General features: G+C 63.0%; 53 protein-coding genes and 2 tRNA genes (2 of these 55 cut by a window edge). 28 read left to right on the forward strand and 27 right to left on the reverse strand.

Going from position 1 to position 57671, the window contains the following annotated elements; genetic code table 11:
- A protein-coding gene (gene murF / locus KIT10_07845) for a UDP-N-acetylmuramoyl-tripeptide--D-alanyl-D-alanine ligase (GenBank protein MCW5899170.1) crosses the window boundary here: on the forward strand, positions 1-529 show its 3' portion. 758 nt of this gene lie to the left of the window's left edge; 529 of the gene's 1287 nt are visible here — the last part of the coding sequence; the start codon falls outside the window, past its left edge; its stop codon occupies positions 527-529.
- On the opposite strand, the gene KIT10_07850 is transcribed toward murF, so the two are convergent.
- Positions 526-1695 (reverse strand): acyl-CoA dehydrogenase family protein, encoded by a 1170-nt coding sequence (locus KIT10_07850; protein MCW5899171.1) that lies wholly within the window; start codon positions 1693-1695, stop codon positions 526-528. The genes murF and KIT10_07850 overlap by 4 nt on opposite strands.
- 116 nt (positions 1696-1811) lie before the next feature.
- Here KIT10_07850 and KIT10_07855 point away from each other — a divergent pair, with 116 nt between their 5' ends.
- The 6 genes from KIT10_07855 to KIT10_07880 all read left to right on the forward strand — a co-directional run bounded on the left by KIT10_07855 (position 1812) and on the right by KIT10_07880 (position 7340).
- Positions 1812-2864 (forward strand): anhydro-N-acetylmuramic acid kinase, encoded by a 1053-nt coding sequence (locus KIT10_07855; GenBank protein ID MCW5899172.1) that lies wholly within the window; start codon positions 1812-1814, stop codon positions 2862-2864.
- An 85-nt stretch (positions 2865-2949) separates the two neighbouring features.
- Complete coding sequence (locus tag KIT10_07860) at positions 2950-4173, forward strand: amino acid dehydrogenase (protein MCW5899173.1); 1224 nt, start codon at positions 2950-2952, stop codon at positions 4171-4173.
- Positions 4174-4221: 48 nt separating this feature from the next.
- Positions 4222-4944 carry a MotA/TolQ/ExbB proton channel family protein gene (locus KIT10_07865; GenBank protein MCW5899174.1) on the forward strand — a complete coding sequence of 241 codons (723 nt, stop codon included), beginning with the start codon at positions 4222-4224 and terminating at the stop codon, positions 4942-4944.
- Between the two features lie 57 nt (positions 4945-5001).
- Positions 5002-5346, forward strand: coding sequence for a biopolymer transporter ExbD (locus KIT10_07870; GenBank protein MCW5899175.1), 345 nt, complete (start codon positions 5002-5004; stop codon positions 5344-5346).
- Between the two features lie 28 nt (positions 5347-5374).
- On the forward strand, positions 5375-6121 hold the full coding sequence (locus KIT10_07875; protein MCW5899176.1) for a hypothetical protein: 747 nt from the start codon (positions 5375-5377) through the stop codon (positions 6119-6121).
- Between the two features lies 1 nt (position 6122).
- A complete protein-coding gene (locus KIT10_07880) occupies positions 6123-7340 on the forward strand; it encodes a bifunctional folylpolyglutamate synthase/dihydrofolate synthase (protein MCW5899177.1) in 1218 nt (405 codons plus the stop codon).
- Positions 7341-7376: 36 nt separating this feature from the next.
- On the opposite strand, the gene KIT10_07885 is transcribed toward KIT10_07880, so the two are convergent.
- Together KIT10_07885 and KIT10_07890 are read right to left on the reverse strand one after the other, a co-directional pair.
- Positions 7377-7454 (reverse strand) — tRNA-Val (locus KIT10_07885).
- 36 nt (positions 7455-7490) lie between these two features.
- A tRNA-Val gene (locus KIT10_07890) sits at positions 7491-7565 on the reverse strand.
- Positions 7566-7960: 395 nt separating this feature from the next.
- Here KIT10_07890 and KIT10_07895 point away from each other — a divergent pair.
- From KIT10_07895 to KIT10_07940, 10 genes are all read left to right on the forward strand, one after another.
- On the forward strand, positions 7961-8470 hold the full coding sequence (locus KIT10_07895; protein MCW5899178.1) for an RNA polymerase sigma factor: 510 nt from the start codon (positions 7961-7963) through the stop codon (positions 8468-8470).
- The gene (gene crtI / locus KIT10_07900) at positions 8470-9957 is read left to right on the forward strand and encodes a phytoene desaturase (protein MCW5899179.1); all 1488 of its coding nucleotides are present in this window, start codon (positions 8470-8472) and stop codon (positions 9955-9957) included. The genes KIT10_07895 and crtI overlap by 1 nt, the downstream gene beginning before the upstream one ends.
- The gene (locus KIT10_07905; GenBank protein ID MCW5899180.1) at positions 9954-10796 is read left to right on the forward strand and encodes a phytoene/squalene synthase family protein; all 843 of its coding nucleotides are present in this window, start codon (positions 9954-9956) and stop codon (positions 10794-10796) included. Before crtI ends, KIT10_07905 begins: the two co-directional genes overlap by 4 nt.
- Positions 10797-10818: 22 nt before the next feature.
- Complete coding sequence (gene idi, locus KIT10_07910; GenBank protein MCW5899181.1) at positions 10819-11352, forward strand: isopentenyl-diphosphate Delta-isomerase; 534 nt, start codon at positions 10819-10821, stop codon at positions 11350-11352.
- 11 nt (positions 11353-11363) lie between these two features.
- Positions 11364-12038, forward strand: a complete 675-nt coding sequence (gene folE / locus KIT10_07915; GenBank protein MCW5899182.1) for a GTP cyclohydrolase I FolE — start codon at positions 11364-11366, stop codon at positions 12036-12038.
- Positions 12039-12113: 75 nt separating this feature from the next.
- Entirely contained in the window at positions 12114-13460 is a 1347-nt protein-coding gene (locus KIT10_07920) for a deoxyribodipyrimidine photo-lyase (protein MCW5899183.1), read from the forward strand.
- Between the two features lie 2 nt (positions 13461-13462).
- Positions 13463-13624, forward strand: coding sequence for a hypothetical protein (locus KIT10_07925; protein ID MCW5899184.1), 162 nt, complete (start codon positions 13463-13465; stop codon positions 13622-13624).
- Positions 13625-13636: 12 nt separating this feature from the next.
- Positions 13637-13795 carry a hypothetical protein gene (locus KIT10_07930; protein ID MCW5899185.1) on the forward strand — a complete coding sequence of 53 codons (159 nt, stop codon included), beginning with the start codon at positions 13637-13639 and terminating at the stop codon, positions 13793-13795.
- A 4-nt stretch (positions 13796-13799) separates the two neighbouring features.
- The gene (locus KIT10_07935) at positions 13800-14294 is read left to right on the forward strand and encodes an SRPBCC family protein (protein MCW5899186.1); all 495 of its coding nucleotides are present in this window, start codon (positions 13800-13802) and stop codon (positions 14292-14294) included.
- A 53-nt stretch (positions 14295-14347) separates the two neighbouring features.
- Entirely contained in the window at positions 14348-14800 is a 453-nt protein-coding gene (locus tag KIT10_07940) for a sterol desaturase family protein (GenBank protein ID MCW5899187.1), read from the forward strand.
- A 28-nt stretch (positions 14801-14828) separates the two neighbouring features.
- On the opposite strand, the gene KIT10_07945 is transcribed toward KIT10_07940, so the two are convergent.
- The 10 genes from KIT10_07945 to KIT10_07990 form a co-directional block, all read right to left on the reverse strand.
- Complete coding sequence (locus KIT10_07945; protein MCW5899188.1) at positions 14829-15551, reverse strand: sulfite exporter TauE/SafE family protein; 723 nt, start codon at positions 15549-15551, stop codon at positions 14829-14831.
- 10 nt (positions 15552-15561) lie between these two features.
- Positions 15562-16005, reverse strand: coding sequence for a FixH family protein (locus tag KIT10_07950; protein ID MCW5899189.1), 444 nt, complete (start codon positions 16003-16005; stop codon positions 15562-15564).
- On the reverse strand, positions 16002-17420 hold the full coding sequence (ccoG, locus tag KIT10_07955) for a cytochrome c oxidase accessory protein CcoG (GenBank protein ID MCW5899190.1): 1419 nt from the start codon (positions 17418-17420) through the stop codon (positions 16002-16004). The genes KIT10_07950 and ccoG overlap by 4 nt, the downstream gene beginning before the upstream one ends.
- Positions 17421-17477: 57 nt before the next feature.
- Positions 17478-18659, reverse strand: a complete 1182-nt coding sequence (locus KIT10_07960; protein ID MCW5899191.1) for a c-type cytochrome — start codon at positions 18657-18659, stop codon at positions 17478-17480.
- A 7-nt stretch (positions 18660-18666) separates the two neighbouring features.
- Positions 18667-18873, reverse strand: coding sequence for a CcoQ/FixQ family Cbb3-type cytochrome c oxidase assembly chaperone (locus tag KIT10_07965; protein MCW5899192.1), 207 nt, complete (start codon positions 18871-18873; stop codon positions 18667-18669).
- A 45-nt stretch (positions 18874-18918) separates the two neighbouring features.
- Positions 18919-21045, reverse strand: coding sequence for a cytochrome-c oxidase, cbb3-type subunit I (ccoN, locus tag KIT10_07970; protein ID MCW5899193.1), 2127 nt, complete (start codon positions 21043-21045; stop codon positions 18919-18921).
- 7 nt (positions 21046-21052) lie between these two features.
- Entirely contained in the window at positions 21053-21232 is a 180-nt protein-coding gene (gene ccoS, locus KIT10_07975; protein ID MCW5899194.1) for a cbb3-type cytochrome oxidase assembly protein CcoS, read from the reverse strand.
- Positions 21233-21339: 107 nt separating this feature from the next.
- Entirely contained in the window at positions 21340-21684 is a 345-nt protein-coding gene (locus tag KIT10_07980; GenBank protein MCW5899195.1) for a ribose-5-phosphate isomerase, read from the reverse strand.
- Between the two features lie 23 nt (positions 21685-21707).
- A complete protein-coding gene (locus KIT10_07985) occupies positions 21708-24128 on the reverse strand; it encodes a heavy metal translocating P-type ATPase metal-binding domain-containing protein (GenBank protein MCW5899196.1) in 2421 nt (806 codons plus the stop codon).
- 75 nt (positions 24129-24203) lie between these two features.
- Positions 24204-24575: a hypothetical protein gene (locus KIT10_07990; protein MCW5899197.1), complete on the reverse strand. Its 372-nt coding sequence runs from the start codon at positions 24573-24575 to the stop codon at positions 24204-24206.
- Positions 24576-24788: 213 nt separating this feature from the next.
- On the opposite strand from KIT10_07990, the gene KIT10_07995 reads away from it, so the two are divergent.
- From KIT10_07995 to secA, 4 genes are all read left to right on the forward strand, one after another.
- Entirely contained in the window at positions 24789-25577 is a 789-nt protein-coding gene (locus KIT10_07995) for a class I SAM-dependent methyltransferase (protein MCW5899198.1), read from the forward strand.
- Positions 25578-25621: 44 nt separating this feature from the next.
- Positions 25622-26173, forward strand: a complete 552-nt coding sequence (locus tag KIT10_08000) for a cob(I)yrinic acid a,c-diamide adenosyltransferase (protein ID MCW5899199.1) — start codon at positions 25622-25624, stop codon at positions 26171-26173.
- Between the two features lie 107 nt (positions 26174-26280).
- Complete coding sequence (locus tag KIT10_08005; protein MCW5899200.1) at positions 26281-26502, forward strand: DUF2795 domain-containing protein; 222 nt, start codon at positions 26281-26283, stop codon at positions 26500-26502.
- Between the two features lie 186 nt (positions 26503-26688).
- The gene (gene secA, locus KIT10_08010; protein MCW5899201.1) at positions 26689-30063 is read left to right on the forward strand and encodes a preprotein translocase subunit SecA; all 3375 of its coding nucleotides are present in this window, start codon (positions 26689-26691) and stop codon (positions 30061-30063) included.
- 80 nt (positions 30064-30143) lie between these two features.
- On the opposite strand, the gene KIT10_08015 is transcribed toward secA, so the two are convergent.
- From KIT10_08015 to KIT10_08050, 8 genes are all read right to left on the reverse strand, one after another.
- The gene (locus tag KIT10_08015) at positions 30144-30854 is read right to left on the reverse strand and encodes an energy transducer TonB (GenBank protein MCW5899202.1); all 711 of its coding nucleotides are present in this window, start codon (positions 30852-30854) and stop codon (positions 30144-30146) included.
- Between the two features lie 50 nt (positions 30855-30904).
- Positions 30905-32443: a YifB family Mg chelatase-like AAA ATPase gene (locus KIT10_08020; GenBank protein MCW5899203.1), complete on the reverse strand. Its 1539-nt coding sequence runs from the start codon at positions 32441-32443 to the stop codon at positions 30905-30907.
- Between the two features lie 3 nt (positions 32444-32446).
- Positions 32447-33046: a D-sedoheptulose 7-phosphate isomerase gene (gene lpcA, locus KIT10_08025; GenBank protein ID MCW5899204.1), complete on the reverse strand. Its 600-nt coding sequence runs from the start codon at positions 33044-33046 to the stop codon at positions 32447-32449.
- Positions 33047-33096: 50 nt separating this feature from the next.
- Positions 33097-35136, reverse strand: coding sequence for a thioredoxin family protein (locus tag KIT10_08030; protein MCW5899205.1), 2040 nt, complete (start codon positions 35134-35136; stop codon positions 33097-33099).
- Positions 35133-35594 carry a hypothetical protein gene (locus KIT10_08035; protein MCW5899206.1) on the reverse strand — a complete coding sequence of 154 codons (462 nt, stop codon included), beginning with the start codon at positions 35592-35594 and terminating at the stop codon, positions 35133-35135. The genes KIT10_08030 and KIT10_08035 overlap by 4 nt, the downstream gene beginning before the upstream one ends.
- A 77-nt stretch (positions 35595-35671) precedes the next feature.
- A complete protein-coding gene (locus KIT10_08040; GenBank protein MCW5899207.1) occupies positions 35672-35962 on the reverse strand; it encodes a hypothetical protein in 291 nt (96 codons plus the stop codon).
- A gap of 64 nt (positions 35963-36026) precedes the next feature.
- On the reverse strand, positions 36027-37337 hold the full coding sequence (gene tilS / locus KIT10_08045) for a tRNA lysidine(34) synthetase TilS (protein MCW5899208.1): 1311 nt from the start codon (positions 37335-37337) through the stop codon (positions 36027-36029).
- A gap of 8 nt (positions 37338-37345) precedes the next feature.
- Positions 37346-38647, reverse strand: coding sequence for an anthranilate synthase component I family protein (locus KIT10_08050; protein ID MCW5899209.1), 1302 nt, complete (start codon positions 38645-38647; stop codon positions 37346-37348).
- A gap of 100 nt (positions 38648-38747) precedes the next feature.
- Between KIT10_08050 and KIT10_08055 the strand changes: the two genes are divergently transcribed.
- Positions 38748-40130, forward strand: coding sequence for a hypothetical protein (locus KIT10_08055; GenBank protein MCW5899210.1), 1383 nt, complete (start codon positions 38748-38750; stop codon positions 40128-40130).
- Here KIT10_08055 and lnt read toward each other — a convergent pair.
- Genes lnt through KIT10_08070 form a run of 3 tightly spaced genes read right to left on the reverse strand, consistent with a single transcriptional unit; the run spans position 40067 to position 48050 of the window.
- Positions 40067-41782 carry an apolipoprotein N-acyltransferase gene (gene lnt, locus KIT10_08060; GenBank protein MCW5899211.1) on the reverse strand — a complete coding sequence of 572 codons (1716 nt, stop codon included), beginning with the start codon at positions 41780-41782 and terminating at the stop codon, positions 40067-40069. The two genes, KIT10_08055 and lnt, sit on opposite strands and share 64 nt — an antisense overlap.
- Before the next feature lie 38 nt (positions 41783-41820).
- Positions 41821-46965 carry a hypothetical protein gene (locus KIT10_08065; GenBank protein ID MCW5899212.1) on the reverse strand — a complete coding sequence of 1715 codons (5145 nt, stop codon included), beginning with the start codon at positions 46963-46965 and terminating at the stop codon, positions 41821-41823.
- On the reverse strand, positions 46962-48050 hold the full coding sequence (locus tag KIT10_08070; GenBank protein ID MCW5899213.1) for a PorV/PorQ family protein: 1089 nt from the start codon (positions 48048-48050) through the stop codon (positions 46962-46964). Before KIT10_08070 ends, KIT10_08065 begins: the two co-directional genes overlap by 4 nt.
- A gap of 119 nt (positions 48051-48169) precedes the next feature.
- On the opposite strand from KIT10_08070, the gene KIT10_08075 reads away from it, so the two are divergent.
- Both KIT10_08075 and purS read left to right on the forward strand, forming a co-directional pair.
- Positions 48170-48946, forward strand: a complete 777-nt coding sequence (locus KIT10_08075; GenBank protein ID MCW5899214.1) for a CDP-alcohol phosphatidyltransferase family protein — start codon at positions 48170-48172, stop codon at positions 48944-48946.
- Positions 48943-49203, forward strand: a complete 261-nt coding sequence (purS, locus tag KIT10_08080; protein MCW5899215.1) for a phosphoribosylformylglycinamidine synthase subunit PurS — start codon at positions 48943-48945, stop codon at positions 49201-49203. The genes KIT10_08075 and purS overlap by 4 nt, the downstream gene beginning before the upstream one ends.
- Positions 49204-49241: 38 nt before the next feature.
- On the opposite strand, the gene lptB is transcribed toward purS, so the two are convergent.
- From lptB to tatC, 3 genes are all read right to left on the reverse strand, one after another.
- On the reverse strand, positions 49242-49982 hold the full coding sequence (lptB, locus tag KIT10_08085; protein MCW5899216.1) for an LPS export ABC transporter ATP-binding protein: 741 nt from the start codon (positions 49980-49982) through the stop codon (positions 49242-49244).
- Between the two features lies 1 nt (position 49983).
- A complete protein-coding gene (locus tag KIT10_08090; protein MCW5899217.1) occupies positions 49984-52410 on the reverse strand; it encodes a carboxypeptidase-like regulatory domain-containing protein in 2427 nt (808 codons plus the stop codon).
- A 65-nt stretch (positions 52411-52475) separates the two neighbouring features.
- Entirely contained in the window at positions 52476-53294 is an 819-nt protein-coding gene (gene tatC, locus KIT10_08095; protein ID MCW5899218.1) for a twin-arginine translocase subunit TatC, read from the reverse strand.
- Positions 53295-53476: 182 nt separating this feature from the next.
- Here tatC and lpxK point away from each other — a divergent pair, with 182 nt between their 5' ends.
- The 4 genes in view from lpxK to KIT10_08115 are tightly spaced (at most 23 nt apart) and all read left to right on the forward strand, a layout consistent with a single transcriptional unit that may run on beyond the window.
- Entirely contained in the window at positions 53477-54568 is a 1092-nt protein-coding gene (gene lpxK, locus KIT10_08100; GenBank protein ID MCW5899219.1) for a tetraacyldisaccharide 4'-kinase, read from the forward strand.
- A complete protein-coding gene (locus KIT10_08105; GenBank protein ID MCW5899220.1) occupies positions 54540-55355 on the forward strand; it encodes a purine-nucleoside phosphorylase in 816 nt (271 codons plus the stop codon). Before lpxK ends, KIT10_08105 begins: the two co-directional genes overlap by 29 nt.
- Complete coding sequence (gene gatB / locus KIT10_08110; GenBank protein MCW5899221.1) at positions 55355-56857, forward strand: Asp-tRNA(Asn)/Glu-tRNA(Gln) amidotransferase subunit GatB; 1503 nt, start codon at positions 55355-55357, stop codon at positions 56855-56857. The genes KIT10_08105 and gatB overlap by 1 nt, the downstream gene beginning before the upstream one ends.
- A gap of 23 nt (positions 56858-56880) precedes the next feature.
- A protein-coding gene (locus tag KIT10_08115) for an AhpC/TSA family protein (GenBank protein MCW5899222.1) crosses the window boundary here: on the forward strand, positions 56881-57671 show its 5' portion. It continues 364 nt past the right edge of the window; the window shows 791 of its 1155 coding nt (coding positions 1-791); the start codon lies at positions 56881-56883; its stop codon lies off the right edge, out of view.

Here is a 57671-nt window from a genome sequence, read left to right on the forward strand (position 1 = left end):
CCGCGATGGCCGTGCGTACCATGTGGCCACCCGCCTCATCGGCGACTACAACCTGCCGAACGCCTTGGCCGCGGTCGCCATCGGGCAGTACTTCGGTGTGGCCGACGACCGTATCGCCGAAGCCTTGGCGGCCTATGTGCCGGGCAACAACCGGTCGGAGTTCCGCGATACCGGCCGCAACCAATTGGTGATGGATGCCTACAACGCCAACCCCACCAGCATGGCGGCGGCGCTGAGGAACCTCGCGGCCATGCGCAGCGACCGGCCCAAGCTGGCCATCCTGGGCGACATGCTGGAACTGGGCGCGGACAGTGCCCGGGAACATGAAGCCATCGTTGCACTGGTCAAGGACCTCGGCCTTGCCGCACGCTTCGTGGGACCGGAATTCCAGCTCCGCACCAAGGAACTGTCCTACCCCGATGCCGCATCACTGCTGGGATCCCTGAATAAGGAACCCCTCACCGGGCACCTGGTGTTGGTGAAGGGATCGCGGGGGATCAGGCTGGAGGCGGTGGTGGAAGCCCTTTAGCCCTTCAGCACATTCCTGCTGATCACGATGCGCTGCACTTCGCTGGTGCCCTCGTAGATCTGGGTGATCTTGGCATCGCGCATCAGGCGCTCCACGTGGTACTCCTTCACATAGCCGTAGCCACCATGCACCTGCACGGCCTCCACGGTGGTCTTCATGGCCACTTCACTGGCGAAGACCTTGGCCATGGCGCTGGCCTGATCGTAGTTCAGGTGCTGGTCCTTCAGCCAGGCGGCCTTGAGGCATAAGAGCCGGGCGGCTTCGATCTCGGTGGCCATGTCGGCCAGCTTGAAGGCGATGGCCTGGTGCTCGCTGATCGGCTTGCCGAAGGCTTTGCGCTCCTTGCTGTAGGCCAGCGCCAGTTCGTAGGCGCCACTGGCGATGCCCAGGGCCTGCGAGGCGATGCCGATGCGACCACCACTCAAGGTCTTCATGGCGAAGGTGAAGCCGAAGCCATCCTCCCCGATGCGGTTCTCCTTGGGCACCTTCACATCCTGGAACATCAGGGTGTGTGTGTCGCTGCCGCGGATGCCGAGTTTGTCCTCCTTGGGACCCACCACGAAACCGGGCATGCCCTTCTCCACGATCAGGCAGTTGATCCCTTTGTGCTTCTTGGCCGCATCCGTCTGGGCCATCACCAGGTAGGTGCTGGCCGTGCCCCCGTTGGTGATCCAGTTCTTGGTGCCGTTCAGCAGGTAGTGGTCGCCCATGTCGATGGCCGTGGTGCGCTGGCTGGTGGCATCGCTGCCGGCCTCGGGCTCGCTCAGGCAGAACGCGCCGATCTTCTCCCCCTTGGCCAGGGGCACCAAGTACTTCTGCTTCTGCGCCTCGTTGCCATAGGTCTCCAGGCCCCAGCACACCAAGCTGTTGTTTACGCTCACCACCACGCTGGCACTGGCGTCCACCTTGCTCAACTCCTCCATCACCAGCACATAGCTGATGGTGTCCATGCCGCCACCGCCGTACTTGGGGTCCACCATCATGCCCAGGAAGCCGAGCTCGCCGAGCTGCTTGATCTCCTCCGCCGGGAAGCGCTGCTCACGATCGCGCTCGATCACACCCGGCTTCAGCACATTCTGGGCGAAGTCGCGGGCGGCGTCGCGGGCCGCGATCTGTTCCTCGGAGAGTTCGAAGTTGAGGCCTTGGAGGGTGGCGGTGTCTTGCATGGTATGGGTCGCTTGAGGCAGGGATCGCGAAGGTAACGGTCATGGGCCATCGCCGGTTTGTCGGGAAGTGACCGCAGGGCCGCCGTCCGGTGCGAAGCACGCACCACCTTTGCCGCATGGCGACGCACCGGGTGCTGGGGGTGATGAGCGGCAGTTCGCTGGACGGGCTGGACCTGGCGTTGTGTTGTTTCCAGGAAGATCAGGGCCGGTGGAAGCATACCATCGAGGATGCCGTGACCGTGCCCTTCGGCGGTGACACACGAGGCCGACTGATGAACGCCATGCGGGCCGATGGGCTGGAACTGGCCCGCCTGCACCGCGATCTGGGCATCCGCATCGGCGAAGCGAGCCGTGACTTTCTTGCCGGACGCCATGTGGACCTGATCGCCTCGCATGGCCACACCATCTTCCACCAGCCTGCAGAAGGACTCACCCTCCAAGCTGGCTGTGGTGCGCACATCGCAGCCCTTACGGGCAGGCCGACAGCATGCGACTTCCGCACGTTGGACGTGGCCCTGGGTGGCCAGGGCGCGCCGCTGGTGCCCATGGGCGAGCTGTTGCTCTTCCCGGACCACCGGGCTTTCCTCAACATCGGCGGCATCTGCAACATCTCGATGCACATCGATGGAAATATGACCGGTTACGACGTCTGCATCGGCAACCAGGCATTGAATGAACTGGCCGCCGAAGCCGGCATGCCCTACGATGCCCAGGGAGCCCTGGCCCGGACAGGACGGATCATGCAAGACCTCCTGTACCAACTGGATGCCCTCCCCTTCCACCAACAGGCGCCGCCCCGCTCTTTGGGGCGTGAATGGTTCGAAGCATCCCTAGCGCCCTTGATCCGTGACCGTGCGACTCCTGTGGCGGACCGGTTGCGCACGGTGGTGGAGCACATCGCCGGGCGAACAAGCCAAGCGCTCGCCCATGCGAAAGGCCCCGTATTGGTCACTGGTGGTGGCGCGTTCAACACCTTCCTGACGGAGCGTATACGCGCCCTGGCCGCGGTCACCATCGAAGTACCGGCACCCGAGCTAGTCTCCTTCAAGGAAGCACTGGTCTTCGCCCTCCTTGGCCTGTTGCGCTGGCTGGGCCGCCCCAACACGCTGGCCAGCGTGACCGGAGCCGCCCATCACAGCAGTGGCGGGGCCTTGTACATGCCCAATTAACACGGAGCTTGGATAATGTGCCCCCCCTTGGGCAGGCCCCCCATGGCACCCCGGTTACATTTGACCCCGAGCCTGCGGAACCCCCATGCGTGAAGCCCTGCGCCGCTTTGAGGAGCGTGCACCGGAGATCGTCTTTGAATGGAACGATGCGCCCTCCGGTGCGCGCGGCTGGGTGGTGATCAACAGTCTGCGCGGTGGAGCGGCCGGTGGCGGTACACGCATGCGCAAGGGCCTGGACCGCCGAGAAGTGGAAAGCCTGGCCAAGACCATGGAGGTGAAATTCAGTGTCTGTGGACCACCCATCGGAGGCGCCAAGAGTGGCATCGATTTCGACCCCGCCGACCCCCGCAAGCGCGAGGTGCTGGACCGCTGGTACAAGGCCGTGATGCCCCTGCTGAAGACCTATTACGGCACCGGCGGTGACATGAACGTGGACGAACTCCACGATGTGATCCCCATCACCGAGCGCTATGGTCTGCGCCACCCCCAGGAAGGCGTGGTCAATGGTCACATCGGCACGCAGGAGGAAGTGAAGATGCAGGCCATCGCACAATTGCGCGAAGGTGTGAGCAAAGTGGTGGACGACCTGGCGTACGTGCCGGTACCTGGCAAGTATGCCGTGGCGGACATGATCACCGGCTGGGGCGTGGCCGAAAGTGTACGCCATCATTACCGGATCAAGGGCATTCCCATCGCCGGAAAGCGCGTCATCGTGCAGGGCTGGGGAAACGTGGCCGCCGCCGCGGGCTATTACCTCAGCCGCCAGGGCGCGATCATCACGGGGATCATTGACCGGCATGGCGGGGCCATCAAGCCCGATGGCTTCCGCGCCGATGAGGTCCGGGAGCTCTTCATGGACAAGGATGGCAACAAGCTGCGGTCGCAGGACATGCTGCCCTTCGAGGATGTGGACGCGCGCATCTGGGATACCGGCGCGGAGATCTTCCTGCCTTGTGCCGCCAGCCGCTTGGTGACCCGGGACCAGGTGGACCGTATGGCGGCCAACGGTCTTGAGGCGGTCAGCGCCGGTGCCAATGTGCCCTTCGCCGATCAGGAGATCTTCTACGGCCCCATCGCCGAGCATGCCGATGGCCTCGCCGCGGTGATCCCCGACTTCATCGCCAACTGCGGCATGGCGCGTGTATTCGCCTATTGCATGCGGCCCGGCGCCGAACTCACCGACAAGGCCATTTTCCAGGACGTGAGCGATACCATCGCCAAGGCCCTGGAGGACGTCCATGGCCGTAACCCGTCAACCACCCATCTCACCCGAACGGCCTTCGAGATCCAACTGGAAAGGCTCGGCTGAAAAATTTCCCGGGACGGATCGCCGTTCCATCACAACCAGGACCCACCGATGAACATCCCGCTCCTCAACCAGATCCAGGACAACGCCGAAGCCGCTCGCCAGGCACTTGAACAGCTCAACGCACCGCCCGTGGAACCCGTGATCGAGACCATCTCGGTGTGGGAGCTGATCCAGAACGGCGGCTGGTACATCATGGGGCCGCTCGCCTTGATGTCCATGCTCGCCGTGTACCTCATCATCGAGCGTTCGATGGCCATCCGCCGTGCGTTGCGCGAGGACAAGGACTTCATGAACAAGATCCGCGATTACATCCACGAGGGCAAGATCGACAGCGCCCGCAACCTCTGCGCCCAGAGCACCACGCCGGTCTCGCGCATGCTGGACAAGGGCATCAGCCGCATCGGCAGGCCATTGAAGGACATCGAAGTGAGCATCGAGAACGCTGGCAAGCTGGAGATCTACCAGTTGGAAAAGGGTCTTGCCATCCTGGCCACCATATCCGGCGCCGCGCCCATGATCGGCTTCCTCGGCACGGTCATCGGCATGATCGTCACCTTCCACACCATGAAGATCAGCGGAGCCGGCGTGGAGATCGCCCAACTCAGTGGCGGCATCATGCAGGCCATGGTCACCACCGTGGCCGGTCTGGTCATCGGCATCATCGCCTACATCTCCTACAACACTCTCACCGCACGCGTGAACAAGGTGGTGCAGAAGATGGAGGCCAGCACCATGGCCTTCATGGAGGTGCTTGATTCACCCGTGAAATAGACCACCATGGGACTGCGCAGCACACACCGGGTCGATGCGGGCTTCAGCATGAGCTCCATGACCGACCTCGTCTTCCTCCTGCTGATCTTCTTCATCATCGTCAGCACGCTTGTGAGTCCTTATGCGCTGCCGGTGGATCTGCCCCGTAGTTCCAACCAGACCAAGGAAAAACCCAAGGTGGCCGTCCGCATCGATGCCGACCAGCGCATGAGCGTGAACAACCAGCTGATCGAACCCGAGCAACTCGAGGGTGTACTACAGCAGGAGATGAGCAAGTATCCCGAAGGGCAGGCCATTGTGATGCATGTGGACCAGGTGGTGCCCACCGGCATGACCGTGAGCGTCCTGGACGTGGCCAAGCGGAACAAGTGGCGGATCATCCTGGCAACCAAGCCGAATTGAGGGGACGCGGCCGGAACAAGCGATCGCCATGAGCAGCATCGTCATCGAACAACGCGAAAAGGACCGCCGCACGGGGGCCATCGTCACGGTGCTCTTCCATGTGCTGCTGGCCATTCTCTTCTTGTTCATCGGGCTCCGGCAACCCGATCCGCTTCCCCAGGAGCACCATATCGAACTGGTTATGGAGGACATGGGTGGCGGCGGTGGAAGCGTTTCCGCGCCGCAGCCCGGCACGCCCCAGCCACAACCGGCGCCCAGCCCTGTGGTGGAGCAGCCCGAGGAGGTGGCCACCGAGGATGAGAGTCCGGTGGAGATGCCCAAGCCCAAGCCACAGCCGAAGCCCAAACCGGTGCCCGCCGAACCCACGCCGCCCAAACCCAATCCGAGTGCGCTCTTCTCCCCCAGCACCACCCCTGCACCCGCGGAAACCGGCACACCTGGTGGCAGCCAACCTTCCACGCAACCAGGCCAGGGCGGCATCGGCGCCTTCCATGGCAAGGGCTTCGAGGGACGACTCGACGGCCGAGGCTTGGCCAAGACCCCGAGTTTCGGCAACGAGAACACCGAAGCCGGCAAGGTCGCGGTGGATATCCGTGTGGATCCCGCTGGCAAAGTGGTCTGGGCCAAGGGCCGCCTGGACAGGCCCACCACCACCACCAGTGCCCAGCTCCATGCCCTCGCTGTGAAATACGCCAAGGAGTTCACCTTCACGGCGAACCTTGGCGCCACCACCGACCAAGCGGGGTACATCGTCTTCGAGTTCATCCTTCAGTAAGGTGACCTACCCGGAAACGCTGGCGTACCTGCACGCCCGGCTTCCCATGTTCCAGCGCATCGGCAAGGCGGCGTACAAGGCCGATCTGGCGAACACCCATGCGCTCATGGAACTGCTGGACCACCCGGAAAGGGAGCTGCGCTGTGTACATGTGGCCGGCACCAACGGCAAGGGCAGCACCTCGCACCTCATCGCCAGTGTGCTGCAGGAAGCAGGCTACAAGACAGGCCTTCACACCTCACCACATTTGAAGGACTTCCGCGAACGCTTCCGCATCAACGGCGTCGTGATCCCAGAGGCGGAAGTGGTGCGCTTCGTGGAGGCGCATCGCAGCGGCTTCGAACCCATCGAGGCCTCCTTCTTCGAATGGGGCGTTGCGCTCGCCTTCTGGTGGTTCAGGGAGCAGGCGGTGGACATCGCGGTGATCGAGACCGGCATGGGTGGAAGGCTGGACAGCACCAACGTGCTCAGCCCCGAGGTGAGCGTGATCACCAATGTGGGCTGGGACCACATGGACTTCCTGGGGAACAGCCTGGAGGCCATCGCTGCGGAAAAAGCAGGCATCATCAAAGCCGGGGTACCCGTGGTGATCGGGGAAGCCGGTGGTGCGGTGGCCGATGTGTTCAAGCGTCACGCCGCCGCCAAGGATGCGCCCATCACCTTCGTGGACCAGCATGCCCCGCTCCCTTTTCCCCCGGGGCTCATCGGGGAGCATCAGCAAAGGAATGCCCGCACGGCGTGGACGGCGATGCGTGTGCTGTGTGAGCGCGGTCTTCCTGTACCGGATCCGGCGATCGAGAACGGTTTTTCCAAAGTGGTCGCCAACACAGGCCTGCGTGGCCGTTGGGAGACCATCGCCCATGAACCGATCACAATGGCCGATGTGGCGCACAACGTGGACGGCATGCGGGCTGTGAACGCACTGCTTGCGAGCACGCCATACCATCGGCTGCATATCGTTCTGGGTACCGTGAACGACAAGGACCTGGGACGTGTGCTGGCCGAACTTCCCAAGGAAGCCAACTACTACTTCTGCAAGGCTGATATACCGCGCGGCCTGGAGGCTGAAACGCTGCGCGTGCTGGCCATGGAAGGGGGCCTGCATGGCGCGGCCTATGGATCCGTAAGAAGCGCCTACGCCGCCGCCAGGTCATCCGCAGGAACGGAAGACCTCATCCTGGTCACGGGCAGTGTGTTCGTGGTGGCCGAGGTGCTCTGATCCCCATCCATGAAAAAGCCCCGCCGAAGCAGGGCCTGGTGGGACGTACTGGATTCGAACCAGTGACCTCACGCGTGTGAAGCGTGCGCTCTGAACCAGCTGAGCTAACGTCCCGGAGAAGGGCTGCGAAAGTAGAAAAGAACGACCCTGTGGAAGCAGCCGGATTCGAACCAGCGACCCTCTGCTTGTAAGGCAGATGCTCTGAACCAGCTGAGCTATGCTTCCGGTTGCCCTTTACCGGACCGTGCTCCAATGACCACGGTCCGGTAAAGGGCGGGCAAAGATAGACGGCCACAGCAATGGCCTGCTTCCGTCGCCTAAGGGGGCCAGTCCTATGCTCACTCACCCTTGGGTTGGCCCCATGACATCAGCCGCATGTTGTTCACTTATCTCTCTACATTTATGAACATTATTGAGCTTGACCTACTTGGCGACCTTCCTGTAATGATAACTCATCGGCCTCTCCGAGATCTTTGCCCTACAGTACATTATGCTGATCATCAAGGGCTTGTGGATGGATCCATGAAGAGTCAAGATTTTGTTCAGCAATTTCTTGCATAGATCAAACAATCATTGTTGCTTTGTGCAGCCATTGAAGTCAAACTCTAAACAGTAGCCGCATGTCCACCCTCGAGTTCAACCAGCAGCTGATCGGGCTCCGGCAGCAGTTGTACTACTTCGCCCTGAGCCTGACCAAGGACCGTGACAACGCCAGCGACCTGTTGCAGGAGAGCACCCTGCGCGCGATGACCTACCGTGAGAAGTTCCGGGACAACACCAACTTCAAAGCGTGGATGTACACCATCATGAAGAATACCTTCATCAACGATCACCGCCGGGCCAAGCGCACCAGGGCCCTGATGGACACCGTGGACCGCGAGCGCGACCAGGTCCGCTTGGTACAAACGCCCGGCAGCGCTGAGTCCACTGTGAAAATGAGCGAGATCGAACGTAGCTTGGAACTGTTGGACGAGGCCTTCAAATTGCCCTTCCTCATGCACCATGAAGGTCACAAATACCACGAGATAGCCGAGCACATGGGCATCCCCATCGGCACGGTCAAGAGCCGCATCCACCAGGCGCGCCAACGATTGATGGCGATGCTCACCGACAAGCACGTGCTCAACTGATGAAGCATGCCCTGGTCATAGGCACCGGTTTCGCCGGGCTGGCCGCCGCCGCTTCACTGGCGCGGAAGGGTTTCCGCGTGACGGTGTTGGAGAAGAATGCCGAACCAGGCGGCCGTGCCCGCGTGTGGCGCGACCGGGGCTTCTCCTTCGACATGGGGCCTTCCTTCTACTGGATGCCCGAGGTCTTCGAGCGCTTCTTCGCCGACTTCGGTGAGCGTGTGGAGAAGCACTATGATCTCCTCCGGCTGGACCCCTCCTACGCCGTGGTCTTCGGTCCAGGGAGGAAATGGGACCTGCCCGCTGACCCCATCGCGCTGCGCGCCTTCTTCGAGAGCAAGGAGAAGGGTGCCGGTGCACAGTTGGACCGCTTTCTGGCCGAAGCCAGGTTGAAATACGACCTGGGCATGGGAGAGCTGGTCTATCGCCCATCACTCAGTTGGGGCGAATACATGCATCCGGGCCTGATCGGTGGCCTGCTGAGGACCAAGGTCTTTCGCAGCCTGCGCAAACATGTGCGTTCCCACTTCAAGGATGAGAAGCTGCGGCTGCTCATGGAGTTCCCTGTGCTCTTCCTGGGGGCATCACCACAGAACACGCCCGCCCTGTACAGTCTGATGAACTACGCCGACATGGAACTCGGGACCTGGTACCCCATGGGCGGCATGGGCAAAGTGGTGGATGCCTTCGTGCGTGTGGCGACGAAACAGGGCGCCACCATCCGCTACAACGAGCCAGTGGAGCGCATCGTGGTGGAAGGCGGGCGGGCCGTGGGTGTTGAGACCCCCAACGGCATGATCCGTGCGGACCTGTTGGTGGCAGGCGCTGACTACCACCATGTGGAGCAACACCTGCTGCCTGAGGACATGCGCAGCTACAGCAAGAACTACTGGGAGGAACGCACCATGGCCCCGAGCGGCCTGCTCTTCTACCTGGGCTTCGATCGCAAGCTGCCACACCTGGACCATCACACCCTGTTCTTCGACGAGTCGCTGGACCGGCACTCGGCGGAGATCTACGACCAGCCCGCATGGCCCAGCAAGCCCTTGTTCTACACCAGCTGCGCCAGCAAGACGGATCCCTCAGTGGCGCCCGAGGGCAAGGAGAATATGGTCATCCTCATCCCCATCGCTCCAGGTTTGGACGACCGCGAAGAGACCCGCGAGCGCTACTACCACATGGTGATGGAGCGCTTGGGCAAGCACCTGGGTTTCGACCCGCGGCCGCATGTGGAACTCAAGCGCAGCTACAGCATCAATGACCTGCAGGCCGATTACAACGCCTTCCGCGGCAACGCTTACGGCATGGCCAACACCATGCTGCAGACCGGACCCCTGCGTCCCAGCATGAAGAGCCGCAAGGTGAAGGGACTCTATTACACAGGCCAACTCACTGTTCCCGGCCCCGGCGTTCCGCCAGCCATCATCAGCGGACAGGTGGTGGCCGATCTGATCGAGAAGGAATCCGTTCGCAACACCGTCAAGGCATGAATACCGTCGCATTGTACGATAAGGTCTGCCTGAAAGCGAGCAGGCACACCACCTACAGCTACAGCACCTCGTTCTCGCTCGGCATCCGTTCGCTGGACAAGCGTTTCCACGCACCGATACACGCCATCTATGGTTTCGTGCGTTTCGCCGACGAGATCGTGGACACCTTCCATGGCTACGACAAGGAGGACCTGCTGAAGCACTTCCGCGAGGACACCCACCGCGCCATCGACGATGGCATCAGCCTCAATCCCATCCTGCACAGCTTCCAGCGCGTGGTGAACGGATTCCACATCGAGCCGGAACTCTATGACACTTTCCTGGACAGCATGGCCATGGACCTCACCGACACGGCCCATGACCAACGCAGCTACGAGACGTACATCCTGGGCAGCGCCGAGGTGGTGGGCCTGATGTGCCTGCGCGTGTTCTGCGAGGGTGACGATGCCCTGTACCAGCGCCTGAAGCCCTCCGCCATGAAGTTGGGCGCGGCCTTCCAGAAGGTGAACTTCCTGCGCGACCTGAAGGACGACCACCAGAACCTGGGCCGCACCTACTTCCCGGGCATCGATGTGGCGAGGCTGGACGCGGATACCAAACACCGGATCGAACAGGACATCCAACACGACTTCGACGAGGCCCTGGCAGGCATCCGCCAACTGCCCAAGGGAGCGCGTTTCGGGGTCTACATGGCGTACATCTACTACGTGAACCTCTTCCGCAAGATCAAGGCCCTGCCATGCGACCGGATCATGCGGGAGCGCGTGCGTGTGCGCAACCGCCGGAAGATCGCCCTGCTCACCACCAGCTACCTGCGCCACAGCTTTGGCCTGCTTTGAGAACATGCTCGCGGAGACCATCATCGAGGAACAAGTGCTGCTCGTGAACGAGCGGGACGAGGCCGTGGGCACCATGGGCAAGCTGGAGGCCCACCAAGTGGGCGCACTGCACCGGGCCTTCTCTGTTTTCCTTTTCGATGACCACGGCCGCCTGCTGCTGCAGAAGCGTGCCGCCGGCAAATACCATAGTGCGGGCCTGTGGACCAACACCTGTTGCAGCCACCCCCGGCCGGAGGAAATGTTGCATAATGCCGCCCAACGCCGGCTGAAAGAGGAAATGGGCATCGATACGCCACTGGAGCACCGATTCAGCTTCCTGTACAAAGCGGAATTCGACAACGGTCTGGTGGAGCATGAGTTGGACCACGTCTTCTTCGGCAAATGGAGCGGATCGGTCTTGCCCGATCCGGAGGAGGCCGACGACTGGAAGTACATGACCATCGCCGACCTGGAGCAGGACCTGCGCCGGCATCCCGAACGCTACACCGTGTGGTTGCGCTCCTGCTGGGACCAGGTGCGCGCGCAGCTCAACAGCGGCCACCCACGTCCCTTCTGAACGGCACCACCATGTTGATGAAAAAGAACGGCGTGCACATCGCCACTGCCGATGACTTGGGAACGCTTGCCCACCTGCAGGCCGTGGACACCCCCATGCGGCCCGATGCCTTCGTGATGGGCCCGGAGAAGAAGGTGGAGCGCATAGCCCACCACTTCAAGGCCATCATGGAGACCCTCGGACTCGACCTCACGGACGACAGCCTGCAGGGCACCCCGCAGCGCGTGGCCAGGATGTTCGTGAACGAGGTGTTCAGCGGATTGGACCCGGAGAACAAACCCGAACCCACTCTCTTCAACAACAAATTCGGCTACAAGGGCATGCTGGTGGAGCGCGACATCACCGTGCACAGCTTCTGCGAGCACCACTTCGTGCCCATCATCGGCAAGGCCACGGTGGCCTACTACAGCAGCGGCCAGGTGGTGGGGCTCAGCAAACTGGACCGCATCGTGAAGTACTATGCGGCCAGACCCCAGGTGCAGGAGCGCCTCACCGAGCAGATCGCCGCGGAACTGAAATTGGTGCTCAATACCGACGATGTGGCCGTGCTGATCGATGCCGAGCACATGTGCGTGAAGCTGCGCGGTGTGAAGGACGAGTGCAGCAGCACCGTCACCAGCCATTTCAGCGGAAGGTTCGAGGACGTGGATGTACGGAACGAATTCCTGGCTTACTTGAAGAAGTGAAAACGTGATGGGATGCGAGCGTGCCCTTGCATTCGACCCTGGCGCTCCCACAGCCTCTCACTATTTTGATCCGCCATGAAACCCCGCCTTTCCGTCCATTGGTTCCGTCGCGATCTGCGACTGGCGGACAACCACGGCCTATTCCGCGCGCTGACAGAGCACGGCGATGTGCTGCCGCTTTTCATCTTCGACACGGAGATCCTCGACAAGCTGGAGGACAAGGCCGACCGACGGGTGGACTTCATCCACCGGGCACTCACCGGCATGCAGGAGGAATTGGGGAAGCGCGGGTCCACACTGCTGGTGGAGCATGGCAGGCCCATGGAGGTGTGGAAACAGCTGCTGGAGCGGTTCGAGATCACGGCCGTCACCGCCAACCACGACCACGAGCCTTACGCCATCGCCAGGGACAAGGCCGTGGGCGATCTACTGGCCCGTCATGGGGTGCCCTTCCGCACCTTCAAGGACATCAGCATCTTCGAGCGGGACGAGGTGGTGAAGGACGATGGTGGCGCATACATCGTGTACTCCCCGTACATACGCAAATGGCGGTCGCACTTCAAGCCGGATATGGCGAAAGCCTACCCGAGTGAGGCGCATGGGGACCGTCTGTTGCGTGGAGGATCCGCCCCAATTCCCACGTTGGAGGCGCTCGGCTTTCGCAGAACCGACCTGATCGTACCCCCTGGCTCGGTCGGGGACGAACTGTTGAGACACTATGCCGAGACCCGGGACCTGCCAGCCATGAACGGCACCAGCCGCATGAGCGCCCACCTGCGTTTCGGTACCGTGAGCGTGCGTGAACTGGTGCGGTGCAGCATGGACATCAGCCCGAAGTACCTCAACGAACTGATATGGAGGGAGTTCTTCATGCAGATCCTCTGGCACTTCCCCAAGCACGACAAAGCCTTCAAACCAGCCTACGACAACATCTCCTGGCGCCATGACGAGGCTGAATTCAGGGCCTGGTGCGAGGGCCGGACAGGCTACCCACTGGTGGACGCGGGCATGCGCGAACTGAACGCTACCGGCCTGATGCACAACCGGGTACGCATGGTGACGGCCAGTTTCCTCACCAAGCATCTGCTCATCGACTGGCGCTGGGGTGAAGCCTACTTCGCGGCCAAGCTCCTGGACTTCGAGTTGAGCAGCAACAACGGGGGGTGGCAGTGGGCCGCCGGCTCCGGATGTGATGCCGCACCCTACTTCCGCGTCTTCAACCCACAACTCCAGCAGGAGAAGTTCGACCCTCAGTTAAAGTATGTGAAGAAGTGGGTTCCTGAGCTTGGATCGGCAAACTATGTGCGCCCAATGGTCGTTCACGACTTGGCCCGCAAGCGTGCCATCGAGACCTACCGATCGGGTCTGGAGAGATGGAAAGCCGGGCCGGTGAAGCAACAACAGACCAACCTATTCGCTTGATCATGCCCCGCAAGAAGAAGTCCCTGATCCTGACCAGACCCATCAAGGAAGGTGTGAAGGAGATCAAGGTGCGCTTGGACGCCCGCACCATCATCACCCTGGCCAGTCAGAAGGCATTGGAATTCTGGCGTCAACGTTATCCCAAATTGGAGGTCATCGGCTGACCCCGCATCGACATGCCCCGCAAGAAACGCCCAATCATCCTCGAGCGCCCCGTGAAAGAGGGCCGCGAGTTCAAGGTCCGCTTGGACCAACGCACGGTCATCACACTTTCGACCAAAAAGGCCTTGGAGATGTGGCGGAAGCGCTATCCCAAGCTGGAAGTGCTCGGCTGACAATATGGCGGTCCATGTGCTCGACCGGGAATTATTGCTCCCCATCGGCTTGGATGAAGCGTGGGCGTTTTTCAGCTCCCCCCGCAACCTGGCGCGGATCACCCCGCCGGATATGGGGTTCAGCATACGCGAACCGTTCGACGACCGCGCCTGCCACACCGGGCAGCTGATCGGGTACACCGTGAAGCCCTTGTTGGGCATCCCACTCACCTGGGTCACGCGGATCGAGGCCGTGGAGGCCCCGTACCGCTTCGTGGACACCCAGCTCCGAGGGCCCTACAAGCGCTGGTGGCACCAACACACCTTCACCGCCGTGGAGGGTGGCGTGGTGATGCGTGACCGCGTGGAATACGAGCTTCCCTTTGGGCCACTGGGCGCATTGGCCCACGTTATCTTCGTCAAGCGCAGGCTGAAGAACATCTTCGACTTCCGAACCAGAACACTATTGGAGCTGTTCGGAGAAGGCCGGCCTGGCAAGACCGAAGCACAGGCGGCATAGCAGGCATGAGCATCTGGGCCATCATCGCGATCGTGTCGGGCACGGCGGTCTTCATGGAGTTCGTGGCGTGGGCCACCCACAAGTACGTCATGCACGGCTTTCTGTGGTCCCTCCACCGCGACCACCACCGCAAGGACCACTACGGATTCCTGGAACGCAACGACGCCTTCTTCCTGATCTTCGCCATACCCTCCATGGTGCTCTTCATCGTGGGGAGCCTCCAGGGCCTGCACACACCTTGGTTGTGGATCGGTCTGGGCATCCTGGTATACGGGATACTGTACTTCATCGTGCACGAGGTCTTCATCCACCAGCGCATCAAATGGCTGCGCAGGACCAAGAACCCATATTTCCTGGCCATCCGCAAGGCGCACAAGGTGCATCACAAGCATTTACAGAAGGAGCACGGCGAATGCTTCGGCATGCTGGTGGTGCCTTTCAAGTACTACCGCGAAGCGAAGAAGGCCTTGGAACAGCAGCGCACAGGGCGAACCGCCGCCGCTTGACCAATTCCCTGGTCGATGATGTCGGCGGTCAATGTGCCGGCGAGGCCGCACACTCCATCAGCGTGGTGTTCGCCTCAGGCAGATCGGGGCTGATGAAGGGTATGCCGAGATCCAGCCCACGCAGTATGAACAGCACACCCATCAGGGCATAGGCGTAAGGCGTCAACCGCCGCAGTGCCTTGCGCAACTCCGGACCGGCGCAACTGCCGCCCAGCTTCAAGCCCACCAGGGCGGGCCAGGTGCCCAGGCCGAAGAACAGCATGAAGAGCATACCGTGTAGTGCACTGTCCTGTGCGAGGGCCCCTGCGGCCGCCAGATAGACCAAGCCACATGGCAGCAAGCCATTGAGCATGCCGGTGAAGAAGAGCCCCTCGGGCGACGTACGCTTCAGCTGCCTGGCCATCACGCCCTGCATGCGAAGCACATAACCGCCCAACACCGCACCGATGGGCAGCCAACGGAGGAGACGCGGCGCCAGCAGCCCGACCAGGATGAGCACACCCAGCACGATGGATACGCCCTGTTGCAGGCCGGCCAGTTGGAGTCCCCTACCGAAAACGCCGAACGCGGCACCCAGCATGCCATAAGTGATGATGCGCCCCCCGTTCATCGCCAAGGCGCCACCCAGCCGGGCAGCGAGCGAATGACGGGCGGAGGGCACCGCCAAGGCCAACGGGCCGCACATGCCGATGCAATGCGCGCTGCCCAGCAGGCCCAGCACAAAGGCGGTGGCTATCGACCCGGGCACCATGTGTTCACATTCAATCCAGATGGATACGGTCCTCCGTGAGATACGCCACACCACCGGCCTGCCATTCCAAGTGCATGGTATAGGCGCCCTTGGCCATGTCCTCGGTGTCCATGGTGAAGCTGCCTTGTGGGTCGACATGCAAGGGGATGCGACGATCGGCGCGCGGGTCGTTCGGGCGCATGAGGAACAACTCCCCCGTGATCACCTCTCCCGACAACGACCCGGGGAACTCCAGTCGCAATCGCCCCGGCATCACCGTGGTCCGCACCTGTTCGCCCAAGGCCGCGGCGTTGCCCAGCTTGTCGATCTGTTCCTGGTAGCGCAGTTCGCGCGCGTAGTAGTCCTCGGCCACCAGGCTCTCCTGGTTGTGGTAGGCGCGCACCATGAAGTGCGCCATGATGAGGATGAAGGCGGCCATGACGGCCACGATCCAATGTCCGGTGTGCGGTCTCATGATGTTCCTGGCATGGGGCCCGTGAAAAGGGCCGTGATCTCTTCCAACAGTTTGTCGCCGCTGTACACGCCGATGCGCACACGGTTCTTCATGCCCTTCACCTCGGCGGCATCGAGGATGATGAACATCTGACCTTCCGCCTGACTTGACCGTTCCAACATGATGTCGCGTCCAGCGAGCCGGACCTCGCCACGTGCATCGAGCAATTCCATGCGGATCGGCATGTCGCGCGAGGTCTTGTTCACCAGGCGGTACTGGTACAGGTTGCTGATGCGGCCATCGTCCTGCTTCTGGTAAAGTGTGCCCGGTGTGCGAAGAACGGTGGCCTCCACGTCGCTGCGGGTGACGATGAGCGCGACCATGACACCCACCAGCAGCAACAGCACCGCCGTATAGGCCTTCATGCGCATGGTGAAGCTGAAGGACCGCTTCTCCACGATCCCGTTCTCGCTCGCATAGCGGATCAGCCCACGCGGTTTCTCGATGCGGTCCATGATGTGGTCGCAGGCATCGATGCAGGCGGTGCAATTCACGCATTCCAACTGGGTGCCGTTCCGGATGTCGATGCCCGTGGGGCAGACCACCACACAGGCGTTGCAGTCGATGCAATCGCCCTTGCCCACGGCGGCCCTGTCCTCGCCCTTGCGGTAGCTGGAGCGTTTCTCGCCCCGCACCCGGTCATAGGCGATCACCACGCTGTCGCGGTCCAGCAGCACGCCTTGCAGACGGCCGTATGGGCATATGGTGGTGCAGACCTGTTCGCGCAGGAAGGCGAACACCCCATAGAAGGCCAGCATGAAGACCATCAGCGCGATGAAGCCCGCGAGGTTGGCCGCAGGTGGCTGGCTCACCACCTGGAACAGTTCCTCCGTGCCGATGATGTAGGCCAGGAAGGTGTGGCTGATGAGGAAGGCGATACCCAGGAAGATGGCGTGTTTGCCGGACTTTTTCAGGACCTTTTCCGTGGTCCAAGGAGCCTTGTTCAGCGCGATCTGGTGGTTGCGATCGCCCTCGATCCAATACTCGATGCGCCTGAAGACCAGTTCCATGAAGATCGTCTGCGGGCACACCCAGCCGCAGAACAGCCTGCCGAAGACCACGGTGAACAGCGCGATGAATACGATCAGTGCGATGAAGGCCAGCACAAAGAGATGGATGTCCTGCGGCCAGAAGGTCTGCCCGAAGAGCACGAATCGTCGCTCGATGACCTGGATCATCAGCAACGGCTCGCCGCCTATGCGGATGAAAGGCCCCACGAAGAGGAAGGCCAGCAGGACCATCCCCACCACATTGCGCCAGTTGGTATAGCGGCCGCCAGGTTTCTTCGGGTAGAGCCAAACCCGTTTGCCCTGTTTGTCCACCGTGGCGATCGAGTCACGGAAGCTTTCGGCGCTATCGGTGTTTAGCTGCTCCATCCTCATCCGCTGGCGCGGTGCTCTTCATGGCGATGCGTACCGCCCCTCGGTGGTGCATCACCGGGCCACGGCCACGGTACCATCCGTGGCTTCCGTCCCATCCCCTTCCCCGGCCGCATCGTTCCCTGCCTCCTTGGGCACATAGGGCTCACCCTCTGGTGCCTTGGCATTGGGTGGATCGGTACCCTGGAGGCTCATGATGTAGCTGGCCACCGCCTGGATCTCCTGCGGACGAAGTTCGCTCTTCCAGCTCTGCATGCCCTTGGCCGGCACCCCGTACTTGATCGTGCGGAAAATGTCGTTGATGCTGCCACCGTGTATCCAGTACACATCGGTGAGGTTGGGCCCCACGGCATTGCCTTCGCCCAGGTCGCCGTGGCACGCCTTGCAGAACTCCGTGAAGATCTTGCGGCCCGTGGCGAGCGTGGCGGCATCCGTCGAACGCGTCACGGTATTCTCATCGACGACCGCGGCCTGTTGCGCGAGATAGGCCTTGATGTCGGCCTCGGCCTGTGTCATTTCCTGCTCGTAGGCCGTGTCCTGGTCCGGCCACACGTTGATCACATGCACGTTCACCAGATAGATGACGCCCCAGATGATCGTGGCATAGAACAACCACACCCACCAAGGCGGCAGCACGTTGTCCAACTCGCGGATGCCATCGTACTCATGGTGCATCACCAGGTCCTTCTCCTTCTCCACGGAAGGCCGCTTGGTCAGCTTCTGCAACAGTGTGTCCACGAAAGCGGGCTCCTCCTCCATCGCAGAGGTTGACTCCTCTTCCGCCTTTCCGGCGATGGTCCGCACCATGCCCTTGAGCACGGTGAGCTCCGCCACGATGATGATGAAGAAAATGATGTTGGCGATGAAGAGGTACCAGAACAACTCCTGGGCGGTGGTGCCACCCTGCGGTGTGGCCGCCGCGGAAAGGGCTTGTGCGTCCAACGCCAGCCCACTGGCGGCAAGCACCAGCAACACGCCGGCTTTGCGGCCCCTGAGGTAGTTGACCCAGACACTACCCTTCGAGCCCAAGGCCTTCATCACACCGGCGAGTGTGACGATGATGACCACCTGCAGGATGGCCATTCCCATGAGCAGGTAGAGGGTCTCCTTGGAGGGGTTCTCCAATTGGGAGAGCAGGCCGCTCACGGATGCGGCGCCATACTGGGCGGAGGCCGGAAGAATGGCCGCCAGGGCGGTGAACAGCGTGAGGGCGGTACGGAGGATCGTGTCGCGCATGGTGCGTTCAATTGTTCGTGGCGGCGATGGGTCCAGCATCGCCGGAATGGTCCTGGAGGGGCATGCGCTCCATGTGCGCCACGTGCCTGCGGCTGAAGGTGAGCACGTACCAGAGCATGCCGAGGAAGAAGGTGAAGAAGAGGATGAAACCGATGACCGGGAAGATCTCGATCCCGGCGATCGACGTCATGTGGTGTTTGATGAACTTGAGCATGTTCCGGGGAGTTGGAGGTTGAAGGACTCCGTTGTCGGCCGATCACTATTCTGCTGCGCGCCCGGCACTGATGTCGGTACCCAGTCGTTGCAGGTAGGCGATCAACGCGATGATCTCCTTGCCGGGGTCGGCGACGATCTCACCGTTGCTGGCCTCCTGCATACGGTCCACGATCTCCTGGGCCTGCGCACGTGCATCTTCCATCGCGGTGGCGTCGGCGCCCTCGGCATAGGGGACGCCCAGCTTCACCATCGCGCGCACCTTGGCCGGCGTTCCAGCGAAGTCCACATCGTTGCCATACATGTGCGTGTAAGGCGGCATCAGGCTGCCATCGCTGGTACTGGTGGGGTCGTACATGTGGTAGTAGTGCCAGGCGTCGGAACGCTTGCCGCCCTCGCGGGCCAGATCGGGCCCGGTGCGCTTGCTGCCCCATTGGAAGGGATGGTCGAAGACGAACTCGCCCGCCTTGCTGTACTCGCCGTAGCGCACGGTCTCGCTGCGGAAGGGTCGGATCATCTGGCTGTGGCACACATAGCAGCCCTCGCGGATGTAGATGTCACGGCCCTGGAGTTCCAGTGGTGTGTAGGGCTTCACGCTGCTGATCGTAGGCACGTTGCTCTCGATCAGGAAGGTGGGCATCATCTCAATGGCCCCGCCGATGGCCACCAGCACGAAGCTGGCCACCAGCATCTGGATGGGCCGGCGCTCGATCCAGCGATGCCAGTGACCGCCCTCGGAAGCCACGGCCGCCTCCTTCTCCAGCGCCGGCGCCTCCGCATCCTCATTGGCCACCAGACGCCCGGCCTTCACGGTCATCCATACGTTGTAGACCATGATCAGCGCACCGGTGAGGTAGAGCGTTCCGCCAAGCGCACGCAGCCAGTAGGCGTATTTGATCTGTAGCAGCGTGTCCAGGAAATTGGTGTACACCAGGTAGCCGTCCGGGGTGAACTGCTTCCACATGAGACTCTGCGTGAAGCCCGCGAAGTAGAGCGGGATGGCATAGAACACGATGCCCAACGTACCGATCCAGAAGTGCGCGTTGGCCAACCGTATGCTGTGGAGCCTGGTATTGAAGAGGCGCGGTATCATCCAGTAGATGATGCCGAACGTGAGGAAACCATTCCAGCCCAGGCCACCTACGTGCACGTGCGCGATGGTCCAGTCCGTGAAGTGGCTGATGGCGTTGAAGAACTTGGTGCTCAGCAGCGGACCCTCCAGCGTGGCCATGCCATAGGCCGTCACCGCCACCACCATGAATTTCAGCACGGGGTCCTCGCGCACGCGGTCCCAAGCGCCGCGCAAGGTGAGCAGGCCGTTGAGCATGCCGCCCCAACTGGGCGCGATGAGCATGATGCTGAACACCACGCCCAGGCTCTGCGCCCACTCGGGCAACGCGCTGTAGAGCAGATGGTGCGGGCCGGCCCAGATGTAGATGAAGATCAGCGCCCAGAAGTGGATGATGGAAAGCTTGTAGCTGTAAACCGGGCGGTTGGCCGCCTTGGGCATGAAGTAGTACATCAGGCCCAGGTAGGGTGTGGTGAGGAAGAAGGCCACCGCGTTGTGGCCGTACCACCACTGCACCAGCGCGTCCTGCACGCCGGCGTACATGCTGTAGCTCTTGAAGAGGCTCACGGGCATGGCCATGCTGTTCACGATGTGCAGCATGGCCACGGTGACCCACGTGGCGATGTAGAACCAGATGGCCACGTACAGGTGGCGCTCGCGGCGCTTCAGGATCGTGCCGAACATGTTCACACCGAAGACCACCCACACCAGCGTGATGGCGATGTCGATGGGCCATTCCAGTTCGGCGTACTCCTTCCCGCTGGTGATGCCGAGCGGCAACGTGATGGCCGCGGCCACGATGATCAACTGCCAGCCCCAGAAATGCAGCCAGCTGAGGCCGTCGCTGAACATGCGGGCCTTCAACAGGCGCTGCAGGCTGTAATAGACGCCGGCGAAGATGCCGTTGCCCACGAAGGCGAAGATCACCGCGTTGGTGTGCAAAGGGCGCAGGCGACCGAAGGTGAACCACTCGGCGGCGTTCATCCAGGGCAGGATCATCTGCAGGGCCGCGAGCAGGCCCACCAGCATGCCCACGATGCCGAAGACGATCGTCGCCATCAGGAAGGCGTTCACGATCTTATTGTCATACTGGAAGCGTTCCATCATGGCGTCAGGAAGTCTTGGAAGGGTTCGGGGTCTTGGAGGCGGTGGGATGTTGGTCGCCCAGGATCCTCACCGCGGGCGATCGGTCATCATCGTATTGCCCGGTGCGCATGGCCCAAACAAAGGCGGCCAGGAAGATCACGGCCACCACCGTGCTCGCTCCGATCAACAGAAAGATGATGCCCATCAGTCGCTCCTTGCGACGCCAAAAGTCCCCGGGCGCGTCTGACAATGGTGTGACAGTGGTCAAGGGGAAGCATGACCTTCGTCAGGAAACGTGGGGGCGAGGGTGCTTCACCCCCACCATACCGCGTAGCCCTTCCGCCGCAGCTCCAGCGCCAGGCCCTCCTCCACTTGGAGCGCCTCCTCCCGCGTGAGCGGACCGATGTGCTGGTAAAGGCTGGGCCGCAGGTAACGCCCGTACCTCCGCACGATGTCGCTGCTGAGTTTGTGTCCCTTGGCCGTGCGCGCACCGGTCTTGTGTTGCAGGAAACGCTCCTGGGGCGTCTTGCTCGTCATGCCCACGTAGAGGCACTCCAAGGAACCATTGTACTGCGGATTGGCGGCGCGGAACTTCCAGTGCTCGGTGAAAACCTTGCGGGAGAGCTCTATGACGTAGACGGTGTGGACGGTGGGCATGCCTGCGTTGTGCAGGACGAAAGCTAAACGCCCTTCCGCAAGCCCACCCTTCCAGCCGCCACCGTCACGGCGATCGTCACGAAACCCACCACCGTCACACTGCTCAGGGGCATGAGGATGGCGGCGATGAGCGGGGTGAGCTTGCCGGCCACCGCGAAGCTGACCCCCGTGATGTTGTAAGATAGCGAGATCAACAGGCTGGCGATGACGATGCGGTGGGCGCGGCGCGTGAGGTGCAGGGCGCCGGGTAGGCGCTGCAGGTGGCGCGCGTCCAGGATGGCATCGCTGGCGGGGGTGAGCGCCGCACTGGTCTCGCTCACGCTGATGCCCACATCGCTCTGTTGCAGAGCACCGGCATCGTTGAGGCCATCGCCCACCATCAGCACGCGGTGGCCCCGCTCCTGCAAGTGCCGCACGTGGGCGGCCTTGTCCGGAGGGGTGCAGGCGGTGCGCACCTCCTCTGGACGGAACGCACGCGCGACCTCGGGGTCCACGGTGGCATCGCCGGTGAGCAGACCCACGCCGGTGACGTGCCGCATACGCTCCACGCTCTCGGCCATGCCGCTGCGCGCGCGCTTGCGCATCACGAAGTGTCCGCGGTGCATACCCGAGATGGCGATATGCACATGCGCTTCGCCGGCCTCGCGTAGCTGCTCGTTGCCTCCTGCGAAGACCGCCGAGCCGATCCGGACACCCAAGCCCTCAACCGTGCCTTCGATGCCTTGGCCGGGGGTTTCGTGCACCTCGATGGCGGTGGGCACATATTCGCCATGAGCGGAACGCAAGCGATCGGTGAGGACAGTGCTGAGCGGATGGGTGCTGTTGCGGGCCAGGGCGTGCACGCGGCGCAGTTCATCGGGCCGCAACGGCACACCCTCGAAGCGGAGCTCATAGGCCTCACGCGCGGTGAGCGTGCCGGTCTTGTCGTACACCACGTGGTCGATGCGCGAGAGACGTTCCACCACCTCGCTGTCGCGCAGGAAAAGTCCGGCCTTGCCCAACAGGCGCATGGTGTGGCCATAGGTGAAGGGCATGCTCAGCGCCAATGCGCAGGGGCAGGCCACGATCAATACCGCGGTCACCACCGGCCACACCATGTCCATATCGCGTCCGGCCCAGTAGAACCCGGAGACCACCGAGATGAGGATGACGGCCACGGTGAAGCGCTGCGCCACACCATCGATGAGCTTGGGCATGGCCGGGCGTTGGGCCGCACCGCTGCCGCTGTGCTCCTCCCAAAGCCGCTTCAGATGGCTCTGTTGGAAAGGCCGCAGCACCTCCAGCTCGATCGTCGCTCCACGCTGACGTCCTCCGGCGCGGATCGTATCGCCCGGGTTGCGACGCACGGTGAGCGGTTCGCCGGTGATGAAGCTGTTGTCGATGTTGCCCGTTCCGGCCAGCAGCACACCGTCCACGGGGATCAATTCCTGGTCGCGCACCACGATGCGGTCGCCCTGCCGCAGGTCGCCTACGTCCACGGGCTCCTCCGCATCGCCACGTTGGCGCAGGACGACCAATGGCAGGAAATCGTTCAGCGAGCGGTCGAAGCTCATGGCCTGGTAGGTGTAGGCCTGGTACCAGCGGCCCAGGAGCAGGAAGAAGATGAGGCCGGCCAGCGAATCGAAGTAGCCAGGTCCGTAGCCGGTGCTCACGTCCCACACGCTGCGCGCGAACAGGGCGATGATGCCCAGGGCGATGGGCACGTCGATGTTCACCATGCGGTTGCGCAGCCCGGCCCACGCGCTGGTGAAGAAGCCCGTGCTGCTGAAGAGGAGCACCGGCAGGCTGAACATGAAGTTGAGGAATTGGAAACCCTTTATCAACTGCGGATCACTGGTGTCGGCGCCCAGGTATTCCGGGAAGCTGAAGAGCATGATGTTGCCGAAGGCGAATCCCGCCACGCCCAGCTTGATGTAGAGCATGCGTGGCACGCCCGGCCCGCGCTGTCCTGCCGCCTTGCCGCTGCCGCTCAGCGGCGGTGCGTAACCGATGCGCCGCAACAGCCCCACCAGTTGGCGCAGACTGGTACGATCCTCACGGAAGGTGATGCTGAGCTCCTTGCTGCTGAAGCGCACCCGCGAGCGGATGATGGCCGGTTCGATGCGCTGCAGGTTCTCCAACAACCAGATGCAGCTGCTGCAATGCATCTGAGGTACATGGAGCCGTACTCGGGTGATGCCATCCTCGCTATACTCCACCAGCTTCCCGCGCACCTCGGGCAGGTCGAAAAGCTCGGCGCGCAGGGAGGCGACATCGACCTCCTCCTTCACGCCGGGCCGCTCGGTCAGTTCGTAGTAGTCACATAGGCCGCTTTCCTGGAGCAGTCCATATACCGCCCTGCAGCCTTGGCAACAGAATTCCTTGTCATCGTGGCGCAACGCCTCATCGCGGCAGGGATCGCCACAATGGTAGCATAGTGTCTCCGCCGTGATGCGCTTTTCCATGGCGCGAAGTTGCCGGGACGCCTATCGGTCAAGGCTGACGAAAGTCAATCGCTGGCCGGTCAGCCCTGAGGCCTGTCACATCCACTGCGTGGCCCAGCCTTGGAACTCGGCGCGCAACTCGCCCAGCAGCTTGCTGAAGGTGGTCATCTGCTCGCGCAGCACGGCATGATCGCCGAAACGGCGGTGTGTGATGGTCTCGGGCCGCTCTGTGGCCTCCTTCTGCAGGAACTGCTCGTGCTCGTTCACGGCGTGGCGCAACTCGTCGATCACCTCACGTTGGCGGATGAACTGGTTCTGGAAATGCTCCACCTGGGCCATCACTTCGGGCTTGTTGTTCCGCTGCGCGATCTGCTCCAAGCGTTGCTCCAGTATGCCCATTTCGCTCTTCGCGAAGTCCAGCGTGCTGAACCATTCCACATGTTCGGTGTGCAGGTCCTCGAATCTCATCAGTTGTTTTTCGGCGGTATGGTCCATGGTCACAAGGGGTATGTCGTTGGTGCGAATGTCCGCTGATGGATCGTGGGCCCACCTGACGCCGGTCAGTTCCTCCGCCCGACAGGAGCATGCCGGATATCCTGGTCCATGAACATGGCCCTGTTCGGGAGGGCCGTTCCTTGGCCGTGGGACGACCGTTCAAAGGCACGATAGCTTTGCGCGGCGATGAGCGACTCCCTGCAACGCATTGGCAGCTGGCTGGGCCATGTGGTGAAAGCCCGCACCCGGCACGGGGTCCACAGCCCCTTTGTCTATACCCTTGCCGACCAGGTACTGCGCACTGTGGCGCCGGCGGATGAGAGCGGCCCCATCGAAGCTCTGCGCGAAGCGATCCTCCACAGCGACCGGACCATCCGGGTGAACGACCTTGGTGCGGGATCGCGCGTATTCGACCTGCCCATCCGGCGCGTGGCCGACATCGCCCGCACAAGCCTGAAGCCCCCACGCCATGCCCAGTTGCTCTTCCGGCTGGCGCGTTGGATGCGTCCGGCCCAAGTGCTTGAGCTTGGCACCTCCTTCGGCATCTCCACACTTTATCTGGCGCGCGGTGCCGATGAGGGGCACGTCACCACCGTCGAGGGCTGCCCCCAGACACACCGCATCGCGCAGGACCATTTCGACAGGTTGCAGCAACGCAACATCACACCGCTCCTCGGCAGTTTCCAGAAACGCCTGCCGGAAGCGCTCGAGCGTATCGGCCAACTGGACATGGTCTTTCTCGATGGGCACCACGCCAAAGCGCCCACATTGGATTATTTCCAGCAATGCCTGGCCAAGGCGCACAACGATACCTTGATCGTGGTGGACGACATCCACTGGAGCCGGGGCATGGAGGAAGCCTGGGAGGCGATCAAGGAGCACCCCATGGTGACGGTCACCATCGACCTGTACGACATGGGGCTGGTATTCCTGAGAAGGGAACAAGCGAAGGAGCACTTCACCCTGCGCTACTGATCACGCGAACGATCCGGCGGACCGTACGTTTGCCTGCACGGACCATGAAGATCTACACCCGCACGGGCGACAAGGGACAGACCGGCCTGCTCGGTGGCAAGCGTGTGCCCAAGGACCACCTGCGCATCGAGGCCTATGGCACGGTGGACGAGTTGAACAGCCATGTGGGCATGCTGCGCGACCTGGCCGGTGCCCACCACTGGGATCTCCTGCTGACGATCCAGGACACCCTCTTCGCGGTGGGTTCACGGCTGGCATCGGGCAGCGCTGAAGAGGCTGACAAATTCAAAGTGCCCGCAGTAGGCGATGCCGAGATCGCGGCGCTGGAGCAGGCCATGGATCGCATGGATACGGAGCTTGAGCCGCTTCGCAGCTTCATTCTTCCGGGTGGCCACCCCACCGTTTCGCAGGCGCACATCTGTCGCACCGTATGCCGCCGCGCCGAGCGCCAAGTGGTGCGCCTCGCCGCCGCCGAAGCCGTTCCCGAGGCCGTGGTGCGCTACCTCAATCGCCTCTCCGATCTCCTCTTCGTGCTGGCCCGCCACTTGTCCAGGCTTCACGGCGTGGCCGAGACCCCTTGGCGCCCAAGGACCTGACCCCATACCAGGGGGCTTGGACCGCCCGTTGAAAAGTCGCCGTCAGCGGCAACGATGGCCGTCTATATTTGCGGCCGATTTCAAGGACCCCCCAACGGCCCACAAGGATGTATTGGACATTGGAACTGGCCTCCTACCTGGAGGATGCGCCCTGGCCGGCGACCAAGGACGAGTTGATCGACTTCGCCATGCGCACCGGCGCGCCACTGGAAGTGGTGGAGAACCTGCAGGCCATCGAGGACGATGAGGAGGTCTTCGAGTCCATCGAAGACATCTGGCCGGACTACCCATCGAAAGAGGACTTCTTCTTCAACGAGGACGAATACTGAGGCGCCAGGACAACTCGCGCCAATGAGCCCTCCGGCGTGCCGGGGGGCTTTTTCGTGGCGGCCTGCCGTGCTGTCAGGCCCTGTGGGCCGGCAGGGTCTGTGCTGGCAGCGGGCAGCTACCTTTGCCACCCTTCTGAAACGATGGGCCCTCGCATCGGCGCAGGCCCCATTCCACCGACCCCGTCCATGATCGGATCCCTGACCAAGGCCCTGAAGGCCGTTTTCGGCGACAAGGCAGTACGCGACCTGAAGGAAGTGCGGCCCATGGTGGACGCCACCCTGGCCGCCGGCGAGAAGCTTCGCGACCTGAGCAACGACGATCTGCGCCGCCGCACGGCCGAATTGAAGGCCCGCATCGCGGAACGCACCCGGCCGAGTGATGATCGTGTCGCCGCGCTGCGTGCGGAGATCGAGGCCGATCCGCGCATGGACATCCACGAACGCGAGCGCCGATACGAGGAGATCGACCGCATCCAGGAGGAAAGCCTGAAGGAGATCGAGGAGGTGCTTCTGGAGATCCTGCCGGAAGCTTTCGCCGTGGTGAAGGAGACCGCCCGCCGCTTCAGCGAAGGCAGCGAGATCGAAGTGACCGCCAGTGAACTGGACCGCGAGATCGCCACCACGCGAGAAAGCGTGGAGATCCGCGGCGACCGCGCCATCTGGAAGACCACCTGGATCGCCGCCGGCAACCCGGTGAAATGGGACATGGTGCACTATGATGTGCAGCTCATCGGCGGCGTGGCGCTGCACAAGGGCAAGATCGCGGAGATGAGCACCGGCGAAGGCAAGACCCTTGTGAGCACCCTGCCCGTATACCTCAACGCCCTGGCCGGCCGAGGCGTGCATGTGGTGACGGTGAACGACTACCTGGCCAAGCGCGACGCCGAATGGATGGGGCCCATCCACGAATTCCACGGGCTGCGTGTGGACTGCATCGACAAGCACCAACCCAACAGCCCCGAGCGCCGCAGGGCCTACCTGGCCGACATCACCTACGGCACCAATAACGAATTCGGCTTCGACTACCTGCGCGACAACATGGCCCATGCGCCATCCGCCCTGGTGCAACGAAAACACCATTTCGCCATCGTGGATGAGGTGGACAGCGTGCTGGTGGACGATGCCCGCACACCGCTCATCATCAGCGGGCCCACGCCGCGAGGCGAAGTGCACCAGTTCGACGAGTACCGCCCGCGCGTGGAAAAGCTCTACACCGCGCAGAAACAGCTCGTCACCAAGCTCCTCGCCGAGGCCAAGGAGAACCTCAAGGGCCTGGACGACGGTACGGCCTCCAAAGAGCAATTGGAGAAGGGCGGCATGGCGCTGTTGCGCTGCCACAGGGGCCTGCCGAAGAACAGCGCGCTGATCAAGTTCCTGAGCGAAACAGGTGTGAAGGCCCACCTGCAGAAGACCGAGAATTTCTACCTGCAGGAACAGGGCAAGGAGATGCCCAAGGTGGACGCCGAACTGTTCTTCACCATCGATGAGAAGCAGCACGGCATCGAACTCACCGAGAAGGGCGTGGACCTGATCAGTGGTGACGTCAACGATCCGGAATTCTTCATCATGCCGGATGTGGGCGGCACCATCGCCGAGATCGAGCGCAGCAGCGCTTCGGTGGAGGAAAAGGCGCGTCGCAAGGACGACCTGCTGCGCGACTTCGGCATCAAGAGCGAGCGCATCCACACCGTGAACCAGTTGATCCGCGCCTACGCCCTCTATGAGAACGATGTGGAATACGTGGTGATGGACGGCAAGGTGAAGATCGTGGATGAACAGACCGGCCGGATCCTCGAAGGCCGCCGATACAGCGATGGGCTGCACCAGGCCATCGAGAGCAAGGAGAAGGTGAAGGTGGAGGCCGCCACGCAGACCTACGCCACCGTCACCTTGCAGAACTATTTCCGGATGTACCACAAGCTCGCCGGCATGACCGGCACGGCCGAGACCGAGGCCCAGGAGTTGTGGGACATCTACAAGCTGGATGTGATGGTGATCCCCACCAACCGCCCGGTGGTGCGGAAGGATGCGGAAGACATGGTCTTCAAGACCAAGCGTGAGAAGTACAATGCGGTGATCGAGGAGATCGAGGCCTTGCGCAACGCCGGGCGCCCTGTGCTGGTGGGCACCACCAGCGTGGAGGTGAGCGAGTTGATGAGCAAGATGCTCAAGATGCGCAATATCCCGCACCAGGTGCTCAACGCCAAGCAGCACCAGCGCGAAGCCGAGATCGTGGCCAATGCGGGCATGGCGGGCACGGTGACCATCGCCACGAACATGGCCGGCCGTGGTACCGACATCAAACTGGGGTCCGGGGTGAAGGAGGCCGGGGGCCTGGCCATCATCGGCACGGAAAAACACGACAGCCGACGGGTCGACCGCCAGCTGCGTGGACGCGCGGGCCGCCAGGGCGATCCAGGCAGCAGCCAGTTCTATGTGAGCCTGGAGGACGACCTGATGCGCATGTTCAACAGCCAGCGCATCAGCAAGCTGATGGACCGTCTGGGCCTGAAGGAGGGCGAGGTGATCCAGCACAGCATGGTCACCGCCAGCATCGAGCGCGCCCAGAAGAAGGTGGAGGAGAACAACTTCGGCATCCGGAAGCGCCTGCTGGAGTATGACGATGTGATGAACAGCCAGCGCACGGTTATCTACAAGCGCCGGCGCAATGCGCTGTTCGGCGACCGCTTGAAGCTGGACATCCTGAACATGTTCCACGAGGTGTCCGCGGGCACCGTGCAGCAATACCACGGCGACCCCGAACCGGAGGCTTACAGCGCCTTCGAGATGGAGCTCTTCCGCCGCTTCGCCATACCCTGTCCGGTCAGTGAGCAGGAGTTCAGGAGCATCAAGGTCCAGGAACTCTCCGACCGCGTTTACGAAGCGGCCATGGCGGCCTATGACCGGCACGGTGCGCGCATCGCGGAACAGGCCATGCCGGTGATCACCGATGTGTTCCTGAATCAGGGCAAGCAATACGAGAACATCGTGGTTCCGATCACCGACGGGCTGAAGACCATGCAGGTGGTGACGCACCTGGAGAAGTGCTACCGCACGCAGGGCATGGACCTGATCACCAGCATCGAGAAGTACATCACGCTGGCGATCATCGACAACGAGTGGAAGGAACATCTGCGGGAGATGGACGAACTGCGGCGCAGCGTGCAGAACGCGGCCATCGAACAGAAGGACCCGCTGCTGATCTACAAGCTCGAGAGCTTCAACCTCTTCAAGGCCATCATCGAGCGCGTCAATCAAGAAGTGGTGGGCTTCCTGGCCAAGGCCGGCCTCCCTTCCCAGCAGCCTCAGGTGCAGCAGGCCCAGGCGCCGCGTGCGTCCCAACAGCAACTGCGCACCGGCCGCTCGGAGGTGGGCGCACCCGCCGGTGCCATGCGAGGCGCAGCGGCCCCACCCCCCGGTGTGCGCGGCCCCATGCCCGCCGGTGGAGCACCCCGCCAGCCTGTCGCACCTGTGCGGGTGGAGAAAAAGGTGGGTCGCAACGACCCCTGCCCATGCGGCAGCGGCAAGAAATACAAGCAGTGCCACGGCAAGGCGGGCTGAGCCTTACACGGCACACCTGAAAGCCGAAGGCCGGTCTTACGGGACCGGCCTTCAAGCTTATGGTGTATGTGGTGTGGTTCTCAGAATTGTACGGGCAGCTTCATCTGCACGCGCACCGGTTGGCCGCGTTCCATGCCGGGTTCCCAAGGTGCCGATGAGCGTATCGCCTCCACCAATTGGTGGTCCAGCTTCACGCCCTTCTGTTCGATCACCCTCACGTCGCTCAGCTGTCCGTCCTTCTCCACGATGAAGCTCGCCGTCGCGGAGCCCTTGGTGTGTTTGGTGTCCACCGGGCTCACCCTTTCCTTGATGTAGCGCACCAGTTCACGTTCGCCGCCCAAGGGGTAGCGCGGCATGGTCTGCGCACGGGTGTACACGATGTTGGCCAGCGGCTCGGGATCGTAGACCTTCTCGGCCAGGGGGCGGCCCCATTGGTCGAAACGCTCCCAAACACCGGTCTTCAGGCCCATGACGTACTCACCACGGCTCTCCACCTTGCCATTCCGGTGGTAGAAGATGAAACGGCCATGTTCCACAAGCATCTCGGGATCGGCGTAGCTGCCTTCGGTCTTCAACCCGCCGTCCATACTGAAGGTCTTCGCCAGGAACTGGCCATCCTTCACCCCAACGGCGATGCGGTAGTAGGCGGCGTTCTTCTTGGAGGTGGCTTCAAGCACCTCATTGAGGTATTGCTTCTCGCTCAACTGGGCCGATGCCTCCTGGGGAAGGTGGAGGCCGAAGACCAGGAACAGACAGGGAGATATGAGGGCGGTGGGGCGCAATGGGGGCATCTGAAGGTTCGCCCCTTGCAACGCGATGCATCCCCGGGGGGTTACAGCCTTCAGCCGGCCCAGCCCTCGCGGTCCAGACTGCGGTACTGGATGGCCTCGGCGAGGTGTTCGGTGCGGATGTCCGGGCCACCGGCCAGATCGGCGATGGTACGCGCCACTTTCAGGATGCGGTCGTAAGCGCGGGCGCTGAGGCCGAGCCGCTCCATGGCCTTCTCCAACAGGGCCTTTCCGGCATCGTCGATGCGACAGATCTCGCGCAGCTCACGGCTGCCGATCTGGGCGTTGCAGTGGATCTTCCGGCCGCTGTATCGATCCTGCTGCACCTTCCTGGCCGCGATGACCCTGTCGCGCATGTCGGCACTCTTCTCACTCTGCCGCTCGGCGCTCAATTCGGCGAAGGGTACCGGTGTCACCTCGATATGGATGTCGATGCGGTCCAGCAATGGCCCGCTCACTTTGTTCAGGTATTTCTGCACCACGCCCGGGGCGCACACACAATCCTTCTCCGGGTGGTTGTAGTAGCCGCAGGGACAAGGATTCATGGCGGCCACGAGCATGAAACTGGCCGGATACTCCACGGTGAATTTGGCCCGGCTGATGGTGACCACGCGATCCTCCAGAGGTTGGCGAAGCACTTCCAGCACCTGGCGTTTGAATTCCGGCAACTCGTCCAGGAAGAGCACACCATTGTGCGCCAGACTGATCTCGCCCGGCTGGGGGAAGGAGCCGCCACCCACCAGCGCCACATCGCTGATCGTGTGGTGCGGACTGCGGTAGGGGCGCACACTCAGCAGGCTGTCCTCCTTGCGCAGCTTGCCGGCCACACTGTGGATCTTGGTGGTCTCCAGCGCCTCGTCGATGTTGAGCGGCGGCAGGATCGTGGGTAGACGCTTGGCCAGCATGGTCTTGCCCGCGCCGGGCGGCCCGATGAGGATGATATTGTGCCCGCCTGCCGCCGCTATCTCGAAGGCGCGCTTGATGTTCTCCTGCCCCTTCACATCGGCGATGTCCACAGGATAGCTGCGGCTGCTGTTGGCGAACTCGGCCTCGATGTCGACGACCGTGGGCTGCACGGTGGGCGTGCCCTTCAGCAGGTCCACCACTTCGCGCAGATGCTCCACGCCGTAGACGACAAGCCCGTGCACGATGGCCGCTTCACGCGCGTTGGCCGCCGGGAGGATCACGCCTTTGAAGCCCTGTCGCTTGGCCTCGATGGCGATGGGCAGCGCACCCTTGATGGGCCGCACACCGCCATCCAGGGAGAGTTCGCCCATCACGAGGAATTCCTCCAGCATGCCGGATGGGACCTGCTCCGTGGCGGCGAGCAGGCCCACGGCCAACGGCAGGTCATAGGCGGTGCCTTCCTTGCGGATGTCGGCCGGCGCCAGGTTGATGGTGACGCCCTTGCCTCGTGGGAAATACAGCCCGTTGTTGCGCAGGGCGGCGTCCATGCGCTGCTGGCTTTCCTTCACCGCACTGTCCGGCAGGCCCACGAGAAAGAAGAACGCACCGTTCTCCACGTTCACCTCGGCGGTGACGATGGTGGCGTTGATGCCGAATACCGCGCTGCCGAAGACCTTGACGAGCATCGTTCAGTATCGCTCCTTCCGCGCCGGCTCCGCCAGATCGCGTTCGATGTGGTCGATGATGGCGTGGATGATCTTGATGTGCACCTCCTGGATGCGGTCGGCATAACCATCGTGCGGCACACGCACCTCCACGGTGCAGAGGTCCGCCAGCTTCCCGCCATCCCGGCCTGTGAGACCGATCACATGCATCTGCTTCTCGCGTGCCGTCCGCGCCGCGTGCAGCACATTGGGGCTATTGCCGCTGGTGCTGATGGCGAGGAGCACATCGCCCTCCCTGCCGTGGGCCTGCACGAAGCGCGCGAAGACCTGGTCGTAGCCATGGTCGTTGCCCACACAACTGATGTGGCCCGGATCGCTGATGGCCATGGCCGCGATGGGCGGCCGGTCGTCGCGGAAGCGGCCGGTAAGTTCCTCGGCGAAATGCATGGCGTCGCACATGCTGCCACCATTGCCACAACTGATCACCTTGGCGCCCTGTTTCAGACAGTAGCTCATGAAGGCCGCGGCCTGCTCCACTGCGGTGACGTTAGCAGGGTCGGCCAGGAAACGCTGGAGCACCTCGGCGGCTTCGGTGAAATGGGAACGGATGCGGTCGTCGCTCATCCCGTCAAAGATGCGTCAAACCGAACATCCGCCATGGGCGGGTAACGGCCTCACCTCCGCTCCGCCCGCAGGCCCAACTGGCCCATGGCATCCAGGCCTCGGCGGAGGAAGGTCTCGTACTCCGCCTTGTTGGGCGTGTAGCCCAGGGGGTCGGTCAGTAGGCGGCCATCGGGGCTGAGCAGCACATAGAGCGGCTGGCTGGCGCTGATGAAATTCTCCGCCTGCAGGGTGGCCCATTTGTTCCCCTTGGTGATGATGGGCTTCTTCACCCCGGCGGAGGTCTCATAGATGAACTGGTCCTCCTTGGGCAGTTCGCGCTTGTCGTCCACGTAGAGTGAGACCAGCACATACTCCTTGCTCAGCACATCGTAGATCGACTGGTGTGGCCAGACATTCTCCTCCATCTTGCGGCAATTCACACAGGCCCAGCCCGTGAAATCGAGCATCACCGGTTTGTTCTCGCGCCGCGCCCGCTCGAAACCCTCCTCCAGGTCATGCTCACAGGGCAGGTCCAGCGGACATTCGCTCTGCTGGGGATAGAGGCTGTAGAAGAGTGGTGGCGGGAATCCGCTGAGCAGTTTCAGGTTGCGCGCCTCGGCCATGGTGATCCCCGGCAGGAGGTAGATGACGAAGGCCGACGTGGCGATGCCCAGGCCGAGCCGCACCTTGGAAGGCCGCACGTTGGGGCTGTCATGTGGGAAGCGGATCAGACCAAAGAGGTAGAGCGCCAGGCCGATGCCCACCAGGATCCACAGGCCGATGAAGATCTCCCGTGGCAGCAGGCCCCAGTTCATCACCAGATCGGCGTTGCTGAGGAACTTGATCGCGAGGGCCAGCTCCACGAAGCCCAGCACCACCTTCACCGTGTTCAGCCAGCTGCCACTGCGTGGCAGGCTGTTGAGCCATTGGGGGAACATGGCGAAGAGCGCGAATGGCAGCGCAAGGGCCAGGCCGAAACCGCCCATGCCCGCCGTGAGCTGCCAGGCGCCACCATCGGCGGTGAGCGCCCCGGCCAACAGGGATCCCAGGATGGGCCCGGTGCAACTGAAGGAGACCAGTGCCAGGGTGAGCGCCATGAAGAAGATGCCGATCATGCCTCCGAAGCGGCTGGCGTTGGCGTCCATCCGATTCACCCAGCTGCTGGGCAGGGTGATCTCGAAGTAGCCGAAGAAGGAGATGGCGAAGACGATGAAGATGACGAAGAAGAAGACGTTCAGCCAGGGGTTGGTGCTGATCTCGTTGAAGATCTCCGGATTCACGCTGCCCAGCAGGTGGAACGGAATGCTGAACACGAGGTAGATGAGCAGGATGAACCCGCCATAGGTGACCGCGTTGTTCAAGCCCTTGCGGCGATCCTCGCTTCCCTTGGTGAAAAAGCTCACCGTGAGCGGGATCATGGGGAACACACAGGGGGTGAGCAGGGCCAGGAGCCCACCGATGAAGCCCAGGAAGAAGATGGTCCACAGCGTGCGGTCCTTGGGCACGGCGGCCTGTCCACGGATCACGGGCGCGTCCAGGTCCACCTTGGCCAGCTTCAGGATCGGGCCACCGCTCACCACGCTGAGGCCCTTGATGCGCTCATCATTGGGATCGAAGGGCATTGTGCTGAACTCATGCCCTCCGGTCGCGGGATCGACCGCGAAATAGGTGGGATCCGGAAAGATGCATTCGGCATCATCGCAGGCCATGTACTCGAAATAGCCTGTGATCACACTCCCCTCATTCGCCACCGAGACACGCTGGGTGAAGGTGGCCCAGCCCTTGAACTTCTTCACACGCACATCGAAGATCGGGTCGATGCCATCGATCGTCTCCTTGCCATTCTCCTTGGTGGTGCCCAGCAGCTCAAGACCCTCCAGATGATCGAACTTGATGGCGGTGGGGATCGGGCCCATGCCGTACTCCTCCTGCGAGTAGACCGCCCACCCGGTGTTGATGACGGCGCGGAACTCGATGTCCCATTGGCCGGTACCGGCAGGTGTGGAACGCACACTCCATCGCACGGGGTCGGCATGCCCGGTAACGGCGCCGAGCTGTGCTTGCACGGCGGTCGCAACAAGGAGCCAAAAGAGGAGGAGGAAATGCTTCATTCTTGGGAAGGCATGCCGTTGGGGTCCACTACCACTTTGAAGGGCACCCGCACGGGGGGCAGGCAGGTACGATCATCGCAGACCATGAATTCCACATCTCCAGACACGGTGAATGGCTCCCTGCTGCCCGGCATCAAGCGCACTTGGAATACGGGCGCACCACTGTGGTAGCGCACCACCATGGCGAAGTTGGGGTCGTAGGCCTCCACCGGGGAAGGGCTTTGCACCCCACCCAGCACCTCGTAAGCGTCATCGGCCTGGATCCGGAATACCGTGGGCAGCGGGCCCTGGTCACTGGGCAGTTCCGTGGCATAGAGGTGCCAGCCTTTCTGGATATGAGCCGTCATTTCCACGCTTACCGAGCCATCCTCCCACAAGGTGGCACCGAACGACCAGGAGACCGGGCTGTCCGCAGGTTGGCCGGCCAGGCCGGAGACGAGCAATGCCAAGGCGATCATGGGTGGTGCAAAAGTAGGCCCCACCCCTGCCACTGGCCGGGGACGTAGGGCCTGGATCCTTGCGATCCTTCAGTGGATCATGGGAACTCAATGCGAAGCACGCGGAAGACCGGAATGGTCATGCCGTACTTCAGGACGATGTTGTCCTGGTCGAAGGTCCAGATCGTGGTCTCCACGGCCTTGATACCCTCGGCATCGGCGAAGATGATGCGGCACTTCCCGTGTTCCCCATTGCCCAGCCGCGTGGCGCGCAACATCCGGTCCTGCAATTCGTGGCGCTGTTCATCCGTGATGGACACGGGCTGCCGCGGGAAACGGAGCGAGGGAATGTGCTCCTTGGCGATGAGGGTGGTCTCCGGACTCAACATGGCGATGGGTTTCAGGGCCGATAAGATAACACCACACCGTGGCGATCGATCCCCGGAGCTGGAATTATCCCAAGGGCGACCAGCCCTGGTATTCCATCCGCAGGACATCCCCATCCTGCACCCGGACCTCCTCGGCCAGGCGCAGTCCGCACAACCAGAGGATCCGCCCCTCACTTTCCAGGACCATGGCCTGTTCCCGCAGGTGATTGGGCACCTTGGCGTCCGTCAGCAGATCACTGACGAGTTTGCTTCCACCCAAGCCAAGGGGCCGCATCCGATCGCCCGCACGCCAAGGCCGCAGGACCAGCGGGAAGCGCACTTGCGACCCATCCATCCAAGCCACTCGGCCATTCTGGTGGTCCACCATACCGGACGCATGGGTGGTGATCCGCAGGGGCACGCCTTCCGGCAGGGATCCCGGCGAATCGATCGTCCACGACATAGGCCGGTCCGTTGCCGGTCCGATCACCAGATGGTCGCGATCCACCACCACCCGCATGGGACCGTGATGGAATGTCGCACCCGTGGCACCACGCCTCAGGGCCTCACGCAGGTCATCCAGCGCAGCGGGATGGAAGCCAAGCTGGGCAAGGAGCGCATGCAGCAACAGCCCGGGCGCCAGGCTGGAACGGATCGCCACCAACGGCACAAGCATCGACCCATCCGATCGGTGTTCGATGCCTTCCTTGATGGGGATCGTCTCCTTGCGCACCAAAGCGTCCACTTCGCGCAGCAGGGCCACATCTCGTTTCAGCACGCGCGCCGCTCCGTGCCGAAGATCCTCCAACAGTGGCATCAATTCATGTCTGACGCGATTCCGCAGGTACTTGGGGTCCCGGTTGCTCGCGTCCTCCCTGTAGCCGATGCCATGGCGACGCGCATGATCGAGGATCGTGGCGCGCTCCACCTCCAGCAAGGGCCTGATGAAGGGTCCACTGGCGAAGGGAATGGTGTTCCAGCCGCGTGCGCCCATGCCGCGCAGCAGGTGCATGAAGAGCGTTTCCACCGCGTCATCCGCATGGTGCGCCAAGGCCAGCTTGGGGGGGCCCTCCTCCACCAAACGCCGGAAAATGGCATAGCGCAGTTCGCGCGCGGCCATCTGTGGGGAGATCCCTTCCGCATCCGCATGCGCCTTGACCTCCACACGCTCCACCGTGCAGGGCAGGCCCAGCGCGTCGCATGCGGCCTCCACGAGGTCCCGATCGGCATCGCTCTCCACGCCACGCAGGCCGTGGTCCACATGGACCACATGGACCGGATGGCCCATGGTGCGCAGCACGTGCAGCAGGACCATGCTGTCCACCCCGCCGCTCACCGCCACCCACAGCGGCTCACCCGGAAGTGCCAGCCCCCTGCCGTACAGGGTCCGTTCCACGGCAGCGATCATGGTCCCAGCGCATCGATGACCGACCGCGCCTTGAGCTCGCATTCCTCCCATTCCGCCGCGGGATCGCATGCCGCGGTGATGGCGCTTCCGGTCGTGAGGGAGGTATGGCCTGTGGCGGCATCGTGCAGCACGGTGCGGATCACCACGTTCAGGTCGCCGGTGCCATCGGGTGAGAAGTGGCCCAAAGTGCCGCTGAACAGGCCACGTGCTCGGTCCTCCAAGGCGTCGATCAACTCCATGGCGCGGATCTTCGGCGCTCCGGTCATGCTGGCCATGGGGAATGCCGCGCGTACCGCATCCCAAGGCGTGGCATCGCTACGCAGCTCCGCGGAAATGGTACTGGTCATCTGATGCACCCGCGCGTGTGGCCGCACCGCGCACAACTCCTCCACGGCAACGCTGCCCGGCGACGAAACGCGAGCGAGATCGTTGCGCATCACGTCCACCGCCATGATATTCTCCCCGCGTTCCTTGGCATCATGTGCCAGTTCCTGTGCCAGACGGGCATCCTCGGCGGCGTCCCGCGATCGGGGGCGGGTACCCTTCATGGGCTGGGCGATCACCCGCCGGCCGACGAAATGCAGGAAGCGCTCGGGACTGGCGCACAGCCCGAATCGATCACCCATGCGGTGGAAGGCGGCGAAGGCGGCGTCCGTTCGCTCCAGCAGCTTGCCGAAGGCGGCGAAAGGATCGAAGCCGGGGGCATGGGCATGGCGGGAAACACAATGGTTCACCTCGTAAATATCGCCGAGCTGGATATGGTCCATCAGGCTTTCCACCTGCTGGAGGTAGCGATCGCGCGGGGTGTCCAGGGCCCAATCCAGTTGCTGGTCCAGCCCGGTCGATGGAGCGGGACCAAAAAGTTGCCGGCAGAAACCCAGCCCCTCCTCAAGATCGGCCGCATGGGCATGAAGCACCACCCGATCCGGGGTGCCTTCCACCACCCAGCGTGGCACCGACCACCGGGAGGTCGGGTATCCGAAAGGGTCCGGGTGCCGGGTGACCAAGGTTTCCAGCTCATTCTTCAGATCATAGGCGCAATGCCCGTAGCTCCAGTCCAGAGCGCGATACACCCCATGGTCATCAGCGTGGCTGAAGCGTGGCTTGGATCCCCATGAGCGCTCCCCCACGAATAGCAGCCACCTCCCCTGGTCGGCCAGGCGCCGGAAGAGGAATGCCCGCTCCTCACGAAGCGCCTCCCAGCAAGGCCAGCCAGGCATAGCAGGCACCTCCACGGACACCCTGCCAACCGGTCCGGCAGGCCGGCGAACAGGGTCCTGGGTGGGCGCGTTCGTCATGCGGTAAAGATCGGTTAACTTCACACCCGATCGTGCACAACCTCTCGCGGAGGGAGTGCGTCTATCATCCGGGAGGATCAAGAGGAAAAGCATTCCGATCATGCGCGAACAACTCACCGCCGGTGCCGCCTTGGGAAAGGCCACAGCGGATGGAAGGACCGGACCAGCGATGTCCATGTGGGTGACCGCCCTGCTTCTGGTAGGCTTGATGCTGCCTGAAGCCCAAGGCCAGGCCCGGCTGGTGTTCAACAATGACGCCTGGGTGCGTATCGACAATGGCGCTTGGGTGGTGCTGGAGAACCCGAACCCCAACGCCATCACCCAGATCAACGGCGCCAACCTGCGTAGCGAGGGCGAATTCAACCGCGTGCGGTGGCAGATCCGCAATACGGTGGGCACCTATGTGCTGCCCTACACGAGCCCCAATGGCGTGAAGATGCCATTCACCTACCGGGTCACCACCGCCGGATCCAATGAGTTGACCGCCTCAGTCTGCTTCTCCACTTACAACTACGCGGCGATGGCCATCGCCCCGGCGGACCACTGGAACAACTTTCTCTATCGGCCAAGCGATGTACTCCACCTCAACAGCTGGCTACAGCCCATCGTACCCAACTCGGACAATGCGGTGGACCGCTTCTGGATCGTGGACCCCGGCGCGGCCGGTTATGCCTACGGCACGCTGCCCAATGTTGAACTGGACTTCACCTATGACCCCAACGCCGCGAACGGTGAGGTTCGTCCAGGCAACTTCATCATGCCACCCAGCCCTGTGGGAGCCCAGCGCTTCAACACCGCCATCGGGCAATGGGGCGATTACATGCCCGCTGGTACGCACGTGAATGGCGCCCCTGTGAGCAGCGTACTCACCGTTCCCGTGCCCGCTGCGGATTTCTTCCGCTCATGGACGCTGGCCAACTTCCTCGACCCCCTGCCGGTGGAACTGGTGCAGTTCAACGCCATCTGCGAAGGACAACAAGTGGTGCTTCGCTGGACCACGGCGAGCGAATCGAACTCGGACCACTTCCGGGTGGAGCGCAGTGCCGATGGCATGAATTGGTCCCCGATCGGCCAGGTGGAAGCCGCCGGATACAGCTTCACCACTTTGCACTACCTCTATGTGGACCCGCAGCCACAAGCCCTTTCCTACTACCGCTTGGTGCAGGTGGACCATGATGGCAGCGAGCGGGCCAGTTCGGTGAGCGCGGCCGGCTGCGGCGGCGGTGGATATACCGAGATCGTCAACGCTTGGGATGACGGTTACGACCTGAATGTGCTGGTGCAGGCCTATGGCGACCAGATGCATCTGGTGCGTCTGCTCGATGCCGGTGGCAAACTGGTGTGGAGCCAGGGCCAGGTGTCTCTGGTGGACGGCCTTACCACCGTGCGCATCCCCAAGGACGGCATTGCACCGGGCATCTATGTCGTGCGCTTCGATGGGCCGGAGGGTCCCATGGCGCGGCGGGTGCCGCTGTTCCGGTAGCGCGTCCGTGCGGCCCGCAACAGCAGGGCAGTGAGGAGCACGATGGCTAGCAAGACCGCCACACGGCCGATCACATCACCGAATTTCACGAAGGGCGTCCAGGTCCTGTTCAGCCGTACACTGCTCCGCCGCGCAGCGGGTTCCCACCAGGCGGTCAGATCCTTCATCACTCCACGCTGGTCCACAAAACAGCTGATGCCCGTATTCGCCGAGCGCGCCACTGCGCGCCTGGTCTCGATGGCCCGCAGCCCGGAGAATGCCAGATGCTGCCGATAGCCCGGTGACCGGCCCCACCAGCCGTCGTTGGTGATCACCGTGATGAGATCGCCTCCGTTGCGCACATGCGCGGCCACATGCTCGCCGAAGACCGATTCGTAGCAGATGACCGGGATGGCGGAAAATCCTGCGGATCTATCACGGAACACAGCACGCTCTTCCTGCTGCGCCAGGCTACCCGTGGTGCCACCGAGATCCAAGGCCAGGTCATCCAACCTGCCCAGCACGCTTTCGAAAGGCATCGCCTCCACACCGGCCACGAGCTTCGATTTGCGGTAGTGCCCTACCGTTCCGTCGGCGGCTAGGAATACCGCCGCATTGGAGGCCTGGTACCATCTGCCCGTGTTCTCGCCAAGGTGCCGCGCGGCCGGTGGCTTGGGCGCACCCTGCGGTACCAGATAGTAGGACGACATGCCCGCCAGCATGGCCACACCAGGGTGATCCGCTTGAAAGGCGCGCATGCGCTCCACGCTCGCCGAGCGGCCCAGATCATTCTCCCAGAGACCGTGCAACCCTTCAGGCCCGGCGGTCAGGTCGGCGTAGGAGCGTTCCTGCAGCGCCGTCTCGGGCAATATCACCAGCCGCGTTCCGGGTCCCATCGCGGCATCGGCTTGTGCCAGCATCTGCTCCAACTGCGTCAAGGCATCCACCCCGCCGAATTTCTCCAGGTAGGGATCCACGTTGGGTTGCACCACCACCACATCCAACTCCGCTCCGCGCTCCTCATAGGTGTGGAAGCGGACCAGGGAAGAGGACAAGGGCAGGAGGACCACCAGCACGGCGGCGATGGCGTGTCGCTTGAAGGGAGCACCGATCATCCTGTTCCGCAGCGCCGCATCCAGCAGAATGGTCACCACCAACACCCAGAGGCTGCCGCCGAGCATGCCCGTCACTTCATACCACTGGACCCACGCGGGCCAGAAGCCGAAGACATTGCCCAGCGAGAACCACGGCCATTGCAGGTCCCAACCGTGGTGCAGGCGTTCCATCGCCAGCCAAAGGATCATGAAGGCCGGCACCGCCACACGCGGCGAAATGATGCGTGCTGCGACACGCTTCAACCACCAGGGCATGGTCATGAGCAATGTGTTCACAACCACCGGCGCGGTCACGCTCACGATCCGCGTGGGCATCGGCTCACTGACCATGAAGAACCACCAGGAACAGGAGGCGTTCCATACGAAGTGCGCCAAAAGCACCCATGGGACGAAGGATCGCCTGCCACCGAGCGTATCGTGTAGCCGCTCGGCGTGGAGCAAGGGCAGCCAAGCCACGAATGCCAGGGGCGCCAGGCCACCGATACCCGGCCAGGCCGCCGCCCATAGCAGGCCGCTGAGCATGGACCAAAGCAGGAGGCTGGATCGGGATGCGGCCATGCGACGGCCACGAAAGTAAACGGCGAGGACCGCGGCGCTCAGCGCAGCAGATACATCTTGCCGAAGCCCTTGTGGAAATAATCGGACGCGCCGGTCTGGCGGTATTCGATCTCCTGCCCGTTGAGCTGTGCGATCACCCGGTAGAGGTACACGCCACGCGCGAGGCGGTCGCCGAACTCGTCGGTACCGTCCCAGGCGAACTCGGTGATGTTGCGGCCCACGCGGATCGGACCCAGCTCGTGCATGCGCACTTCGCGCACCACGCGCCCCGTCACCGTCAGGATCTGGATCTTCATGTAGCTGGGCGGTTCACTGCCGGTGACGGTGAAGACGAAGCGTGTGCTGGTGGTGAAGGGGTTCGGATAGTTGAGCACCTCGGTGATGGTGGGCCTGTTGATCACCTCGAAGGAGACCTTGTAGTCGTACTGCCCGCTCTGGTTGCTGCTCTTGTCCTGCGCCTGCACCGTCATCGTGTACTTGCCATCGCTGCCGAAGCTCGGACGGTAGTGGATCTTCGAGACGTTGTTGGGACCATCGGCGGGGATGAACTGCATGTTCTCCGATCCATCGCTGTTGCGGAAGTAGATGCGCTGCAGCGGCAGGCCCGGCCCGGCGAGGAAGACCTTGAAGTGGATGGTGTCCGTGGGCTGGTCCAGCAGCAGCACCGGGTTCTCATCATTGAGCGTGACCTGGATCTCGGGTTTCGCCGAAACGATGTCGCCATCCATGATGTGGATGCCGTCGAAGGTGACATCCAGTATCGGGTTCTCGCGGTCGATGTCCACCTCGAAACCGATCTGCAGGATATTGTTGAAGCGATATTGCTCCCGCTGATGGTACTGCCCGGTGAGACTGTCCACCGGGTTGGCCTCCACGATGAGGCTGTTGATGCCGCCCAGGCCCATGGTGGAGAAGCGCACGGTGTCCATCAGCACGGCGCCCGCGGGCAGCGGCGCGTTCAGCTTGTAGTGGATGCCGTGCCGCACGTTGTTGCGATCGATCACCCAGGCGCCCACCAGCATGCTGTCCATGTCGAACTGGCTGATGTTCTGGATGGCCACGGCCAGTGCGGCTTCCTGCCCTTGGAACAGGTCGTTCAAGCCGTTGTAGAAACCGGCGCCCGGATGGATGGCGCATTCCGGCACCGGCGCGCCGAGCAATTGCCACCGCTGCATCTGCGCGGGCTCCTGATCGTCCGGTGAGAGATCGTGGAAGATGCCGCGGATGCGCAGGTAGGGGTATTGCGCCGCATCGGCGATCCCCGAGAGGTCCGGTATGGAGTCCAACTGCGAGGGCCAGTTGCCAAGCTCAACCTCCACGCCCTGGTCCGTCACACCGCGCAGCACGATGCGGGTGCTGTCCTCCACGTTGCCGGGGACCTCGTTCCAATAGAGGCCGTACCAAGAGCTCGCCGGACCGGCCTTCATGGTGGTGATCGTGCCCTGGTCGGTCAATCCTTCCAACAGCACGGAAAGACTGATGTAGTCGTCGATGTGGGTGCCCACCACCTGCTGGAAGGAGGAGAGGTCGCCCTTCTGCACATAGAAGATGAATGGCACGCTATCCGGCAGTTGCGCGAAGCCAGGCACGCCGAGTTCCTCCATCGCCGTGAGCACGTCCGCGTTGTTGTTGGCGGTAGCGAACTTGTCCATGTAACGCCAGGTGTACACCAGCACATGGTGGCCGTCGGGGATGTGGTTGCGCAGCATGTCGGCCATGCCGATGAGCTGGTCGGCGCTGTTGGTGCGGAAGCTGAAGAACAACTCCACCCGGTTGCGGCAGGCGGTGCCGTTGTTCTGGTTGCCGTACTGATGCTCCGGGTTCTGGCCGTTCCAAAAGGTGCCCCAGGGTTCGAACATGGGATCCACCACCGCCACATGCCAGGCGGGCGAGTTGCTGCATCCACTGCTGAAATCCTGCGGCACCAGGTCGAGCACCCAGCGTGTCTGGTAGCTGGCCTCGTTGATCGTGTTGCCCGCCACGTAGCACTGCAGGTTGCGGTTGCCGGTCTCGAACTCGAAGCGGCGGTTCGGCCGGTCGTAGACCACCCCGTTGTACGTGTCGTTCTTGAACTGGAAGTAGTGCGCCTGTCCCCAGCCGTGCTTGTTCGGAATGTATTGGAAGGAGCGTTCGTACCAGTTGTAGCCCTCCGCCGCGGTGCTGTCCCGGCTGCATCGCCAGAAGAACACCGTGCTGTCCTGCAGTGAATTCAACCCATAGATCTGCAGGGGCTGCCAGGAGACCACCCCGCCCGGTGCGGTGATGGTGGTGGTCTCCAGCATGGGGCTGTTGAAGAGGTCCGTGGTGTCGATCTGGAACACATAGGTGCGTGGTGCCGCCAAGGGGTCGCCGGTGCTGGCCTTCAGCACAGGGTTCGCGTCCGGCACGATGGCGAAGTCGTAGGGGTACACCGGGATCAGATCGCCCGAGCTGATGTAGACCGAGGTGTTCACCACGTTGTTGGCGAGATCCTCCATCTCGGGCACCTCGTCGGGGTCGCGGTCCACGCGCACCTGGATCTGGTTCAGGCCCTGGCCGCCGGAGAAGCCCAACGAGGGCAGGTGGAACACGGCCGTGTCGCGCAGGTACACGTTGTCCAGCTGGCGGAAGTATGGCGGCACGTTGGGCAACTCCGGCGCGGATCGCTCCAGCACCACGTTGATCGGGCCGTTGACCGCCTTGCCGATGTTGTGCACCACGGCCTTTACGGCGAAGGTGTCCACCTCGGCGGTGACGTAGGCGGGGTCGAAGATCACGTCCTGCAACTCGATGTGGTAGTCCGGCAGCGGCCAGGAGTTGAGCACCAGGGTGGGGTCGCCCTGCAGGGTGAAAGTGTGCACGTTGTTCTGGCGCACGATGTCCATGGCCTCACTGAGCTGCGTGAAGCCCGCATGGCGCATGTGCTCGCCAATGCTCTTGCCGTAGTTCAGCTGGCTGAAGCTGCGATAGAAATGATTCGTGTACTGCGACAGATAGAGCGTGTAGCCCACATCCACCGAGGCCAGGAACGCGATGGGGCCATGCCCCGGCATCAGCGTCCACTGCTCGCTGTTGCTGAAGTTGTCGTTCATGTGGATGTTGCCGATGTAGCACGAGTTTCCGATCACCAGCGGGTGGCGACCGCCCCAGTCGTAGTTGCTGGGGTCGTCGATGGTGATGTCGAAACCGTTGGCGAAGGCGTGCGCGATGAAGGTCATCACCGTCACGCCCTCCTCGATCTTGGCGCGCACCGAATCGGCCGCCGCCTGCTGGAACACGTCCGAGGAGGTCTTCTTGAAGGTGGTGACGTCGCCACCGAAACAGGTGTCCTCGGCGATGGCCTTGAAACCATTGAGCAGGTTCTGGTGCAGGACACTTTCCGCCGCGTTCACCCCACCAGCGAAGTGCAGGATGTTCTTCATCCATGCCGCGCGCGGTTGCGCTTCCAGCGCGGCCACCTTGTCGCGGTAGGCCAGCACTTGCGCGGGCGTCTCGGCGCTCAGCCGGCCCACGGGGATCTCCATGCGCCGGAAGTCGCCACGCAGGCCGATGGTGATGCACGGATCGCTCACCGGCCAGCCGAAGCCAGGCACCAGGCAGCGCTGATAGGCGTCGCCAAAGGCGGGCCTGTAGCCCTGGGAACCCGCGTTGATGTGCGGTGCCTGCACCGACTTGCCGATGAGGAAGAGCGCGCGCGGATCGGTGCTCCACTGGTCCAGCACGTATTTGCTGAAGGCGCGGATGGCCAGACCATGCTTGGGCACCCCGCCCGCGAACTGGTCGTAGAGCTCATCGATCTCCACCACCACCACGGGCATGCGGCGGTCCACATCCACGGTGTAGGCCAGGTTCTCCCGGTAGTGCGCGTATTCCAGCGCGCCGGACATCAGCGACTCGTGCGTCACGATGATCATCGCCGAGTCCTGCTCCAGGGTGCGGTAGTCGGTGAAATAGCCCGTGCCATTCACAGGCTCCAGCGCCGCCACGTTGGTGATGAGCCCTTGTGCGAAGATGTAGCCCTGCGTCTCCGGCTCGCTTGGGTGCATGGGTATCAAGGTCCGCCAGAAATTGCTCTGGAACGTGGGGATGATGCGGCGCACCGTGTCGCCATAGGCATACATGATGGGCACGCCCGCCCAGCTGTGGAACTGGAAGAACACGATGTCCTCCCCGGGCTGTTTCGGCAACCACGCGCGCATGCTGTTCGAGCTGTGCATGTGGATGTTCTTCGCGTACCGGATGGTGGTGTTGCTCACCGCCTGGCGGTCGATGTATCCGGGATTGGTATAGCCGATCTGGCCCGGCGCGGTCAGGTCATTCAACACGCGATAGCGGATGGCGATGCTGCTGGACATCGCCGCGACGGGTATCTCGAAGGTTTTCCTGATCGCCTTGAAACCCCTGTAGATGGTATCCAGCGCCAACTCGCCGGGCGCCGGGCCATAGCGGATCTGCAGATGGTGGTCATCACTTTGGGCACTGCCCGGATTGTTCACGCCCACGGCCACAATGGTCACCTGGGGCGCAGGGGCATCGGCGCCCAGGTATGGCTGCGGCGTGGCCATGCCCACGGTCTGTTCAGGAGCACCCGGCGCTACCAGGTCCGTGGTATGCGTGTAACCCTCGGCCTCGGAATAGAAGCCACTGCTCACCGCCGCGCCACTGTTCTCCACGAAGGCGCCGGCCCGGTACCGGCCATGCTGCGAGAAGAACGCCTCCCCGACGTACCAAGTGCGCGGCGTGTAGGACGCGAAGTCCGTGTTCACGTAATTCACGATCCGCTTCTTCTCGGCATCAGGATCCCAGGTGAGGAAATAGCGGATCGTATCGTTGAAGAAGCTGTACGTGGGGTTGAAGAGCCAGGCGGGGTTCTGGAAGAGCCGCACATCGATCCACGCGTCGTTCTTCATGGCGCGGAACTCGATGAAATCGCTGGAGTTGAACTCACCGTCCGCCTCCCCCTCCACATAGATGGGCACCTGCTGCTCGCGGCTGAAGAGCATCAGATGCCGGGGGTCCACGGTGGCCACGGGAAAACCGCTCTGCGCCAGCGCGGCCGAATCGATCCGCATGATGCCATCGGCCACCACGCTGAAACGCCAGTACTGGCGCGTGTGGTCGATCCATTCGTTGCCGTAAGGCCCCTGCGCCAAGCCCGCCAGGGCATGGACGATGCAAAGGACCGGCAACAACCTACGGATCATGACGCGGGCCGCTTGAACAGATCGAAGCGCAGGGAGAAGATGTTGGAGTAGAGCGCCACGCTGTTGTCACCGATGTCGGTGAGGGCATAGTCGATGGCCACGCTCTTGATCTTCAGACCCAGACCCAGGTTGGGCTGCATGGTAAGCTGCCTGCGGTCGGTGATATCGGTGACATACTGGAAGTAGCTGAGGCCGGTGCGCACATACACCACGTTGGCATAGCCCACCTCCAGGCCCACGCGCGGGTCGCAGCTCCAGGTATCGCTGGCGATGAGGGTGTTGCGGCGGCCGTCGAAGGTGTTCTCCAGGTCCAGCGCGGCGATCAGGTTGAACTTCTCGCCGAAGCGGAACTCGCGCGCGGCGCCGAGCATCATGCGCGGCAGGGTCACCTCCACGCTGTTCTCAGGGATCTCGTTGCCCGTGGTCATGAACACGTCCACGGTGCGCTGATCCAGGGTGTAGCTCCAGGCGTTGAAGGTGCCGGTGACATCGCGCGCCACGGCGGCGAAGCGCCAGCGGTCGCGGTCGTATTGCAGACCGCCGTCCAGCCCGAAGCCCCAGGCCTGTCCGAACTGGCCCACACGGCGGTAGATCACCTTGGCGTTGCCGCCGATCCGCAGGCCCGGCACACGCAGCTTGCGCGCGTAGGTGACCAGGAAGGCATGGTCGGCGCTGCTGAAGGAGGTGATGCGATCGTAGTCGATGTTCCCCGAGGGATCGATCAGGTCGATGGTGTTGGGGATGTTGTCGATGCCGAAGCGGATGAAGGTGATGCCGATGGTGCTCATCGAGTCGATCGGCCGCGCCAGGCCCACATAGTCGTACTTGGCGATGCCGGCGAAATACTCGCTATGCATCACACCCACCTGCAGATCGCCCTGCACCCCCAGTATGCCGGCGGGGTTCCAGTAGCCGCTGGTCACATCGTTCACCACGCTGGTGAAGGCGCTGCCCATGCCCAGGGCACGGGCGCCCACGCCGATGGCCAGGAACTCGTTGCTGTACTTGGGAGCGTCCAGCCCACCACCGGAACTTTCGCCGCCCGATTGGGCCAGCGCGCCGATAGGCAGGGTGATCAGAAGCATCGCGGCGCTGCGCACGCCCATCGTCCGGAAGGTCATCATCGGCTCTGGTATTGACGCAGCTATTAACACAAGGTGGCCCCGATCATTGCCCCGAAATTAGTTTGGAACTTCGGGCCGCCATGCCCCGCCTGCCCGACCTGCTGACGACCGCGAACCTATGTTGTGGCGTGGGCTCCATCCTCTTGGCCTCCCAAGGACAGCTAACACTGGCGTGTTGGCTGGTGTTCGCCGGGGCGGCCTTCGATGTGCTGGACGGGCTGGCCGCCAGGGCCCTGGGCGGGGGCAGCGAATTGGGCAAGCAACTGGACAGCCTGGCGGACATGGTCACCTTCGGGGTGGCACCGGCCTTCATCGTCTGGATGTTCGCTTCCAGTCCGATCGGCATCCTGGGGACCGCGATCCTCAGCCGGTTCATCGAGCCCGCGCCCGGTGAGCAGCAGTATCTGGTCGGCCTGGCGGCCATGGCACTATGCATCGCATCCTGCTGGCGGTTGGCCAGATTCAATGTCGACACGCGCCAAACCGGCGGCTTCCTCGGCCTGCCCACCCCGGCCAATGGCCTGTTCTGGGTGTCGCTCATCCTGGGCGTTTCCGGGGTGGCGGTCGTGGAAGGCCCGGGCCACGCAGGCATCATGCAGGTCCTGGACGATCTCCTGGCCAATCCCGCGGCCCTGTTCGCCCTGGCCATCGCCATGGCGGTCCTCATGCTTTCCTCCCTCCCCCTCGCCTCGCTCAAGTTCATGCACTACAGCTGGCGGGGCAACGAGGTCATCTATCTGCTCCTCGGCATTGGAGCGATGCTGGTGGTGCTGTACGGCATGCTGGCCGTTCCGCCGATCCTACTTTTGTACCTGCTCAGCCCGCTGTGGGGCAAGCTCTTTTCCAAAACCCTATGAAGAACTTCCGCGCCGCCATCGATGTGATGCCCCACGACAACCTGCTGGACCCCCAAGGCAAGGCCGTGACCGGCGCCATGGGCAATCTGGGCCTGCCGGAGATCAGCGGCGTGCGGATCGGCAAGCACATCACCCTGCATGTGGAGGCCAAGGACAAGAAGGCCGCCGAAGCCAAGGTGGACGAGGCCTGCAAGAAGTTGCTGGCCAACCAGGTGATGGAGAAGTACTCCTTCCTCGTTGAGGAAGTTGGAAGTTGAATGTTGGAGGTTGCGCGACCTCCAACTACCCCCGACCTTCAACCTCCAACAGGATCCTTCCGCCTCAACACAAAATTCCGCCCCAGGTACTTCTCCCGCACCTCAGGGTCACCGGCCAATTCCTCGGCGGTGCCCTGCTTCAGGATGCGGCCTTCGTAGAGCAGGTAGGCCCGGTCGGTGATGCTGAGGGTCTCCTGTACGTTGTGGTCGGTGATGAGGATGCCGATGTTCTTCTTCTTGAGCTTGGCCACGATGCCCTGGATGTCCTCCACGGCAATGGGGTCCACCCCGGCGAAGGGTTCATCCAATAGGATGAATCGCGGCTCGGTGGCCAGTGCGCGGGCGATCTCGGTGCGGCGTCGCTCGCCCCCGCTGAGCACATCGCCCATGTTCTTCCGCACATGCTGCAGCCCGAATTCGTCCAGCAGGCTTTCCAGCTTGGCGGCCTGGTCCGCCTTGCTCATTCCGGTCATCTCCAGGATCGCGCGGATGTTGTCCTCCACGCTCAGCTTGCGGAACACGCTGGCCTCCTGCGGCAGGTAGCCGATTCCCTTCTTGGCACGTTTGTACATGGGCAGGTCCGTGATGTCCTCCTCGTCCAGGTACACGTGGCCCTCGTTCGGTTTGATGAGCCCCACGATCATGTAGAAAGTGGTGGTCTTGCCCGCGCCGTTGGGTCCCAGCAGCCCCACGATCTCGCCCTGGCGCACCTCCACGTTGGCGCCATTCACCACCGTGCGGCGCTTGTAGCGCTTGATGAGGTCCTTGGCGTGGAGCACGTCAGAAGGCGATGTTGAGTTTCAGGCGGAAGGCCCAGGGTCTGGTATTGGGGTGGTCCAGGTAGGTGAGGCGGCGCACGGCATCCACGCGCAACACCTTCAGGATATTGCTCACACCCACTGAAGCTTCGGCGAAGGGTCCACCCGCAAGGTCGTACATGAAGGGCAGCAACTCCATTTCCTCGCGGTGCTTTCGGTCCAGGGAGCCGACGGCCACCTTCAGACCGAGCACCTCACGCCACTTCAACCTGCGGAAGAGCGGCACCCGGTTGAAGAGCAGACCATCGAGGTTCTGTTCCAGGAAGAGCGTGGCGCTGCGATCGTTGATGAACTCGAAGAAGTTCATCGTGTTGAAAGCGATATCGTCCAGGTAGAAGGTCTCGTTGCCGGCATTGATCAGCAGCAGCGGATAGGGCAGCGTGCCCCAGACCTGTCCACCGGTGACGGTGTAGCGCAAGTGGCCGAACGCGCCCATGGGCACGCGGTGCTGCACGCGGGCGATGAGCTTGGTGTAGTCGTAGTTGCCTTCCAGCACACCCTTGACGCCCTGTGCCAGATGCACCTGAAGCACCGGAAAGCGTGTGCCCAGGCTCACCCGGGTGAAATCGCCGCTCACGTACTTCTCCTTCCAGGCGAAGCGCGTGTTCATGATCAGCTCGCTGGTGGTGATGCTGTTCACCAGGTCCGGCTCGGCGTCATCGATATTGCGCACATAGGCCAGGCTGCCGCGCGGGAACAGCGTGCGGTGGCGCAGCATGAAGGTGCTGCTGAAGCCCATGATCCACTCCCGCTCCACCCAGGCCTGGTACTCGTCCACCATGGTGAGCTTGTCGTTGGGTGTGCGGCGGAAGGCGCTGCTGAGGATGTTGTCCTCACGGAAGGCGCCGACACTCTGGCCCAACTGCTCGATGTCGCGCTTGAAGGAAGCCCCGGCGATCACCCGTGGTTCCCGGCTGATGAAGAACTTGGTGGCCAGGCCGTACTTCACCTCGGTATCCAGGGTGCCGTAGGCGGCGTAGCCCTCGAACTCCACATTGCGGCTCCATTGGCTGCTGGTGCGCGCGCCCACGCGGAAGCGGCTTCCTTCCACGGGGTTGAAACTGTACACCGTGAAATATGGGCCCAACTCCAGGTTGTCCATCGGGTAATAGCCCGTCACCACGGTCTGTATGATGTCGATGTAGGTGCGGAAGCGTGGGATCGTCTTCATGGTGTCCACCATGTGGTAGATCGCCAGTTCCTTCGCCGTGAGCGGTATGTGGCGGTTGCTCTCCCAGAAGTCGCTGCCTTCGCTGAGCGGATCCACGGCCATCACCACCTCCTCCACCCCGGCGTAGAATCCCTCCTCGCGCGGCCGGTTGATGGTGAAGTCCCGGTAGGTGGCGGTGCGCCGACCATAGAGCCCCTGCACGGCGTTCTTGTTGGGCTTTCCCGCATCGCGGATGACATTGAGGTCCACGACGAGTTCATCGCGGGTGAGCATCCACACCTCGGTCTCCACCTGGTCGTACTCCTGCCGCACACGGAAGGCCTGCACGAAGTTGAGGTTGGCGCCCTCGTGTATCCCCGCTTCGATGCGGCGCACGGCGTAGGTGGTGTCGTTGATCCACATCTCGCCCTTGAAGGCGAGTTCCTGCGGGCGCTTGGGCGTGAACTCCAGTTTGTAGCACCAGTAGCGGCCGATGTAGGCGCTGTCCGTGAGGTAGTAGTTGTAGAAGCCCCGGCCACCATCGGCGATCGGGCTCACGAAGTTCTTTCCGAAGATCAGCAGGAAGTTGTCGTAGATGTTCACGTTCTGGTACATGTCGCCCATGAACTGGCTCACGCTCTCGTTCTCCACGCCGCTCACCTTGGTGCCGCGGATCAACTCCTTCCGCGCACGCGGCTTCTGCCGGTAGAACACCTCGCTGAGGGTCTCGGTCATGAAGATGGGCAGGTAGGGCTTGGCGTCCGTGCTGTCGATGTTGTCGAAGATGAACGCGAAGGGCCTGAAGAGCTTCTTCTCGGTGAACTCCTTGGTGATGTTGTTCAGGTCGAACTCCACCTTGTTGTACGCCTGGTACTCGTAGGCGTCGAGCTTCGCGCGGTTGTTGGTGGGCTTGTGCTGCACCACGCGGCGCAGGATGGTGAATGCGGGGTTCTCGTCGGAGGGTCGGATGATGACCTCGGCCAGTTGCACGCTGCTCGGCTCCAGGGCGATGTCGATCCGTTGCTCGCGGTCCTTGCGCACGGCGCGGCTCTGCGCCCTGTAGCCCACGGCGCTCACGCGGATGGAATCGGTGGCGTAATAGGTCTCGAAGGCGTAGTTGCCATCGAAGTCGCTGGTGGTGCCGATGCGGCTGTCGATGAAGGCGATGTTGACGAAGGGTACCGGCTCGCCGGTGGCCGCATCCGTGATCTTGCCGGTCACACGCGTGGTCTGGGCCATGGTGGCACAACACCATAGGACCGGCACCGCGGCGAGTATCCGCCATAGGTTGTGCGTCGACCGGTTCATGCGGTGGCTGTGGCGACGTTGGCCTGGGCAGCGCGGCGTTCCATGCGGCGCAGGGTGCGGGCGCTGAGGATGATGCCGCCCTCGTAGAGCAGCATCAGCGGCGCTGTCACGATCAACTGGCTGATCACGTCCGGCGGCGTGATGATGGCCGAGGCCACCAGCACCAGCACGAAGGCGTGCTTGCGGTAGCGCCGCAGGAAGTACGGGGTGATGAGACCCGCGCGCGTGAGGAAGAGCACCACGATCGGCAGTTGGAAGAGGATGCCGGTCCACAAGGTCACGCTTGTCACCATGCCGATGTAGCTGTCCAGCGCGATGGTGTTGCGCACGGCCTCGCTCACCCGGTAGCTGCCGAAGAACTGCACACTCAAGGGTGCCAGCAGAAAATATCCGAAGGAGACGCCAGCCATGAACAGGAGCGACGCGAAACCCGCCACCCAACGCATGGGGGCGCGCTCCTCGGGGCGCAGGCCGGGCGCCACGAAACGCCACAACTCCCAGATCACATAGGGAAAGGCCACCACGATCCCGGCCACCGCGCTCACCATCAGGTGGGTGAAGAACTGGCCGCTCATGCTGATGTTCTGCAGGTCGAAGCCCACCCCTTGTGCGCAGAGCGCATCGCCCATGCCCAGCGCCTGGCCCAAGGCGCAGAAGCCCCGGTAGGTGACGAAATCGCCACGCATGGGCCCCAGCACCACCAGATCGAACACCACGGCCTTGGCCACGAAGGCGGCCACCATGCCGATGCCGATGGCGATCGCCGAGCGCACCAGGGTCCACCGGAGCTCCTCCAGGTGTTCCAGGAAGGTCATCTCTGTAGCGGCTTGCTGGCTGGCCACGGGCGGTGCGCGCATGTCCCGCGCTCCTGCGGCGCCCCGCCGCCGAAGGGTATCTGGGACACGGCCAAAGATAGAAGCGCACTTCCCGTTCGTTGGCGGTCCTGCCCTTGGAGCAGGTCTCCCGGCCATCCTTCGCACCTTAGCGCTCCGCCATCATGCTGCGCCTGCTGCTCGCTCCCTTCGCCTGGCTCTATGGAGCGGTGCTGCTGCTTCGCCACGCGCTTTACGACCAAGGCTTCCTTCGGCGCAGCGGTACGCGCATCCCCAGCATCGGCGTGGGCAACCTGGCATTGGGCGGTACGGGCAAGACCCCCCATGTGGAACTGGTCTTGCGCACGCTGGAAGGCATCGCCCCCATCGCCACGCTCAGCAGGGGCTACGGCAGAAAGGCGAATGACATCCGGGAAGTGCGTGGGGATGATGGCCCCGCGCAGGTGGGCGATGAACCCCTCCTATTGAAGAAGAAGTTCCCGGCCGTGCGGGTATGGGTGGGCGCCGACCGGGTGGCGGCGTTGGAGAAGATGGTGGAAACCGTTCCCGCGCTGCAGGCCGTGGTGCTGGACGACGCCTTCCAGCACCGCCGCATGGATGCCGGTCTGGACATCCTGCTCACCACCTGGCACCGTCCCTGGCACCGCGATGCCCTGCTGCCCGCCGGCCGGCTGCGCGACCTGCCCGCCCGCGCACGCTTCGCCGATGTGGTGATCGTGACCAAGAGCCCCGCGCTTCCCGCGCAGGCCGACCAACTCCGCTGGCGCGAGGAGCTCGGTCTTCGTCCCGGCCAGCCCCTGTTCTTCAGTGGCATCACCTATGGGGAATTGCGGGTCGAAGGGACTGGGAGGGTGGAGGCTGGCCCGGACGACACGCAGCCGTCATCCTTCAACAGCCAACCTGCGACGGCCCTCAACATCCTCTTGACCACCGGCATCGCCGACCCGGCACCCTTGGTGGACCACCTGCGGAGCCGCTGCGCAACGCTCGACCACGCCGCCTTCCCGGACCATCATGCTTTCACACCCGACGACCTGCGCGGCCTGGCGGCGCGATACGCTAATTTCGCCACCGGCCCGAAAGTGCTGGTCACCACGGAAAAGGACGCCATGCGGCTGTTGCCGATGGTCGCGGGAAGTCCCTTGGAGGGTCTGCCGCTCGCGGTGATCCCCATGAAGGCCTTGATCCTCAACGAACCCGAACGCTTCGCCGCGCTGATAAGAGACCATGTTGCCACGCATCCAGCGGATCGCTGACCACCTGAAAGAGGCCACCGGCGGCTTCAGACCGGAAACCGGCATCATCCTCGGCAGCGGCCTCAGCGGCCTGGCCCAAGCCGTGGAGGTGGCGCATGCCATCGCCTACCGCGACATCCCCGAGTTTCCCGTGAGCACGGTGGAAGGCCATCCGGGCAAGCTCCTCTGCGGCACGCTGGCCGGCAAACCCGTGGTGGTGATGCAGGGCCGCTTCCATTTCTATGAGGGCTGGAGCATGGATGAGGTGGTACTGCCCGTGCGGGTGATGAAATTCCTCGGCATCAAGCGCCTGCTCCTCAGCAACGCCTGCGGTGGCGTGAACCCCGACATGGAGGTGGGCGACCTGATGATCCTGGACGACCACATCAACCTCTTCCCCACCAATCCGCTCATGGGGCCCAACATCGATGCGCTGGGCCCGCGCTTCCCGGACATGAGCGAACCTTACGACCACGCCCTCATCGGCAAGGCCAAGGCGATCGCGCAAGGGCATGGCATCGCCGTGCGCACCGGCACCTATGCAGGCCTCAGCGGGCCCTGCCTGGAAACACCCGCCGAGTATCGCTACGTGCGCGCCATCGGCGCCGATGCCGTGGGCATGAGCACCGTGCCGGAGGTGATCGCCGCGCGGCACATGGGCATCCCCTGCTTCGCGGTGAGTGTGATCACAGACCTGGGCGTGCCGGGCCGGATCGAGAAAACCACCCATGCCATCGTACAACGCGTGGCCAGCGAGGCCGAGCCGAAGCTCACCCGCATCTTCACCGACCTGATCGCCAGTTGCTGATGGAGGCCGTGAGGGAAGTCGTCACAGGCACCGGTGCGCCGCACTGGAGCGAACGCTACGAGTTGGTGGTGGGCCTGGAAGTGCATGCCCAGCTGATCACCGCCAGTAAGGCCTACAGCAGCGACCCCAACGCCTATGGCGACCACCCCAACACCAACGTGAGCGTGGTGACGCTGGGCCATCCCGGCACCCTGCCCGTGCTCAACAAGAAGGTGGTGGAACATGCCATCCGCCTGGGCCTGGCCACCAACTGCGGGATCGCACCGTGGATGCACTTCGCCCGCAAGAACTACTTCTACCCCGACCTGCCCAAGGGCTACCAGATCACGCAGGACCACACGCCGATCTGCACCAAGGGCCATGTGGACATACCGAACACACGCGGTGGCGAAGGTCCATTCACACGCATCGGCATCACGCGCATCCACATGGAGGAGGACGCCGGCAAGAGCCTGCACGATGTGGATCCCTTCAACACCCTGGTGGACCTGAACCGCGCCGGCGTGCCCTTGCTGGAGATCGTGAGCGAGCCCGACATCCGCAGCGGGCAGGAGGCCTACGACTACCTCACCGAGATCCGCCGCCTGGTGCGCTACCTGGACATCTGCGACGGCAACATGGAGGAGGGCAGCCTGCGTTGCGATGCGAACATCAGCCTGCGGCCCAAAGGCGAGAAAAAGTTCGGCACGCGCTGCGAGGTGAAGAACATGAACAGCTTCCGCAATGTGATGCGGGCCATCGAATACGAAGCGCAGCGGCAGAGCGAGATCCTGGCCGCAGGCGGTGCCATCCACATGGAGACGCGCACCTTCGACGCCGCCAAGGGCAGCACCGTGGGCATGCGCAGCAAGGAGCTGGCGCACGACTACCGCTACTTCCCCGAACCCGATCTGCAGCCCATCACCGTCAGCGAAGCGATGAAGGAGGCCATCCGCAAGGCGATGCCACCGCTGCCGCGTGAACTGCGCGCCAAGTACACCGGTGCATTGGGACTGAGCGAATACGACGCCGCCATCCTCACCGACGACAAGGCCACCGCGCTCTACTACGAGGCCGTGATCGCGCACACCGGCAACCATAAGGCCGCCGCCAACTGGGTGATGGGCCCCGTGCGCGGCTGGGTGAACGAGCGCGGCCTGGCCATGGCCGACTTCCCCATCACCGCCGAACGTCTCGCCGGACTGATCACCCTGATCGACGCCGGCACCGTGAGCCACTCGCTCGCCAGCCAGAAGCTCTTTCCCCTGATGCTGGAGGACACCACCGCATCCGCCGCAGATCTTGCGAAGAAGCATGACCTGGTGCAGGACACCCGCGAGGACCTGGTGGAAGCCATCATGCGCGACGCCATGGACCGCTACCCGGACAAAGTGGAAGCCTACCGGCAGGGCAACAAAGGGCTGCTGGGCCTCTTCATGGGCGAAGTGATGAAGGGCACCCACGGCAAGACCGACCCCAAGCGCGCCAATGAAGTGGTGCGCCGCATGCTGGAACACAACTGACATCCCCGAAAAGGAACATGACCATGCGCTACATCACGAACCATGACCTGATGCCCGCCATCGCGCTGCTGGGCCTGCTGACCATCACGGGCTGCCAGCCCGCCGCAGAGCCCGGTGGATTGGAAGTATGGGTGGAAGGTGCCGCGGGCGAAACGCTCTATCTGGAGAGTTTCTCCGGTCGTACGCCCATCCGGTTGGACAGCACCGTGCTGGACAAAAATGGCCACGGCACCCTGCGGCTGCACCAGTTGCCCATGGACTTCTACCGGATCACCTTCGATGGCTACGACCAGATCGTGCTGGCGCTGGACAGCAACACCGCCTTGCAGGTGAAAGCCTCGGCGGAAGCTTTCTATGCGCCCACTTCCGTCAGCGGCTCCAAGCATGCCGAACGCTTCTTCGCCTTCCAGCGCGATGCGGGCGGTTTCGAAGGGGAGCGCGGGCGATTGCGCGACCTGCTGGCCGAGAAGCCCGGCGACCCCGACCTGCTGGACGAACTCAACCGCGTCAACAACGCCTTCCATGACCTCTGCAAGCGCTACGCGAGCGAGGACCCCACTTCGCCGGTGGCCATGAGCGCCGTGAGCCGCCTGGACATGGGCAAGGAGGTGGAGCTCTACCGCACGGTGCGCAACGGCCTCACACCCGTCATGGGCCGCTCGGGCTTCTTCAGGAAGTTCAAGGAACAGGTGGACCGCGTGGAACAGCAGGAGATCGCCATGCGCATGCAGGAGGAGGAATTGCGCCGGCTGAAGACCATCCTGCCGGAAGGCTCCCTGGCACCGGACATCAAGCAGAACACGCCCGAGGGTGG

It is taken from the genome of Flavobacteriales bacterium (genome assembly GCA_026129465.1).
GTDB lineage: Bacteria > Bacteroidota > Bacteroidia > Flavobacteriales_F > PHOS-HE28 > PHOS-HE28.

Excerpts from the sequence above, each read along its gene's own strand:
- KIT10_07850 (MCW5899171.1), bottom strand. The coding sequence starts at position 1,695 with ATGCAAGACACCGCCACCCTCCAAGGCCTCAACTTCGAACTCTCCGAG.
- KIT10_07855 (MCW5899172.1), top strand. The coding sequence starts at position 1,812 with ATGGCGACGCACCGGGTGCTGGGGGTGATGAGCGGCAGTTCGCTGGAC.
- KIT10_07860 (MCW5899173.1), top strand. The coding sequence starts at position 2,950 with ATGCGTGAAGCCCTGCGCCGCTTTGAGGAGCGTGCACCGGAGATCGTC.
- KIT10_07865 (MCW5899174.1), top strand. The coding sequence starts at position 4,222 with ATGAACATCCCGCTCCTCAACCAGATCCAGGACAACGCCGAAGCCGCT.
- KIT10_07870 (MCW5899175.1), top strand. The coding sequence starts at position 5,002 with ATGACCGACCTCGTCTTCCTCCTGCTGATCTTCTTCATCATCGTCAGC.
- KIT10_07875 (MCW5899176.1), top strand. The coding sequence starts at position 5,375 with ATGAGCAGCATCGTCATCGAACAACGCGAAAAGGACCGCCGCACGGGG.
- KIT10_07895 (MCW5899178.1), top strand. The coding sequence starts at position 7,961 with ATGTCCACCCTCGAGTTCAACCAGCAGCTGATCGGGCTCCGGCAGCAG.
- crtI (MCW5899179.1), top strand. The coding sequence starts at position 8,470 with ATGAAGCATGCCCTGGTCATAGGCACCGGTTTCGCCGGGCTGGCCGCC.
- KIT10_07905 (MCW5899180.1), top strand. The coding sequence starts at position 9,954 with ATGAATACCGTCGCATTGTACGATAAGGTCTGCCTGAAAGCGAGCAGG.
- folE (MCW5899182.1), top strand. The coding sequence starts at position 11,364 with ATGTTGATGAAAAAGAACGGCGTGCACATCGCCACTGCCGATGACTTG.
- KIT10_07920 (MCW5899183.1), top strand. The coding sequence starts at position 12,114 with ATGAAACCCCGCCTTTCCGTCCATTGGTTCCGTCGCGATCTGCGACTG.
- KIT10_07925 (MCW5899184.1), top strand. The coding sequence starts at position 13,463 with ATGCCCCGCAAGAAGAAGTCCCTGATCCTGACCAGACCCATCAAGGAA.
- KIT10_07930 (MCW5899185.1), top strand. The coding sequence starts at position 13,637 with ATGCCCCGCAAGAAACGCCCAATCATCCTCGAGCGCCCCGTGAAAGAG.
- KIT10_07935 (MCW5899186.1), top strand. The coding sequence starts at position 13,800 with ATGGCGGTCCATGTGCTCGACCGGGAATTATTGCTCCCCATCGGCTTG.
- KIT10_07940 (MCW5899187.1), top strand. The coding sequence starts at position 14,348 with ATGGAGTTCGTGGCGTGGGCCACCCACAAGTACGTCATGCACGGCTTT.
- KIT10_07945 (MCW5899188.1), bottom strand. The coding sequence starts at position 15,551 with ATGGTGCCCGGGTCGATAGCCACCGCCTTTGTGCTGGGCCTGCTGGGC.
- KIT10_07950 (MCW5899189.1), bottom strand. The coding sequence starts at position 16,005 with ATGAGACCGCACACCGGACATTGGATCGTGGCCGTCATGGCCGCCTTC.
- ccoG (MCW5899190.1), bottom strand. The coding sequence starts at position 17,420 with ATGGAGCAGCTAAACACCGATAGCGCCGAAAGCTTCCGTGACTCGATC.
- KIT10_07960 (MCW5899191.1), bottom strand. The coding sequence starts at position 18,659 with ATGCGCGACACGATCCTCCGTACCGCCCTCACGCTGTTCACCGCCCTG.
- KIT10_07965 (MCW5899192.1), bottom strand. The coding sequence starts at position 18,873 with ATGCTCAAGTTCATCAAACACCACATGACGTCGATCGCCGGGATCGAG.
- ccoN (MCW5899193.1), bottom strand. The coding sequence starts at position 21,045 with ATGGAACGCTTCCAGTATGACAATAAGATCGTGAACGCCTTCCTGATG.
- ccoS (MCW5899194.1), bottom strand. The coding sequence starts at position 21,232 with ATGGGCATCATCTTTCTGTTGATCGGAGCGAGCACGGTGGTGGCCGTG.
- KIT10_07980 (MCW5899195.1), bottom strand. The coding sequence starts at position 21,684 with ATGCCCACCGTCCACACCGTCTACGTCATAGAGCTCTCCCGCAAGGTT.
- KIT10_07985 (MCW5899196.1), bottom strand. The coding sequence starts at position 24,128 with ATGGAAAAGCGCATCACGGCGGAGACACTATGCTACCATTGTGGCGAT.
- KIT10_07990 (MCW5899197.1), bottom strand. The coding sequence starts at position 24,575 with ATGAGATTCGAGGACCTGCACACCGAACATGTGGAATGGTTCAGCACG.
- KIT10_07995 (MCW5899198.1), top strand. The coding sequence starts at position 24,789 with ATGAGCGACTCCCTGCAACGCATTGGCAGCTGGCTGGGCCATGTGGTG.
- KIT10_08000 (MCW5899199.1), top strand. The coding sequence starts at position 25,622 with ATGAAGATCTACACCCGCACGGGCGACAAGGGACAGACCGGCCTGCTC.
- KIT10_08005 (MCW5899200.1), top strand. The coding sequence starts at position 26,281 with ATGTATTGGACATTGGAACTGGCCTCCTACCTGGAGGATGCGCCCTGG.
- secA (MCW5899201.1), top strand. The coding sequence starts at position 26,689 with ATGATCGGATCCCTGACCAAGGCCCTGAAGGCCGTTTTCGGCGACAAG.
- KIT10_08015 (MCW5899202.1), bottom strand. The coding sequence starts at position 30,854 with ATGCCCCCATTGCGCCCCACCGCCCTCATATCTCCCTGTCTGTTCCTG.
- KIT10_08020 (MCW5899203.1), bottom strand. The coding sequence starts at position 32,443 with ATGCTCGTCAAGGTCTTCGGCAGCGCGGTATTCGGCATCAACGCCACC.
- lpcA (MCW5899204.1), bottom strand. The coding sequence starts at position 33,046 with ATGAGCGACGACCGCATCCGTTCCCATTTCACCGAAGCCGCCGAGGTG.
- KIT10_08030 (MCW5899205.1), bottom strand. The coding sequence starts at position 35,136 with ATGAAGCATTTCCTCCTCCTCTTTTGGCTCCTTGTTGCGACCGCCGTG.
- KIT10_08035 (MCW5899206.1), bottom strand. The coding sequence starts at position 35,594 with ATGATCGCCTTGGCATTGCTCGTCTCCGGCCTGGCCGGCCAACCTGCG.
- KIT10_08040 (MCW5899207.1), bottom strand. The coding sequence starts at position 35,962 with ATGTTGAGTCCGGAGACCACCCTCATCGCCAAGGAGCACATTCCCTCG.
- KIT10_08050 (MCW5899209.1), bottom strand. The coding sequence starts at position 38,647 with ATGACGAACGCGCCCACCCAGGACCCTGTTCGCCGGCCTGCCGGACCG.
- KIT10_08055 (MCW5899210.1), top strand. The coding sequence starts at position 38,748 with ATGCGCGAACAACTCACCGCCGGTGCCGCCTTGGGAAAGGCCACAGCG.
- lnt (MCW5899211.1), bottom strand. The coding sequence starts at position 41,782 with ATGGCCGCATCCCGATCCAGCCTCCTGCTTTGGTCCATGCTCAGCGGC.
- KIT10_08065 (MCW5899212.1), bottom strand. The coding sequence starts at position 46,965 with ATGATCCGTAGGTTGTTGCCGGTCCTTTGCATCGTCCATGCCCTGGCG.
- KIT10_08070 (MCW5899213.1), bottom strand. The coding sequence starts at position 48,050 with ATGCTTCTGATCACCCTGCCTATCGGCGCGCTGGCCCAATCGGGCGGC.
- KIT10_08075 (MCW5899214.1), top strand. The coding sequence starts at position 48,170 with ATGCCCCGCCTGCCCGACCTGCTGACGACCGCGAACCTATGTTGTGGC.
- purS (MCW5899215.1), top strand. The coding sequence starts at position 48,943 with ATGAAGAACTTCCGCGCCGCCATCGATGTGATGCCCCACGACAACCTG.
- KIT10_08090 (MCW5899217.1), bottom strand. The coding sequence starts at position 52,410 with ATGGCCCAGACCACGCGTGTGACCGGCAAGATCACGGATGCGGCCACC.
- tatC (MCW5899218.1), bottom strand. The coding sequence starts at position 53,294 with ATGACCTTCCTGGAACACCTGGAGGAGCTCCGGTGGACCCTGGTGCGC.
- lpxK (MCW5899219.1), top strand. The coding sequence starts at position 53,477 with ATGCTGCGCCTGCTGCTCGCTCCCTTCGCCTGGCTCTATGGAGCGGTG.
- KIT10_08105 (MCW5899220.1), top strand. The coding sequence starts at position 54,540 with ATGTTGCCACGCATCCAGCGGATCGCTGACCACCTGAAAGAGGCCACC.
- gatB (MCW5899221.1), top strand. The coding sequence starts at position 55,355 with ATGGAGGCCGTGAGGGAAGTCGTCACAGGCACCGGTGCGCCGCACTGG.